Genomic DNA, 56,665 nt, shown 5'->3' with positions numbered 1-56,665 from the left:
ATCCCCGAGGTCGCGCAGTCGGTCGTCCTCACCCGGCTCGGCGGCGGCAAGACGCCGATGCCGCCCGGCGAGGAGGTGCGGGAGTTCGCGAAGCACGGTACGACCATGGCGGTCTTCCTGTCGGCCGCCCGCAGCGGTCAGCTGGTGCGGGAGCTGCTGGAGGGCGGCTACCCGACCGCCACCCCGGTGGTCGTCGCCTACCAGGCGACCTGGCCGGAGGAACTGGTCGTGAAGTGCACGATCGAGACGCTGGAGGAGACCGTCAAGGAGCACAAGCTCTGGAAGCACACGCTCTTCCTGGTCGGCCCGGCCCTCGACGCGCACGGCACCCGCTCGCACCTGTACCACCCCGGTCACTTCCACGGCTATCGCAAGGCCGACCCGGAGGCCCGCCGGGCGCTGCGGACACGGGGTGCCAGCACGTGAGAGGGCTGATCACCGTCGTCGGCACGGGCACGGGCACGGCGCCCGGCGGGGAGGTCTTCGCCGGTGCCGGGCTCGTCGTGGGCGGGCGGCGCCATCTGGACGCCGCGGGCCTGCCGGCGTCCGTCGAGCGGATCGTGCTCGGTCCGCTGGCGCCGGCCCTCGACGCCATGGAGGAGTACGTCGGGAAGGACCGGCGCGTGGTCGTGCTGGCCTCCGGCGACCCCGGCTTCTTCGGGATCGTGCGGGCGCTGGCCGAACGGTTCGGGGCGCACCGGCTGGACGTCAGGCCCGGTGTCTCCTCCGTGGCCACCGCTTTCGCGCGGCTGGGGCTGACCTGGGACGACGCCGTCGTCGTCAGCGCGCACGGACGGGATCCGCGGACGGCGGTCAACGTCTGCCGGGCGCACCCGAAGGTCGCCGTGCTGACCGGGCCGGGCGCCGGGCCCGCCGAGCTGGGCGCCGCGCTCGCGCGCACCGCGCCCGGGCGGGTGCTCGTCGTGGCCTCCGCGCTCGGCGACCGGGCGGGTGAGCGCGTGGAGCGCGTCTCCCCCGGCGAGGCCGCCGGACGCGACTGGGGTACGGCGGTGAGCGTCGTCCTGTGCCTGGACGAGAGCCGGACGATCGGTCCGGTACGGACGCTGGCCGGGCCCGGGGCCGGCCCCGCCGGGTGGGCGCTGGACGAGGGCGCCTTCGCCCACCGCGACTCGATGATCACCAAGTTCGAGGTACGGGCGCTGGCCCTGGCCCGGCTCGGGCCGCGCTCCGGCGACCTGGTCTGGGACGTGGGCTCCGGGTCGGGGTCCGTGGCCGTGGAGTGCGCGCGGCTCGGCGCCGCCGTCAGCGCCGTCGAGAAGGCGGCGGACGGGGTCGCCCGGATCCGCGCCAACGCCGAGGCGCACGGCGTCGACGTGCACGTGGTGCACGGCGGCGCGCCCGGCGTGCTGGCCGGACTCGACGATCCCGACGCCGTGTTCGTCGGCGGCGGCGGGCGCGAGCTGCCCGGCATCGTCGCGGAGTGTGCGCGGCGGGCCCGGCGGACCGTGGTCGTCGCGATGGCCGCGCTGGACCGGGTCCCGGCGGTACGCGCCGCGCTCGGCGACGCCGGGCTCGACTGCGACGGTGTGCTGCTGCACTCCTCGCGCCTCGCGCCGCTGCCGGGCGAGGTCACCCGGCTGGCCGCGACCAATCCCGTTTTCCTGCTGTGGGGTGTGAGAGACGCCGTCGGCGCGCACCCTGTCCATCGAGAAGGAGTAGCCCTGTGATCGGCCTCATTTCCGCCACCGCGGCGGGGGCGGCGGCGCGCGACCGGCTGGCCACGGCCTGGCCGGACCGCACCCGCGTGTACGACGGCCCGGTCGGGGACGCCGTCCGGCGGGCGTTCGCCGAGTGCGAGCAGCTCGTGTGCTTCCTGGCGACCGGGGCGGTGGTCCGGCTGGTCGCGCCTCTGCTGACCGACAAGACGTCCGACCCGGGTGTGGTGTGCGTCGACGAGGCCGGGCGCTTCGCCGTCCCGGTGGTCGGCGGACACGCCGGCGGGGCCAACGAACTCGCGCTGGCCGTCGGCGCCCTGCTGGGTGCGCGGCCGGTGGTGACCACGGCCACGGACGCCGTCGGCATCCCCGGTCTCGACACGCTCGGCCTTCCCGTGGAGGGCGATGTGGCCGGCGTGACGCGGGCGCTGCTGGACGGCGAGCCGGTCGCGCTGGCCGCCGAGGTGCCGTGGCCGCTGCCGCCGGTGCCGTTCGCGGACCGGGGCGAGTACACCGTGCGGCTCACGGACCGCGCCGTCGCGCCGGCCGCCCGCGAGGTGCTGCTGCGTCCGCCGTCCCTCGTCGTCGGTGTCGGGGCGTCCAGGGGCGCCCCGGTCGACGAGGTGCTCGACCTGGTCGAGGGCGTGCTGCGGGAGGCGGGACTGTCCGTCCGCAGTCTCGCCGAGCTGGCGACCGTCGACGCCAAGGCGGAGGAGCCGGGCATCGTCGAGGCGGCCCGGCGGCTCGGCGTGCCCGTGGTGACGTACTCCGCCGGGGAGTTGGCCGCCGTCGAGGTGCCGAACCCGTCCGACGCGCCGCTCGCCGCCGTCGGCACGCCCTCCGTCGCGGAGGCGGCCGCTCTGGTCGGCGGGGGCGAACTCCTCGTCCCCAAAAGGAAGTCGGAGCGTGCGGACGGGCGGCCCGCGATGGCCACCTGTGCCGTCGTACGGCGTCCCGGGCGGGGACGGCTCGCGGTCGTCGGGCTCGGGCCCGGGGCGCGGGACCTGCTGACGCCGCGCGCGAAGGCGGAGCTGGAGCGGGCCGCGGTGCTCGTCGGCCTCGACCAGTACGTCGACCAGATCCGCGACCTGCTGCGGCCCGGCACCCGGATCCTGGAGTCGGGGCTCGGCGCCGAGGAGGAACGGGCCCGGACCGCCGTGGCCGAGGCCCGGCGCGGGCGGAGCGTCGCACTGATCGGCAGCGGGGACGCGGGCGTGTACGCGATGGCCTCCCCCGCGCTCGCCGAGGCGTCCGACGACATCGACGTGGTCGGGGTGCCGGGGGTGACCGCCGCGCTCGCGGCCGGTGCGATCCTCGGCGCGCCGCTGGGCCACGACCATGTGTCGATCAGCCTGTCCGATCTGCACACGCCGTGGGAGGTCATCGAACGACGGGTGCGGGCGGCGGCCGAGGCGGACATCGTCGTCACCTTCTACAACCCCCGTTCCCGGGGCCGCGACTGGCAGTTGCCCAAGGCGCTCTCGATCCTCGCCGGGCACCGGGAGCCGACGACGCCGGTGGGTGTGGTGCGCAACGCCTCCCGCCCGGACGGCACCGCGCGGCTGACGTCGCTCGCGGAACTCGACCCGGCGTGGGTCGACATGATGACGGTCGTGACCGTGGGCAACACGGCGACCCGGAACATCGCGGGACGCATGGTGACGCCCCGTGGCTACCGCTGGCAGGAGAACACCACCGACAGCTCCCCCGCGAGCTCTCGGGAAAGCTCCCAGGAGGGCGCCCTGTGAACCGTGTGGTCCATCCGATCGAGCAGGAGTCCTTCCGGCGGCTGCGCGCCCGCCTGGACACCTCGCACTTCGCGCCGCTGAGCCGGGCGGTGGTCGAGCGGGTCGTCCACTCCGCCGCCGACCTGGAGTACGCGGACGATCTCGTCCTGGACGAGGACGAGTTGACGAAGGCGCACGCCGCGCTGCACGCCGGGGCGCCCGTCGTCGTCGACGTGCAGATGGTGGCCGCGGGGATCACCCGGCGGGACACCGTCTGCCGTCTCGGGGACGCCAGGTCCGGTCCCGGACTGACCCGGTCTGCCCACGCGATCCGGCTGGCGTACGAGGAGGTCGGGCCCGGCGCGCTCTGGGTGATCGGCTGCGCGCCGACCGCCCTGGAGGAGCTGCTGACACTGGACGCCTCCCCCGCGCTGGTCATCGGCCTGCCCGTCGGCTTCGTCGGGGCGGCCGAGTCGAAGGCCGCGCTCCGCGAGAGCGGCCTGCCCGCCGTGAGCAACGTGTCCGAGAAGGGCGGGTCGGCGGTCGCCGCCGCCGCCCTCAACGCCCTGCTGTACACCCCCCTTTCGTCCCCCGCTTCGCCCTACGAGGAGAAAAAGTGATCACCCCGCCGCCCGCCCTGCTCATCGCCGGCCATGGCACCCGGGACGAGGCCGGAGCCGAGGCGTTCCGTGACTTCGTACGGGAGTTGGGCCGCCGTCATCCCGAACTGCCCGTCGCGGGCGGCTTCATCGAGCTGTCCCCGCCGCCGCTGGGCGATGCGGTGACGGAGCTGGTGGAGCGTGGTGTACGGCGGTTCGCCGCCGTCCCGCTGATGCTGGTGTCCGCCGGGCACGCCAAGGGCGACATCCCGGCGGCGCTGTCCCGTGAGAAGGAGCGGCACCCGGGGATCTCCTACACGTACGGGCGTCCGCTGGGCCCGCACCCGGCGCTGCTGACCGTGCTGGAGCGGCGGTTGGAGGAGGCCCTGGGCACCGCGGGGCGCACCCCCGGGGACCTGGCCGACGTCACCGTGCTGCTGGTCGGGCGCGGCTCGACGGACCCGGACGCCAACGCCGAGGTGTACAAGGCGGCGCGGCTGCTGTGGGAGGGGCGCGGGTACGCGGGCGTGGAGACCGCGTTCGTGTCGCTGGCCGCGCCGGACGTGCCGAGCGGACTCGACCGGTGCGTGAAGCTGGGGGCGAAGCGGATCGTCGTGCTCCCCTACTTCCTGTTCACCGGGATCCTGCCCGATCGGGTACGGCACCAGACCGAGAGCTGGGCGGCCGCGCACCCCGAGGTCGAGGTGCGCTCGGCGGACGTCATCGGTCCGGAGCCGGAGCTGCTCGACCTGGTGATGGAACGGTACGAGGAGGCCGTCAAGGGCGACCTGCGGATGAACTGCGACTCGTGCGTGTACCGGATCGCGCTGCCGGGCTTCGAGGACAAGGTCGGGCTGGCCCAGCAGCCGCACTTCCACCCGGACGACGAGGGGCACCACCACGACGGGCACCACCATCACGGACCCGCGCACTCCCATGCGCACTGAGGGGCCCGCCGAGGCGCACCGCGACGGCCACGACCTGCGCCATCACGGGGACGCCGAGGTGCGCGACGACGGCTCGGCGCTCGTCGACCTCGCGGTGAACGTCCGCGCGGACACCCCTCCGCGCTGGCTCCGGGAGCGCGTCGCCGCTTCCCTGGACGGCCTGGCGGCCTACCCGGACGGGCGGGCCGCGCGGGCGGCGGTCGCGGCGCGGCACGGGCTGCCCGTCGAGCGGGTGCTGCTCACGGCGGGCGCGGCGGAGGCGTTCGTGCTGCTGGCGCGCGCCCTGAAGGTCCGGCGGCCGGTCGTGGTGCACCCGCAGTTCACGGAGCCGGAGGCGGCGCTGCGGGACGCCGGGCACAGCGTGGACCGGGTGGTGCTGCGGGCCGAGGACGGCTTCCGGCTGGATCCGGCGGCCGTACCGGAGACGGCCGACCTGGTGGTGGTCGGCAATCCGACGAACCCCACGTCGGTGCTGCACCCGGCGCGGACCATCCGGCGGCTGGCCCGGCCCGGACGGACGCTGGTGGTCGACGAGGCGTTCATGGACGCGGTGCCGGGCGAGCGGGAGGCTCTCGCCGGGCACACGGACGTGCCGGGCCTGGTGGTCCTGCGCAGCCTGACCAAGACCTGGGGACTGGCCGGGCTGCGGATCGGCTACGTGCTCGCCGCGCCGGAGACCGTCGCCGACCTGGAGCGGGCCCAGCCGCTGTGGCCGGTGTCCACGCCCGCACTGGTGGCGGCGGAGGCGTGCATGGGGGCGCAGGCGCTGGCGGAGGCCGCGCACGCCGCCCACCGCGTCGCCGCGGACCGGGCGCATCTCGTGGCCGGTCTGGAGGAGTTCGCCGACGACGGGGTACGGGTCGTGGGTCCCGCGCAGGGGCCGTTCGTCCTCGTGCGGCTGCCCCGGGCCGCCGCCGTCCGCGGGCGGCTGCGCGCCCTGGGGTTCGCGGTCCGGCGCGGCGACACCTTCCCGGGGCTGGACGGGGAGTGGCTGCGGCTGGCGGTACGGGACCGGACGACGGTGAACCGTTTCCTCCAAGCGCTGGACCAGGCGTTGGCCCTCACCCGGTGAGGAGTGACTGCGCGGGCGGATGACACGGGCGGGACGGCGGGGTGCGGGGTACGGACTCGGGTGGGACGTCCCGGATCCGTACCCCGTACCCCGTGCCCTGTCCGGTCAGCCGCGGCGGCGGGCCAGTACCACCGCTCCCCCGCCCGCGGCCAGCAGCGCCACGGCGCCGCCCGCGAGGTACGGGGTGGTCGAGCCGCCACCGGTCCGCGCCAGGTCGGCCCGGGCGGGTGCGCCCTGTGCCTTGACGTCTCCGGCCGGGGCGGCGCTCGGCCCGGCGGCCGGCTCCGCGCCCTGGTCCTGTGCCGCGCCCTGGTCCTGTGCCGCGCCTTCGTCCTGTACCGCGCCCTGGTCCTGCTCCTGGTCCTCGCCCGGGTCCTGCTCCTCGCCCTGCTCCTGTTCGGCGGGGGCTTCGCAGGTGGCCTTCGCCAGGGTCAGGGTGCCGGTGACCTCGGCCACGCCGAGACGCGACGGGTCGACGGAGACGGTGAGTTCCAGGGCGGTGGCGGCGGCCGTGCGGGAGGTGGTCTCGCGCTTCGACAGGTCCAGGCGGACCTCGCCCACGCCCGGCACCTTCACGTCCGTCGTGCCGCCGGTGCTCACCGACACCTTCTTGCCCAGGACCGTCACCGAGCCGAGCAGGTTGGAGACGGCGACCGGCGCTTCGCCGGCCTCGCAGGTCGCCCTGGAGGTGACCGTGCCGACCTCGACGAGGGAGAGCAGGGGCAGGCCGGGCACGTGCAGTTTCGCGTGGGTCAGGCGGGTGGAGGCCTCGGCCCTGCCGCCGTCGACGGTCGCCTTCGCCTCGGCGACGTCCGCGCGCAGGACGCTGAACGGCCTTCCGCCGTCGACCCCCCGCAACTCGGCCGACAGCGCGGTCCTGTCGGCACTGTGCGGAGCCCGTACCTCGTTGAGGGAGACGGCCAGCGGGATGTCGACGGTCTTGTGGAGCAGGGCCACGTCGAGGTCGGTACGCAGGACGGACGCGCTCGCCCGGCCCTGGCCGGACGTCGCGTGGGCGGTGCCCGCGCCCGCCAGGGCCGCGGGACCCGCGGCCAGGGCCGTGACCGCGACGACGGTGGCGGCGCGACGGGCGCGTGCGGGCAGCGGAAAGTTGTTGCCGTTCAAGGGTGGGACCCCCAGAAGAGAAATGCTTCGGGACCCCGCAAGAATTACGTACGAGGGGTGAACGGTCAGCAGGGTGACGCGAGTTCACTCCAACGTGGGGTTTCCGTGCGTGTCTTCGAATCCGACGGCACGCACGTTCCCCGCAACCGCCCCTGGCACAGCGCTTTCAGCTCACCACGGTGCCGTCGAGTACCACCCGGCGCGGAGCCGCCAGCACCCGTACGTCCGCGCGCGGGTCGCTCTCGTAGACCACCAGGTCCGCCGGAGCGCCCTCCACGAGCCCCGGGCGCCCGAGCCACTCGCGGGCGCCCCAGGTGGTCGCCGAGAGCGCCGCCAGCGGCGGGATGCCCGCCGTCACCAGTTCCGCGACCTCCGCGGCCACCAGACCGTGCGGCAGTGTGCCGCCGGCGTCCGTGCCGACGAAGACCGGGATGCCGGCGTCGTAGGCGGAGCGGACGGTGTCGTAGCGGCGTTCGTGGAGCCGGCGCATATGGGCCGACCAGCGCGGGAACCGGGACTCGCCGCCGGCCGCCAGCCGGGGGAAGGTGGCGATGTTGACGAGGGTCGGCACGATCGCCACGCCTCGTGACGCGAACAGCGGGATCAGTTCGTCGGTCAGGCCCGTCGCGTGCTCGACGCAGTCGATGCCCGACTCGACGAGGTCGCGGAGCGAGTTCTCGGCGAAGCAGTGCGCCGTGACCCGCGCGCCCAGGCGATGGGCCTCCGCGATGGCCGCCTCGGCCGCCTCCCGGGGCCAGCTGGGGGCGAGGTCGCCCACTTCGCGGTCGATCCAGTCGCCGACCAGCTTGACCCAGCCGTCGCCGCGCCGGGCCTCCCGGGCGACGTACGCGACCAGCTCGTCCGGCTCGATCTCGTGCGCGAAGCCGCGGATGTAGCGACGGGTGCGGGCGATGTGCCGGCCCGCCCGGATGATCTTCGGGAGATCCTCGCGGTCGTCGACCCAGCGGGTGTCCGAGGGCGAGCCGGCGTCACGGATCAGCAGGGCTCCCGCCTCGCGGTCGGTCAGCGCCTGCTTCTCGGCGACGTCCGCGTCGACGGGCCCGTGCGCGCCCAGGCCCACATGGCAGTGGGCGTCGACCAGGCCGGGCAGCGCCCAGCCCTCGACGGTCCGCACGTCGCGGGCGCCGACGGGACGGTCGTAGGAGACCCGTCCGTCGACGACCCACAGCCCGTCGCGGACCTCGTCGGATCCGGTCAGGATCCGGCCCTTCACGTGCAGCACCGCGCGATCGCTCATGCGGTGCACCCTAGCTACTGCTCCGGGCCGCCCTTCGGGTCCCCCGCCCGGCCGTCCGCGCTGCCGTCCGCCCGGCCGGAGGCGCCCTCCCTGCCGTCTTCTGGCAACTCGGCCATCGCCGGGTCGAGGAGACGGGACAGGAAGTGGCGGGTGCGCTCGTGGCCGGGGTTCCCGATGACCGCGGCCGGGGTGCCGTCCTCCACGATCACCCCGCCGTCCATGAAGACGACCCGGTCGGCGACCTCGCGGGCGAAGGTCATCTCGTGCGTGACGACCATCATGGTCATGCCCTCGTCGGCGAGCATGCGCATGACCGCGAGGACATCGCCGACCAGCTCGGGGTCGAGGGCCGAGGTCGGCTCGTCGAAGAGCATCACCTCGGGGCCCATCGCCAGCGCGCGGGCGATCGCGACGCGCTGCTGCTGGCCGCCGGAGAGGGAGGCGGGATAGGCGGCGGCCTTCTCCGACAGGCCCACCCGCTCCAGGTTCTCGGCGGCCACCTTCGCCGCCTCCGCCTTGCCGCGCCCGAGCACCCGGCGCTGCGGCAGCGTGAGGTTCTCGGTCACCGACAGGTGCGGGAACAGGTTGAACTGCTGGAAGACCATCCCGATACGGCGGCGTACGGCGTCGATGTCGACGTCGGGGTCGGTGAGTTCGGTGCCGCCGACGAAGACCTGCCCCTTGGTGGGCTCCTCCAGCAGGTTCACACAGCGCAGCAGCGTGGACTTGCCGGAGCCGGACGGGCCGATCACACAGACGACCTCGCCCCGGCCGATCTCCAGGTCGATGCCGCGCAGCACCTCGTTGGCGCCGAACGACTTGTGCAGGTCGCGGACTTCGATCTCCGGTCGGCTCATTTCACGGCCTCCTGGGCCTTGGCCTCCATGCGCCGCACGACGAAGCCGAGCGGGACGGTCACCAGCAGGTAGCACAGGCCGGCGACCAGGATCGGCGTGGAGTTGGCGGTCGTGCTGGCCAGGTCACGGCCGTACTTGGACAGTTCGCGCTCCTCCAGCGTCACCCCGAGGAGCAGCACCAGGGAGGAGTCCTTGAAGAGCATGATCAGCTCGTTGGTGAGCGGCGGGAGGATGATCCGGAACGCCTGCGGGATGACGACCGACACCATCGCGCGGCCGGGCGAGAAGCCCAGCGACCGGGCCGCCTCCAGCTGCCCCTTGGGCACGGCCTGGATGCCCGCGCGGAACGTCTCCGCCATGTACGCGGCCCCGATCAGGCCGAGTCCGAGGGCCGCCTTGCCGTAGGTGCCGCCGACGATCTCCGTGCCGGGGAAGGCCAGCGGCACGGCCACGCCGATGAACACGAAGATCAGCAGGGCGGGCAGGCCGCGGAAGATCTCGATGTAGACACCGGCGAGCCAGCGGTACGGGCCGACGGAGGACAGCCGCATCAGGGCGATGACCAGACCGAGCACCAGCCCGAGGACGAAGCCGGACGCCGTGTACAGGACGGTGTTCTTCAACGCCAGCGTGATGACGTCCGGGAACATCTCCCGCGCGATGTCCCACTGGGCGAACTGGTTCTTCAGCCGGCCCCAGTCCGCCGTGACCGCGAAGACGATCACGGCGGCGACGAACACGACGTACTGCGCGCCGCGCGAGAGGCGCCGCTTCTGACGCCGGGTGAGGCCCTTTTTCTTCGGTTGGAGTCGTACGTCGGTATCGGCCATGGGGTCAGGAGGCCGAGGCGGCGGCCGACGGGGACGCGGCCGACTCGTCGTAGGGGCCGATCCACTTCTCGTACAGCTTCTTGTAGGTGCCGTCGGCCTTCGCGTCCGTCAGCGCCTTGTTGATGGCGGCGACCAGCTTGCTGTTGCCCTTCTTCACCGTGAAGCCGTACTGCTCGCCGGTGTTGAGGTTGTCGACGACCTTGAAGGCGTCGGCGTTGGCCTTGTCCTTGAGCCAGCCCTGGACGACCGGGAAGTCGATGATGACGGCCTTGACCTGGCCGGTGCGCAGACCGTTGAGGACGGCGTCGGAGGACTCGAAGGAGACCGGGTCGAAGCCCTGCTTCTTGGCGTAGTCCTCGCCGGTGGTCTGCGCCTGGGCGCCGAGCTTGACGCCCTTGGACTTCACGTCGGCGAGCGAGGTGACGCCCGCGCCCTTGTCGACCAGGACGGCCTGGGTCGCCTCGAAGTACGGGTCGGAGAAGTCGACGTTCTTCTTGCGCTCGTCGGTGATGGTCATGCCGGCCGCGGCCAGGTCGCACGTGCCGGAGTTGAGGAAGGCGCCGGTCTTGAAGTTCTCGAAGGGCGTGTCGAGGATCTCCTGCTTCACGCCCAGGTCGTCGGCGACCAGGTCGATCAGGGACACGTCGAAGCCCTGCACCTTGCCGTCGACCTCCGACTGGAAGGGCGGGTAGGGCAGGTGGGTGCAGGTGGTGAGCTGGCCCGCCTTGACGAGCTCGACCCCGCCGGCGGCGGTCTTGGAGCCGCTGCCGCCGTCGTCGGTGGAGGTGCAGGCGGCGACGAGCAGCAGTCCGGCCGTCACGGTGGTGGCGGCCAGGACGCGGGTCCGGCGGCCGGGGTGGCTGTTCACGGCGGGCCTTCCTGTAAGGGAACTGTGGGTTCCGATTATAAGGAGAAGTTTGAGGCACTCAAACCAAACCGATGGCTGCCGGGCCGTACGACCTACGAAGTCATCAGTGGGGAGGGCGGGGAGAGGGGGACACGTGCCGGTTAGTCTCGTCACCTGTACCCCGTGAGCGAAGAGAGCACCGCCGTGACACACCCGTTCCTGGACCTCGCCCCGCTGAGTGCCGCACGCTTCGCCTCGATCGAGGACCGGGTGGCCCGGCTGCTGGACACCCGGCAGGACGTCGTGATCATGCAGGGCGAGGCGCTGCTGCCCCTCGAAGGCGCCATCCGCGCCGCCGCCGGCCCGGGCACGACCGCGCTGAACGTGATCACCGGCCCGTACGGGCAGACCTTCGGGGACTGGCTGCGGGACTGCGGTGCCACGGTGATCGACCTGGCGGTGCCCTTCCACACGGCGGTGACGGCCGCGCAGATCCGCGAGGCGTTCGCCGAGCACCCCGCGATCGACTTCGTGTCGCTGGTGCACGCGGAGGCGGCGACCGGCAACACCAACCCGGTCGCCGAGATCGGCGAGGTGGTGCGGGAGCACGGCGCGCTCTTCTACCTGGACGCGGTGGCCTCGATCGGCGCGGAGCCGGTGCTGCCGGACGCGTGGGGCGTGGACCTGTGCGTGATCGGCGCGCAGAAGGCGATGGGCGGTCCGGCGGGTGTGTCGGCGGTGTCGGTGAGCGAGCGGGCGTGGACGCGGATGGCCGCGAACCCGAGGGCGCCGCGCCGGTCGTACCTCTCCCTGCTGGACTGGAAGGAGCGCTGGGTCGAGGGCGGCCGCAAGGCGCTGCTGCACGCGCCGGCACAGCTGGAGATGCTGGCCCTGGAGGCGTGCGTGGAGCGGATCGAGGCGGAGGGGCTGGAGACGGTGATGGCCCGGCACGCCTCGGCCGCCGCCGCGACGCGCGCGGGCGCGGTCGCGCTGGGCGGCGGTCTGGAGCCGTACGTGTACGACGCGGCCGACGCGGCGCCCGTCGCGACGACGCTGCGGACGCCGCCGGGGGTGGTGGCCTCGGAGCTGGTGGCCCGGGCGCTGGCCGGCGACCCCACGCTGCCGCTGGCCGCGGGCGGGGGCGCACTGGCCGAGGAGATGATCCGGGTCAACCACTACGGGGGCGACGCGACCGTCGGCCTGGTGCACGGGTGCCTGGCGGCGCTGGGCTCCGCGCTGGCGGAGAAGGGGCTGGACGTCGATCAGGAAGGGGCCCGGCGGGCGGTGGAGGGCGCCTGGCGGTAGCCGCCGCCCGTCCGCCGCCGGACGGGCCGACGCGACCTGCTTGTCGGTGCCGCCTGGCATGCTGCCCCGCATGACCACCGACGCTCCCCTCACCCTCCCCGACGGCCGCCCCGTCCCCCTGCTGACCGGTGACGAACTTCCCATGCTGGAAAGCTGGTTGGAGTTCCACCGGGCCACGCTGGAGCTGAAGTGCGCGGGGCTGGACGACGAACAGCTGCGGCGACCGGCCGCCGAGCCGTCCGAGTCGACCCTGCTCGGCCTGGTCCAGCATCTCGCCGAGGTCGAACGGAACTGGTTCCAGCGGGCGTTCGCCGGCCTCGATGTGCCACCCGTCTTCGAGGAGGCGACCGGGTACGCCCTCGACGCCGGGCGGGGCCTCGACGAGGCGCTGACCGTCTGGCGGCGGGAGATCGCGCGCGGGCGGGAGCTGATCGCCGGGCGGCCACTGGACGCCACCGGCCGGCTCCCCGACGGCCCGATGGCCGGGCTCGAGGTGAGTCTGCGCTGGGTGCTGATCCACATGATCGAGGAGTACGCCCGGCACAACGGTCACGCCGACATTCTCCGGGAGCGTATCGACGGGGTGACCGGAGTCTGAATTCAAGGTAATTCGCGAATTTCTTTCGATCCCTTTAAAGGCCCGCTTTTCGAGGAACTTCCCGGCGATAGGTTTCCTGAGTTCTCCTGCCCGGATTCCCCGCACCTAAACGCGGGAAATTTCGGGCGCGCTCCGAATGCGTGACGCATTGCACAAGCGGGTCGATATGCACCTTTCATGCGGTGCAAAAGCGGATGAAACGGCAACACGCCCCCGTGGCATCACGGAATCACCACGGCCTCTCCATGCGTTTTCGAATTTCCCTGGGTAAGTTCAATCCGCATGACTGCCGCACAAGCAGACCTACGTATCGACCGCCCGTCGGTGGAAGACGGCGCGGCGCTCTGGCGTCTCGCGAAGGATTCCGGAACGCTCGACCTGAACTCCTCCTACAGCTATCTGCTGTGGTGTCGTGACTTCGCCGACACCACGGCGGTGGCCCGCGCGGAGGCCGGCGAGCCGGTCGGGTTCGTCACGGGATACATACGGCCGGAGGACCCGCACACCCTGCTGGTCTGGCAGGTGGCCGTCGACGCCGCGCACCGTGGTCGCGGCCTCGCCGCCGCGCTGCTGGACGGACTGACCGCGCGGATCGCGGCCGGACGCCCGCTCACCGCCGTGGAGACCACCATCACGCCGGGCAACACCGCCTCCGAGCGGCTGTTCACCTCGTACGCCGACCGGCACGGGGCGACCGTCACCCGTGAGGTGCTGTTCGACGCCGGGCTGTTCCCCGACGGCCCGCACGACCCCGAGGTCCTGTACCGGATCGGCCCCCTCACCTTCTGACTCCCCCCGTCTTCGCCCGTCCCTCCTGACGACCCCCACCCCGAGGAGCGTTTTCGTCGTGACCATCACCCAGCCCGACCTCAGCGTGTTCGAGACCCTCGAGTCCGAGGTACGCAGCTACTGCCGCGGCTGGCCCGCCGTCTTCGACCGTGCGCAGGGCAGCCGGATGTACGACGAGGACGGTCACCGTTACCTGGACTTCTTCGCGGGTGCCGGGTCCCTCAACTACGGCCACAACAACCCGGTGCTGAAACGGGCGTTGGTCGACTATCTGATGCGGGACGGCGTCACGCACGGGCTCGACATGTCGACCGTGGCCAAGCGGACCTTCCTCCAGACCTTCCAGGATCTGGTGCTGCGGCCGCGTGACCTGCCCTACAAGGTGATGTTCCCGGGCCCGACCGGCACCAACGCCGTGGAGTCGGCCCTGAAGCTGGCGCGCAAGGTGAAGGGGCGCGAGGCGATCGTGTCGTTCACCAACGCCTTCCACGGGATGTCCCTCGGGTCGCTCGCGGTGACCGGCAACGCGTTCAAGCGGGCCGGGGCCGGGATCCCGCTGGTGCACGGCACGCCCATGCCGTTCGACAACTACTTCGAGGGCCAGATCCCCGACTTCCTGTGGTTCGAGCGGCTGCTGGAGGACCAGGGGTCCGGCCTCAACAAGCCCGCCGCCGTGATCGTCGAGACCGTGCAGGGCGAGGGCGGCATCAACGTCGCGCGTCCGGAGTGGCTGCGGGCGCTCAAGGAACTGTGCGAGCGGCAGGACATGCTGCTGATCGTCGACGACATCCAGATGGGATGCGGGCGCACCGGGGCCTTCTTCTCCTTCGAGGAGGCCGGGATCGTCCCGGACATCGTGACCGTCTCCAAGTCGATCAGCGGCTACGGACTGCCCATGTCGCTCTGCCTGTTCCGGCCCGAGCTGGACGTGTGGGAGCCGGGTGAGCACAACGGCACCTTCCGCGGCAACAACCCGGCGTTCGTCACCGCCACCGCCGCGCTCGAGACGTACTGGGCCGACGGGTCCGCGATGGAGAAGCAGACCCGGGCGCGGGGCGAGCAGATCGAGCAGGGGCTCATCTCGATCACCGAGGAGAACCTCGCCGACGTCAAGGAGTACCGGGGCCGCGGTCTGGTGTGGGGCCTGGAGTTCCACGAGAAGGCGCGGGCCGGACGGGTCGCCAAGCGGGCCTTCGAACTCGGGCTGCTGATCGAGACGTCCGGCCCGGAGAGCGAGGTCGTCAAACTGCTGCCGGCCCTGACCATCACCCCCGAGGAACTGGACGAGGGCCTCAGTGTCATCGCCCGCGCCGTGCGGGAGACCGTCTGACGCCCTCGGACCCCGTATCCCCTACCTAGGAGGCATCGCACCACCGTGATCGTCCGTTCGTTCAAGGACATCGAAGGCACCGACCGGCATGTGCGGGCGGCGTCCGGCACCTGGGAGAGCAAGCGCATCGTGCTGGCCCAGGAACGCGTCGGGTTCTCGCTGCACGAAACGATTCTGTACGCGGGTACCGAGACGTCGATGTGGTACGCGAACCACATCGAGGCCGTCGTCTGCGTCGAGGGCGCGGCCGAACTGACCGACCACGAGACCGGGCGGACGCACAGCATCACGCCCGGCACCATGTACCTCCTCGACGGGCACGAGCGGCACACGCTGCGCGTCGAGGAGGACTTCCGCTGCATCTGCGTGTTCAACCCGCCCGTCACGGGCCGGGAGGACCACGACGAGAACGGCGTGTACCCCCTGCTCACCGAGCCCGAGGAGGTGTAAGCATCGTGACCACCCTCACCGATCTCTACCCCACCCGTGGCACCACCGAGGTGTCCGTGCCGCGCCGGGACCCCGTCGTCTGGGGCTCCCCCGACACGCCGGGCCCGATCCCGGCGGCCGGGCTCCAGGAGTACGAGCGCGACGGTTTCCTCGCCGTCGACCAGCTGATCGGCGACGACGAGGTGGCCGTCTGCCGGCGTGAGCTGGAGCGACTGGTCGCCGACCCGGAGATCCGGGCCGACGGGCGGTCGATCGTCGAGCCGAAGTCCAAGGAGATCCGCTCCGTCTTCGAGGTGCACAAGCTCAGTCCCGTGTTCGCCGCGCTCGTCCGCGACGAGCGGGTCGTGGGCCGGGCCCGGCAGATCCTCGGCTCGGACGTGTACGTGCACCAGTCGCGGATCAACGTCAAGCCGGGCTTCGGGGCAGGGGGCTTCTACTGGCACTCCGACTTCGAGACCTGGCACGCCGAGGACGGTCTGCCGAACATGCGGACGGTGTCCGTGTCGATCGCGCTGACCGAGAACCTCGACACCAACGGCGGGCTCATGATCATGCCGGGCTCGCACCGGACGTTCCTCGGCTGCGCCGGGGCGACGCCCGAGGACAACTACAAGAAGTCGCTCCAGATGCAGGACGCGGGCACCCCGTCGGACGAGGCGCTGACCGCGATGGCCGGCGACTACGGCATCAAGCTGTTCACGGGCAGGGCCGGTTCGGCGACCTGGTTCGACTGCAACTGCATGCACGGGTCCGGCGACAACATCACGCCGTTCCCGCGCAGCAACGTGTTCATCGTGTTCAACAGCGTGGAGAACACGGCCGTGGAGCCGTTCGCGGCCCCGGTCCGCAGGCCGGAGTACATCGGCGCGCGGGACTTCACCCCGGTGCGCTGACCGCCTGTCACCCGCCGGCCGCGTCGGCAGGCCCGGACGCCGCCACCCGCATCGGGTGGCGGCGTCCGGGCCTGCGGGCGTTCGGGGGCCTCAGGCCGCCAGGGCGTTCAGCAGGCGGTCGACGTCGGCGGCCGTGTTGTACAGGTGGAAGGAGGCGCGCAGATTGCCGGAGCGGTCGGAGACCTGGATGCCGGCGGCGGCCAGTTCGGCCTGACGGAAGCCGAGTCCGGGCACCGAGACGATCGCGGAACCGGGCGCGGCGACGGGCCGGTGACCGAGCGTGGCGAGTCCGGCGCGGAACCGGTCGGCGAGGGCGAGGTCGTGGGCGCCGATCGCCGCCACGCCGAGTTCCTCCACCAGCGCGAGGGAGCGGCGCAGTCCCGCGTAGCTGAACAGGGCGTGCGTCAGGTCGAACCGCCGCGCCGAGTGGGCGAGTTCGGCCACCGGACCGTAACAGCTGTCCCAGGGCTCCTCGCCGGCCACCCATCCCGCGAGGACCGGTGACAGCCCGCCGAAGTCCTCCGGGACCACCAGGAAGGCCGCGCCGTGCGGGCCGAGCAGCCACTTGAAGGAGACGGCGGCGGAGAAGTCGTGGGCGTCGGCGTCGGCCGGAAGCCAGCCCGCGGACTGCGAGAAGTCGACATAGGTGCGTGCGCCGTGCGTCCGGGCCGCCTCGCGCAGGGCGGGCAGGTCGGCGATCCGGCCGTCGGCGGACTGGGCGGCGCTCAGCGCGACCAGTGCCGTGCCGGGGCGGACCGACTCGGCGATCCGCTCCAGCGGGACGGCGCGAACCTTGAGGTCCCCGCGGACGTGGAAGGGGTTGAGCACGGAGGTGAAGTCGTCCTCGGCGGTGAGCACTTCCGCGCCCGCGGGCAGCGAGGCGGCGATCACGCCGGTGTGCGCGGCGACCGAGGCGCCCAGCGCCACCCGGGTGACCGGAACGCCGGCCAGCCGGGCGTACGCGGCCCGGCAGGCCTCGACGTCCTCGTGCAGCGGGGTCAGCGGCCTGCCCTCGGCGCGCAGCAGCGCCGCCTCGTGCAGGGCGGCGACGGTACGGGCCGGCAGCAGGCCGTTGCTCGCCGTGTTGAGGTACGTGGTCTTCGGGGTGAACTCGGCACGGACGAGGCTCTCGAAGGTCTCCATGGGTCCACTGTGGGACCCCCGGAACCCCCCGTCCATTGCCGATTTTTACGTGATTCCGCTAAGGAGCACTTATATATCGGCTCTCACCTGCGGTTTTCACTGCTGCGGGACCGCGCACCCGTCCGGGCCGCAGGCCTGCGCGCCGCCGTCGTCGATCAGTTCCAGCGGGGAGCGGGCTTCCCAGGCCTGGGTGAGGGCCTGCGTGAAGACCTCGGCGGGCTGGGCCCCGGAGACGCCGTAGGCGCGGTCCAGGACGAAGAAGGGCACCCCGTTCGCGCCGAGCCGGGCGGCCTCGCGCTCGTCGGCGCGGACCTCGTCGGCGTAGGCGGCCGGGTCGGCGAGGACCTCGCGGACGGCCCCGGCGTCGAGACCGGCCTCGACGGCCAGTTCCACGAGCCGCTCGTCGCCCTCGGTGAAGACGGACCGCTGCTCGGCGAAGTTCGCCCGGTAGAGGATCTGGATCAGTTCGTCCTGCCGGCCGTGCTCCTTGGCGAAGTGCAGCAGCCGGTGCATGTCGAAGGTGCTGCCGTGGTCGCGGTCCCGGGTGCGGTAGTCGAGGCCCTCGGCGGCGGCCTGGGCGCCCAGGTTCTCCTCGCCGGACCGCGCCTGCGCCTCGCTCATCCCGTACTTCTTGGTGAGCATGGCCAGTACGGGCTGGACGTCGTCCTTGGCGCGGCCCGGGTCCAGCTCGAAGGAACGGTGCACCACCTCGACCTGGTCGCGGTGCGGGAAGGCCTCGAGCGCCTTCTCGAAGCGGGCCTTGCCCACGTAGCACCAGGGGCAGGCGATGTCGCTCCAGATCTCGACGCGCATGTCTCGGCTCTCTCCAGGTCGGGCGGCTGGTACGGAGCTCCCCCCGCGGGAGGTCCGCACGGAGGGTTCCCTCCGGCGAGTGCATGAACGTTCAAGCAGAGCGTTTCATTCCCCGGTCACCCCGCGGGCACCGTGTACCTCAGCCAGACGTGGTGCTCGCCCTCGGCCGGCGGGTTCTCCGGGTCCGGGCTCCAGCCCTGCCGGGCGTAGAAGGCCTGGGCGCGCCGGTTGTCGACGTGTACGTCCAGGACGGCTGTCCGCCGGCCGTCCGCCCGCCACTGCTCGACGCAGGCCGCGTGCAAAGCCGTACCGATCCCCGCACGCCAGTGGTCGGGGTCGACGTGGAACTGGAACAGTTTGACCGTGTGCGCGGGCGCGCCCTCCGGTGTACGGAACGACGCGAGGCCGACGAGTCCTCCCCGCTCGACGACGCACAGCACATGCCCGTCGGGCCGCCCGACGGCCGCGCGCCAGGCGGCGAGCCAGTCGGTGCCGTCCTGCGGTACCCCGACGGGGTAGTACGTGGCCCGGGCGCGCGCGTGCAGCGCGACGACCCTGTCCACCTCCGCGGGAACGGCGGTGCGGATCACCCGGTCTCCCTTGACGCGATCTCCGATCATGCAGGAGAGGACGAGCGGGCCCTGCCCCCGGTTCCGGCCGGTCAGCTTCCGTCCCGCAGGTCGTCCGGCCACTCGGTCCTGAACTCGAGATGGTCGTACGTCACGACACACCCCTCACCCATCGGCGACTGCGTCATGAAACCGACCAGGGCCGCGCCGGTCTCCTTCTCCCCGCCCAGCGTGAACAGGCGGACGAAGGTCCACCGTCTGCCGTCCCGGGAGGCGTGGAAGGCGAAGGCACGGCCGGTCCGGCTCACCCGGAGCCAGACCGAACTCCCCTCCACGGTGAAGGAGTTGGCGTCGTCGGAGTGCCCCCGGGTGACCACCGTGCAGACGGTGGCCACGTCCGGGGAGTACTCCAGGCACAGCTTGGCCCAGGCCCGCTCACCGACGTGGACGTACAACACCCCGGCGTCGAAAGCCCAGTTGAAGCCGACGGTGACGCGTGCGATGAGCTGGAAGTCGCCTTCCGGCGCCCCCAGCAGCCGGGGCGCGTCGGAGGCGGATTCCAGCCCGTCCCCGGTGGGCGGCACGAACCGGTCCTGCCGGGCCCCGGCCCATCCGGTGAGCACCCCGTCCTCATGGGACCAGTGCCCGTCGGGCCCGTAAGTACGCAGGGGAAAGGGCAGTTCGGGAAGCGAGACGTCCATGACGTCATCATCTCAGGGGTGCCGCGACCCGCGGGGCGCGGGGAACGGCGCGAGAAGCCACGACGGCCGTGCACGCGCCGATCCACCGCACCCCACGAAGGCACCCGCCGGCACCCGCGCGGAGCGTTACCGCTCCAGACGCCCGTTGAACCGGCGCGGCAGCCCCAGCTCGTTCTCGTCCCGCAGCTCCACGGGCAGCAGCGCCGCGGGAGCGTTCTGGTAGGCGACCGGCCGCAGCCACCGCTCGATGGCGGTCCCGCCGACCGAGGTGGACGTGGAGGTGGTGGCCGGGTACGGCCCGCCGTGGTGCTGCGCCGGCGCGACGGCGACGCCCGTGGGCCAGCCGTTCACCAGCACGCGTCCGGCCAGCGGGGTCAGCTCGGCGAGGATCTCCCCGCCCCGGCCCTCGCCCGCGGCCTCCTCCTCGGACAGCTGGACGGTCGCCGTGAGGTTTCCGGGCAGGCGCGACAGCACCGCCTTGACCTCGCCGTCGTCGTCGTAGCGGACCACGACGGTGACCGGTCCGAAGCACTCCTCGAGCAGCAGGTCGTGCGCGCCCTCGGCGGTCAGCCGCGAGGCCGGCACGGTCAGGAAGCCCGCGCTGACGGTGTGCTCCCCGCCCGCACCGGGCGTGACCGGCGAGTCCACGTCGGGCAGCTCGGCACGCTCCGCGACCCCGGCGATGAAGTTGTCGCGCATCCGGTGGTCGAGCAGCACGCCCGCGTCGGTGTCGCTGACCGCGTCCGTGAGCGACTTGACCAGCCCGTCGCCGGCCGCGCCGGACGGCACCAGCACGAGGCCGGGCTTCACACAGAACTGGCCGACACCCAGCGTCATGGACCCGGCGAGGCCGGCGCCGATGGCCTCGGCCCGCTCGGCGGCGGCCGCCTCGGTCACCACGACCGGGTTCAGCGACCCCAGCTCGCCGTGGAACGGGATCGGCACCGGACGGGCCGCCGCAGCGTCGAACAGCGCGCGCCCGCCCCGGATCGACCCGGTGAAACCGGCCGCGGCGACCAGCGGGTGCCTGATCAGCTCGACGCCGGCCTCGAAGCCGTGGACCAGTCCCAGCACGCCCGCCGGGATGCCGTGCTCGTCCGCGGCGGTGCGCAGCACCTTGGCGACCAGCTCGGACAGGCCCGGGTGGTCGGGGTGCGACTTGACGACGACCGGGTTGCCCGCCGCGAGCGCGCTCGCGGTGTCGCCGCCGGCCACGGAGAAGGCGAAGGGGAAGTTGGACGCCGAGTACACGGCCACCACCCCGAGCGGCACCTTGTAGCGGCGCAGGTCGGGGATGGGCGGGGTCGCCGTGTCGTCGGGGTGGCTGATGACCACGTCGAGGAAGGCGCCCTCGTCGACGATGTCGGCGAACGCGCGCAGCTGATAGCAGGTGCGGGCGAGCTCGCCGGTCAGCCGGACCGGGCCGAGCGCGGTCTCCGCGTCGGCCACCTCCACGAGCGTGTCCTTGGCCGCCTGGAGCCGGTCGGCGGCGGAACGCAGGAAGGCGGCGCGGACGGTACGGTCGGCGAGGAAGCCGCGCGCCTCGTGCGCGGCGCGGACGACGGCGTCGACCTCCTGGGCCGTGGCCTCCACCGCAACCTGTTCACGCTGCTTCCCGGTTCGGGGGTCGACACTCCAGACTGGTGCTGCTGCCACCGCGGGTCCCTCCACGCTTGGTTCTGACCACGTTTGGTACTGGATCTTTCACCAGGGTCGTTCGATATACTGAACGCTGTCTCTGATGATGAATATGCTGTCGGAGCGTATTTCCCGTCGAACGAAGGGGTCAAGGGCGATGTCGGCTGGCGAGACGGGGGGCGGGGCGCAGGTCAAGTCCGCGGTGCGGACGGTTGAGCTGCTGGAATACTTCGCCGGCCGCCCCGGAATGCACTCTCTGGCGTCGGTCCAGGAGGCCGTCGGCTACCCCAAGTCGAGTCTCTACATGCTGCTGCGCACCCTGGTGGAGCTGGGCTGGGTGGAGACGGACGCGACGGGCACGCGGTACGGCATCGGGGTGCGGGCGCTGCTCGTCGGCACGTCCTACATCGACGGCGACGAGGTGGTCGCGGCCGCCCGCCCCACCCTGGACCGGCTCTCGGACGACACCACGGAGACCATCCACCTGGCCCGGCTCGACGGCACGAACGTCGTGTACCTCGCCACCCGCCAGTCCCAGCACTACCTGCGCCCCTTCACCCGGGTCGGCCGCCGCCTGCCCGCCCACTCCACCTCCCTGGGCAAGGCACTGCTGAGCACCTACTCCGACGAGCAGGTCCGCAAGCTGCTGCCGGAGACGCTGCCGGGGCTGACCGAGCACACGATCACGGACCGCGAGAAGCTCATCGAGGAGCTGCACCAGATCCGCGAGCAGGGCTTCTCGGTGGACCGCGAGGAGAACACGCTGGGCCTGCGCTGCTTCGGCGTCGCCATCCCGTACCGCACGCCGGCCCGGGACGCGATCAGCTGCTCGGTGCCGGTGGCGAGGCTCACCCCGGCGCACGAGCAGATGGTCAAGGACGCGCTGTTCGACGCTCGCGACCGGCTCACCCTGGCCACCCGTAGGCTCTGACGCATGCTGATCACCCTGCGCCAGGTCCACGACAGCGATCTGCCGGTGTTCTTCCGGCAGACGAACGACCCCGAGTCCCTCCGGATGGCCGCGTTCACCGCGCAGGACCCGACCGACCGCGACGCCTTCGACGCCCAGTGGTCGAGGATCCGCGCCTCGTCCGCCGTACCGCGCACGATCCTGGCCGACGGGGACGTCGTCGGCAGCGCTGCGGTGTACGGGGAGCCGGGCGAGCGCGAGGTGACGTACTGGGTGGACCGCGCCTACTGGGGTCGGGGCATCGCGACCCAGGCGTTGCGGGCGCTGGTGTCCGAGGTCCCGGAACGGCCGCTGTTCGCGCGGGCGGCGGCCGACAACGCGGGTTCCCTGCGGGTCCTGGAGAAGTGCGGCTTCCGGCCCACCGCCCGGGCGACCGGCTACGCGAACGCGCGGGGCGGTGAGATCGAGGAGATCGTGCTGCGCCTGGAGACCTGAACCGGCCTCAGATGAACGGCCGATGAGAAATCGGGCGGACGGGAACGATTGCCTTCATCCCGTTCGTCCTTCTGTTCGCAATGAACAAGACGATCAGGCGCGCCTCGGTCTTCGCGCTGCTGCTGGTGTTCGCCCTGTTGATCCGGGCGACCTGGGTGCAGTTCTACGAGGGCCAGGCACTCGCGGACGACAAGGACAACCGGCGCAACGCGATCGAGACGTACGCGGAGCCGCTCGGGAACATCATCGTGGCCGGAAAGGCGATCACCGGATCGGCCGTCACCACGGGCGGCGACCTCAGATACAAGCGCACGTACACGGACGGCGCGCTGTACGCGGCGGTGACGGGCTACGCCTCGCAGAGCTACGCCCCCACCCAGCTGGAGGGCATCTACGCGGACCTGCTCAACGGCACGGACACCCGCCTGAAGACCGCGCTGGACACGGTCACCGACAAGCGGGCGGACCCGGGCAACGTGATCACCACGATCGACCCGGACGTGCAGAAGGCGGCGTACGAGGCGCTCGGTGACAAGAAGGGCGCGGCCGTCGCGATCGACCCGACGACCGGGCAGATCCTCGCGGTGGTGTCGACGCCCTCGTACGACCCCTCGACGCTGACCGACGCCAACACCGCCGGGACCGCCTGGAAGAAGCTCAACGCCGACTCCGACAAGCCGCTCACCAACCGGGCGCTGCGGCAGCCGCTGGCACCGGGTTCGACGTTCAAGCTGGTCGTGGCGGCGGCCGCGCTGGAGGACGGGCTGTACGCGTCGGTGGACGAGAAGACCGACAGCGAGGACCCTTACACCCTGCCGGGCACCCGCACGGTCCTGAAGAACGAGAACACGTCCGCGCCCTGCGAGAACGCCACGATCCGGGTCGCGTTGCAGTACTCCTGCAACAACGTGTTCGCGCACATGGCCGTCGAGCTCGGCCAGGACAAGCTGAGGGCGACGGCCGAGAAGTTCGGCTTCGACGACGACAGCCAGGACGTGCCGGTGCGCGCGTACCCGAGCGTGTACCCGTCCGACATGGACGAGTCGTCCACCGCCCTGACCGGCATCGGCCAGTTCGACGTCACCGCGACACCGTTGCAGATGGCCATGGTGTCGGCCGCCCTCGCCAACGATGGCAAGCTCGTCTCGCCGCACATGGTCGCCCAGGTCACCGACGGCGGCGGTGACGTCCTCGAGGACTACGACGACGAGGCGTCGAGCACGCGGATCGTCAGCTCCTCCACCGCCGAGCAGTTGCGGTCGGCGATGCAGACGGTCGTCGAGAAGGGCACCGGCACGAACGCGCTCATCGACGGCGTCACCGTCGGCGGCAAGACGGGCACGGCCCAGAACGGCGAGAACAACAGCAAGGCCCCGTACGCCTGGTTCACGTCGTACGGGAAGTCCGACTCCTCCGGCAAGGAGGTCGCCGTGGCGGTCGTGGTCGAGCAGTCCGACGCGGCTCGGTCCGAGGTCAGCGGGAACGGGCTGGCGGCGCCGGTCGCGAAGGCGATGATGCAGGCGGCGCTGAAGAGCTGAGGTGAGCGCGCGACCGGCCCGCGGATCCGGGCCGGTCGCGCGGTTTCCCCGCGCCTCGCGGGCGCTCTACTTCACGCCCAGCACCTGCTCGATGGGGTCGATCGCGAAGTACACCAGGAACAGTGCCGAGGCCCCCCACAGCAGCCAGTGGACCTCCTTCGCCTTGCCGAGCACCGTCTTGATGAGGACATAGGCGACGAAGCCCGCGCCGATGCCGTTGGTGATCGAGTAGGTGAACGGCATCACGGCGATGGTGAGGAACGCCGGGATCGCGATCTCGTACTTGTCCCAGTCGATGTTCTTGACCTGGGTCATCATCAGGAAGCCGACGGCGACGAGCGCGGGGGCGGCCGCCTGGAGCGGGACGATGGTGAGGAGCGGGGTCAGGAACAGGGCGAGCGCGAACAGTGAGCCGGTGACCAGGTTGGAGAAGCCGGTGCGTGACCCCTCGCCGACGCCGGCCGCCGACTCGATGTAGGAGGTCGCGGAGGACGACGAGGCCGCGCCGCCGGCGACCGCCGCCGCGCCGTCGATGAGCAGCACCCGGCCGAGGTGGGGCACGTCGCCCTTCTCGTCGAGCAGTCCGGCCTCCGCGCTGATGCCGACGACGGTGCCCATCGTGTCGAAGAAGTCGGACAGGATCAGGGTGAAGATCAGCAGGACGACGGTGATGACGCCGGTCTCGCCGAAAGCGCCGAACAGGCTGAAGTGGCCGATCAGTCCGAAGTCGGGGGCGTCGACGATCTTGTCGGGCCACGAGGGCGTGGTCAGGCCCCAGGACGTGACGTCCGCGAGCGAGTCGACGGCGATCGCGAGGACCGTCATCGCCACGATGCTGATCAGGATCGCGCCCTTGACCTTGCGGGCCAGCAGACCGATCGTCAGCAGCACGCCGAGGCAGAAGACGAGCACGGGCCAGCCGGTGAGGGTGCCGGTGCCGCCGAGCTGTACCGGGACGGTCGTGTGCGCGACGTCGGGTATACGGCTGACGAAGCCGGCGTCGACGAAGCCGATGAAGGCGATGAACAGGCCGATGCCGACACTGATCGCCTGCTTCAGCGGTTGCGGGATGGCGTGCATGACGGCTTCCCGCAGACCGGTCACCACCAGCACACAGATCAACAGGCCTTCGAGCACGATGAGGCCCATCGCGTCGTCCCAGCTCATCAGCGGGGCGATCTGGAAGGCGACGACCGCGTTGAGGCCGAGGCCCGCGGCGAGGGCGAGGGGCAGGTTGCCGCCGACGCCCATGACGATCGTCATCACGGCGGCCACCAGGGCGGTGGCGGTGGTCAGTTGGACGGTGTCGAGCTGGTGCCCGAACTTGTCCTTGGCGCTGCCCAGGATGATGGGATTCAGGACAAGGATGTAGGCCATGGTGAAGAACGTGGCGAAGCCGCCGCGTATCTCCCGGCCGAAGGTGGATCCCCGCTCGGAGATCCTGAAGTACCGGTCGACGCTGTTCGCCGCGGGTGGCGCGGTACCCGGCCGGTCGGCCGTCTTCTGCGTCTCGGACATGGCTGGTGCTCCTAGGTGCCTGAATGATCTGGGTGCGGATGCTGGCTGGATTGTTCCCGCGTTGAACCGTCTTCAGGTTTTCGCCGTGTTACGGAATCGGACTCCGGAGTCGTCCGGCCTGCCCCATGATGTTCGAACCCCTGTACCAGACCGAGTAGTCGATCACTGCTACGCTTCCCGATCTCGCCCCGTCACCTCCTCGGGGCATCCCCATGTCATTCACATGACACGCACAGCCCGACCCCCACAGCCACACCGGTCGTTTCGGAGAAGAGGTCACCCGTGGGCACAGTCGTCGACGACGCCGCCTCCGTGGAATTCCATGCCTTCTTCGACCGCCACTACGCCGAACTGGCCCGTCTCGCCCACCTGCTGACCGGTGAGGCGGACGCCGCGGACGATCTCGCGGCGGACGCGCTGCTCGCGCTGTGGAACCGCTGGGACCGGGTGCGCGCGGCCGACCATCCGGTGGCGTACGCCCGCGGTGTCGTCGCCAACCTCGCCCGCACCCGCATCCGCAGCGCCGTCCGCGAGCGCCGCAGGGTCGCGCTGTTCTGGTCGCAGCGCGAGGAGAAGACGGAGAACCCCGACATCGCCGGCGCGGTGGACGTCCAGTCGGCGCTGCGTAGACTTCCGTTCCGCAAACGGGCCTGTGTGGTGCTGCGGCACGCCTTCGACCTGTCGGAGAAGGACACGGCACTCGCCCTGGGGGTCTCGGTGGGTACGGTGAAGAGCCAGACCTCGAAGGGGATGGCCGAGCTCCAGAAACTGCTCGGCGCCAAGGGGGCTCCGCTCAAGATGCCCGCGATGGCGCGCACCCGTGAGGCCTCGGCCTCGGGAAGGGACCGATGACGATGCGGCGGGACGTGCACGACGATCTGCGCGCCCGGCTGCACGAGGCGGCCGAGGCACACGAACCCGACCGGGCGCACATCCTGGCCCGCGTCGAGCGCGGCATGGCGGGTCAGGGAGCGGGACAGGAGCGGTCCGACCACCGGGCGAGCCGCCCGGCCCTGTGGGGCTGGGCACGGATCGTCGGCGCCACGGCGGCGGTCGCGGGCATGCTCGCGGTCGGCGGCTACGCGGTGGCGTCCGCCGTGAAGGACGACCCCCCGGCGCAGCAGACGGTCTCCGTCTCCCCGCCGCCGGTCGAGTCCCCGGACGCGACGAGCCGGCCTCCGGTCTCGCCCAAGGCCACGCCGAGTTCCGGCGGCGGCGCTAAGGACCCGGCGAAGCCGAGCACCTCCCCGCCGCGGAACTCCGCGAAGCCCTCCGCTCCCGCGGCCACGCTGCTGCCGGAGACGACCGACGCCGAGGACGGCCCGCTGTGGTCGGACGGTTCGGTCGACCCGCACAGCAACGACTTCTGGGCGCAGAGCAACGTCACGATCAAGACGTCCGAGGCACTGACCGAACTGACCGTGCAGCTGAAGGTCGCGCAGACCGGCGGGGTCTCGTCGGCGGGCGCCTGGCGTTCGCTGCCCGAGGACGACTTCACGTTCTCGGTGGCCGAGCGGGACGGCTTCCTGGTCTACACCTGGGTGCTCAAGGAGGGCCGTACGGTCGCCGAGGGCGAGTGGGTGTTCGCCGGGCAGTACGACCACGACCGCGGCGGCCGGGACGCCAAGGACGACAGCTACGCGGTCAAGGGCGGGACGGACGGGCAACAGGGCTCCGTGGGAGGCGACTTCGCCTCCCACGAGGACGACGAGGGCGATTCCTGACGAGCGGGCCCGGTCGGCACCCGCCCGGGAAGAGACGGCGCACATGGCCCGGAGCCGGCCATGGGCCGCGCTCGGGGCTCCTCGACGGACCGACCGGCCCGGTGGGCGCGCGCCGCATACCGCGCGCGAGACCACCCCGCAGCCCGTGTGACGAGCTAGTTCATCGTCGAGCCGATGGTGGTCGAGCCGGTGGTCAGGAAGGTCGTCGCGGGCAGTGAGCCGTCTGCCTTCCGCGCGCCGTACGCCGTCGTCGCGTCGGTCGAGGTGAACGCCGGCGTGGACACCCCGCCGTCCCAGTTGTTCGCCGCGGAGACCGTCGACGAACCCAGCTTGTCCGGGCCGCCCTTGTTGCCGACCGCGAGGTTCCGGGCGAGCCGGGCCTTGCCGGTGGCGAAGTAGAACCCCGCCTCGGTGTTGGCGTAGGCGGTGTTGCGGTTCAGCAGGATCGCCCCGGTGTTGGAGTTCTCGGTGAACCCGTTCAGCGTGTTGTCCCAGGCGGCGTTGTTGTTGACGGCATGCGCGACGGCCACGCCCCCGCCGCCCAGTTTGAAGCCGTTGCCGTTGCCTTCGAACGCCGGGTCGCTCCACCGGTTCTTGCCGTTGCCGAAGGCCCAGGAGTGCTCGATGGTGACCGCCGTGGAGAACTGCCACAGGTCGAGGCCGTCGTCCGAGTTGTTGTACAGCCGGGCGCCGGTGATCCTGTTGCCGTTGCCGGAGCCGAACTTGATGGCGATGCCGTCCGCGTTCTGGCCGTGGCCCGCGGCGTCGTAGTTGCCGTGGCTGTCCAGGTTCTGCACGAGGTTGTTCACCGTGTTGTCGCCGCGCAGGGTGAAGCCGGAGTCCCCGTTGCCGCCGGTGACCAGGTTCCTGAAGACGCCGCCGGTCGACGAGGTGACGACGAAGCCCTGGGCCGGGGAGGACTGGAAGGTGAGGTTCTGCACGGTCCAGTAGCTGCCGTAGATCCCGGCGAGCCAGGAGCCGGCGGGCAGCTTGGAACCGTCGATCCTCACCTTCTCGCCGCCGTACGCCTGGAGCGTGATGCGGGACGAACTCGTGCCGCTGGCCGTCGACTTCAGGGTGGCCGTCGGGTAGTACGTGCCGCCGCGGACCTGGATGACCGTGCCGGCGACCGCCCCGCGCACCGCCGACTCCAACTGGGCGGTGGTGGAGACGGTGACCGTCGACGACGCCGCCTCGGCGTGGCCGTCGGACAGGCCGAGGTAGACGCCGCCCGCCCCCGCCGAGAGCGCCACCGCGGCGGCGATCGAAAGGGCACGGGTCTTGCGGTGGCGTCCGGTGCTCATGCGCACGGGGCGTTCCTTCCGGTGAGGGAGTGAGGGAGGAAACGGGCCGGAGGGGCCGCCCCGGCCCGTTTCCGCACCTCAGTCGTCACCGTGGCCGCACCAGGTTGCCGTGCCACCGAAAGCGATCGAAAAAGTTGCGTCAGCCGACGTAGTACGTCGGGTTCGGCAGCTTGTACGTCCGGTCGGCGTAGCCGCCGTCGAGGTCGGAGTACTGGTCGCCGAAGTTCGCGATGATCTCGAAGCCGAGGTCGCGCTCGATGTGCTTGCGGGTGCCGGACTTGTACTGGACGGTCGTGCAGGTCCAGGTGCCCGGGGTGGCGCAGCCGCTCAGGTACGACGGCGGGGTGGCCGCGTTCTTGAGGAACATGTGGTCGGCGTCGAGGTTGACGTCGGCGCCGATCTTCTTCAGGTTCTCCACGGCGGCGGAGCGCTGCGCCTCGGCGAGGCCCGAGTTGTAGAAGACCTCGACGCCCTTCTTCTCGGCGTACTGCACGAGTTCGGGGCTGCCGAACACCGCCGGGCGGTCGGCCTTGTTCACATAGGCCGCCCAGCTGGCGCTGTTGTACGTGTAGTTGTACCGCTTCTCGTAGTCGAGGCTGAGCAGCAGCGTGTCGTCGATGTCGAAGACGACCGCGGGCTTCTCGCCCTTGTGGACGGCCTTGCGGGCGGCCTGGTCGATGTACTTCCTCGCGGCCTTGTCGATGCTCGCGAGGTCCTTGGCGTACGGGCTGGTCGGCGACGCCTGGTACACGCCGTTCGCGTCCGGCGCGGTGCCGTAGTAGGTGTCGATGTCCTTCACCAGGAGCCCGATGTTGTAGGGCTCGTGGGTGGAGTTGGCCGTGGACTGGCCGGCCGTGGCCGCGCCGGCGCCGTACAGGGCGGCGCCGGCGACGGCGCAGGCCGCGGCGATGGCCGCGATGCGCAGTGGCTTATGCATGACACGTTTTCTACGCGCGTCACGCGGCCGAGCGCGAGACCCGTTGCCCGATCGAGACCCGTTCGCGGGCAAAAAACGGGTCAAGCGATCGAGGCGGGTTGCCGGGTCGGGCGCAGGGCGGGCCGGTGGAGGCCCGGCGGGTCAGTTCATGGTCGCTCCGATGGTCGTCGAACCCGTCGTCAGGAACGTGGTCGCGGGCAGGGTGCCGCTCGAACTGCGCGCGTTGTACGTGGAGCTCGCGTCGGTGGACTTGAAGGCGGGCGTGGCGATGCCGGAGTCCCAGTTGTTGCCGGCCGAGGTGACCGACGAACCCTTGCTGACCGAGCCGCCGCCGTTGCCGACGGCCAGGTTCTTGCCGAGCTTCGCGGAGCTGGTGGCGAAGTAGTAGCCCCACTTGCTGTTGGCGTAGGCGGTGGTGCGGTTGATGACGATGGCACCGGTGTTGGAGTTCTCGGTGAAGCCGTTTCCGGCGTTGCCCCAGGCGGCCGAGTTGTTGACGACGTGCGCGACCACCTCGCCGTCGCCGCCCAGCTTGTAGCCGTTGCCGTCACCCGCGAAGGCCGAGTCGGACCAGCGGTTGACGCCGTTGCCGAAGGACCAGGTGTGCTCGATGGTGACGGGCGAGGAGAAGGACCAGAAGTCGATGCCGTCGTCCGAGTTGTTGTAGAGGCGGGCGCCGGTGATCAGGTTGCCGGTGCCGGAGCCGAACTTCACGGCGACGCCGTCGGCGTTCTCGCCGTGGTTCGCGGCGTCGTAGTGGCCGTACGAGTCGATGTTCCTGACCGTGTTGTTGACGGTCCCGTCTCCGGTGAGGGTGAAGCCGGAGTCACCGCCGTTGATGGTCTTGATGTTGTTCCAGTTGGTGCCGGTGCAGGACTGGCAGACGACCGCGCTGTCCGGGGAGTTCTGGAAGGTGATGTTGGAGACGTTCCAGTAGTCGGCGGTCAGCTTGAAGATCCAGTCCCCGTCGGGCAGTGACGAGCCGTCGATCTTCACCGTCTCGGAGCCGTACGCCGTGAGGGTGACGGGCGCCGAGGAGGTGCCGTTGGCCGTGGACTGGAGGGTGGTCGTCGGGTAGTAGGTGCCGGCGCGGACCTGGATGACCGTACCGGCGGTGGCGTTCTTGATGGCGTTGGACAGGTCCGTGGAGTTGCTGACCACCACGGTGGCGGCCTGGGCCTGGGTGGGGAGGGCGGCGAGTCCGGCGCCCAGGGTGAGGGCGGCGACGGCGGTGAGAGCGGTACGACGAGACATGGAGTGCGGGTCCTTTCGTCGTTCATGGGGAGGGGGCGGAAAAACGGTTCACAGGACGGTGTCGAGCCAGCCGAAGACCTCGTCCTGCATGCGGTCGACGAAGACGTGGCCGAGGTCGGGCCAGCTCTTCAGGTGCAACCGCTCCTCGGCGTGACGGGAGCGCCAGACGGTCCGCAGCCGGTCGTGGGCCGCGCGGACGCCGTCGGCGGGGAACAGCGGATCGAGCCCGCCGTCGAAGAACAGCATCGGCCTGGGTGCGGCGATGCTCGCCACGTCGGGGAAGTCGAGGAACCGGGGAAGACCGGGGTGGAGCATGTAGTACGAGGACTGCCCGCGCAGGGTGTTGTTGCCGGGCACCATCATGTCCTTCAGGCCGGTCATCCAGCAGACGGCCGCGGCGGCGGCGAGGTCCTCGGTGAGCGCGGCCGCCTGCCAGGCGCGGAAGGCGCCCATGGAGAACCCGACGGCCGCGACCCGGCCCCGGTCGACCCGGTCGAGTCCGGCCAGGAACCCGGCGGCCCGGGCGTCCTCGCGGGCCATCAGTCCGGCGAGCGAGGAGCCGAGGTTGAAGAAATTGGAGGCGAGGGCCTGCTGCTGGTCGTAGGCGAGGGGGCCGCGGTCACCCCAGCCGAGGGCGTCCGCGCACAGCACGACGTAGCCCCGTCGGGCCAGTTCGTCGCCGACGAAGCGTCCGCTGAAGTACCGCTCCGACCAGCCCTGCGCGGAGGCGAGCCGGGTGTCGTCGTACCAGGGGCGGACCAGCTTCTCCTTGCCGATGTCGAACTTCGCCCCGTGGTCGTGCAGCAGCAGCACGGCCGGGAAGGGGCCGGGGCCGTCCGGGGTGAGCAGCGCGGCGCGGACGCGGTCGTGACGGGTGAGGGAGAGCGTCACCAACTCGGACGTGTAGCCGTCCTGTCGGTGCCGGTCGCTGAATTCGGGGGCGTACGGGGTCCGGTCCTGCGGCCCGACGAGCAGCAGCTCCTCGACCTTGGCGCGGGCGGCCCGGCGCCAGGCGCGGAAGTCGCGGATCGGGGACCTGCCCCAGGCCAGGGGGAAGGTCAGCTCGGCCTTGAGGGCGGGGTGGAAGTCCGGCAGCGGCCCGTCCACGACAGCTGCCTGCGCGTCGGGGGCGGCCCGCGCCCCGGCGGTGGCTGCCCGCGCCTCGGCGGCGGACCCGGTCAGGAGCGCGGCCCCGGTGCCGACCACGAACGCCCGCCGCCCGACCGCCGGTTCACGGGCGTCCATACGGCCTCCAGTCGCCCAGATACGTCCGCCGGGTGTGGAGGGCCGCCTCGTCGGTGGTCAGCTGCGGGCGGTTCTCCGGTACCGGGATCGCCGCACCGGGGCCGGAGTTGGCGTGTTCGCGAAAGCGCATGGTCTGCCACGGGTAGGCGTCGCGCATGTTGGTGTACGGGGCGACCGCGTCGATGCCGGGGCCGATCCAGGTGTCCCGTACGACGAGCGAGGGCCAGGCGGTCGTCTCGTACGACGGCACCCAGGGGCGGGCGATCTTGTACGCGGCGTCCTCGGCGCCGGAGGTGATCCGGCCGCGCAGGGCGAGGAAGCCGTAAGGGTTGGCCCGGGCGGTGGCGGGGGCGAAGACCATGCCCTTGGGGGTGAAGGTCACGTCCCGCCGGAGGGTGTGGAAGTGGCAGGCGTCGAAGACGGCCCGGCCGCGCCCGAAGACGAAGTCGACGTCGCCCTCGACGTAGCACCGGTGGAAGTACTGCCGGTCGAAGGTGTCCAGCGCGGTGGTGTCGGCGAACAGGGTGTCCTGGTGGGCCAGGAGGCGCACGTGGTCGAAGTGGGTGCGGTCGCCGGTGACGTAGGCGGCCACCGCCTGGGTGCCGGTGATCTCCGGGTGATCGGCGCGCAGCCAGTCGTTGGCGAGGGTGAGGTCGCGGACGGTGAGGCCGGGCGCGGCGGAGGTGAAGGTCGCCGAGCCGGCGGTGCCGTAGGTGCCGGACCCGTCGGGCCTGGCGGTCCCGTTGGCGTTGTCGTACACGAGCACGGCGGCACGCGGATCACGGGAGGCGCCGCGTATCGTCAACTCCCCTTTGCTGACGGGTACGTTGACGACTTCCCGGTAGGTCCCCGGGTGCACGACGATCGTCCGGCCGGGGCCGTCGACGGCGTCCACGGCGGCCTGGAGGGAGTCGCCGGGGCGCACGTGCAGGACGTGGCCGGACCGGGCGCGGGCCGGGGTCGCGGTGAGCAGGGCCGTGCCCGTGATGCCCGCGAGGAGGGTGCGTCGGCGCAGCATCTCAGCACTCCCCCTTCCAGGGCTCCCAGTCGCCCAGGTAGGCGCCCCGGGTCGCCGACCGGGCCTGCTCGGCGGTGAGTTGGGGGCGGTTCTCGGGGACGGTGATCCGGGCGCCCGGCCCGCTGTTGCGGTACTCGGCGAACCGCTGGTCCTGCCACGGGAAGGAGGCCGACATGTTCGTGTACGGCGCGACCGCGTCGATCCCGGCGTCCAGGCGGGTGTCGCGGACGGTGAGCATCGGACGGGCGGTGGTGTCGGAGCTGGGGACCCAGGGGCGGGCCAGCTTGTAGGCAGCGTCGGGTGCCTCGCTGCTGATCCGGCCCCGGACGACCAGGTAGCCGAGCGGGTTGGCGCCCGCCGTGGAGGGCGCGAAGACGAAGCCGTAGGGGGCGGCGGCCAGGTCGGTGCGGTCCAGGGTGCGGAAGTGGCAGTGCTCGTAGACGGCCGTGGCCCGGCCGAAGACGAAGTCGACGTCTCCCTCGACATAGCAGTGCGCGTAGTACTGCCGGGCGAAGGCGGTGAGGGCGAGGGAGTCGGCGTACAGGGTGTCCTGATGGCCGAGGAAACGGCAGTGGTGGAAGGCGGAGCGGTCGCCCTGCACCTTGATGGCGACGGCCTGGGTGCCGGTGATGTCGGGGTGGTCGGCGCGCAGCCAGTCGTTGGCGAAGGTGATCCAGCGGGCGGTGAAGCCGTCGGCCTGCACGGTGGTGGTGGCCGACCCGGTGGTGCCGTAGGTGCCGCCGCCGGGCTTGGCGGTGCCGGCCGCGTTGTCGTAGACGATCACGACGTCACGGGGGTCCTCGGACGCGCCGATCCAGGTGGCCTCGGTACGGGTGGCGTCGAGGGCGACGGTCTCCCGGTAGGTGCCGGGGGCGAGGACCAGGGTCCAGCCGCTGCCGGTGGTGGCGGCGACGGCGTCCCGGAGGCCGGTGAAGTCGCCCCGGCCCAGCGGGTCGACGTACAGGGTTCGCGGGGTGAGGCGGGCGGCCGGTGAGCCGTGGCGGCCGAACGGGCCGCGCCGCGCGGTGCCGGCCCGCGCGGGTGCGGCGGCGAGGCCGAGGGCGGCGGCCGTGCCGGCGGTGGCCGTCAGGAATCCCCTTCTGGAGAGCGGGGGTCGAGGGTCTCGGGGGTGTCGGGGCGAGGGCATGCGGGTGCTCCTTGGCAGTGCGGCTCTGCTGAGGGGGGCCGGGGGGACGACGGGCGTCGCCCGCCCCGGCCGTCGTGGGAGGGTCAGCCCAGGCGTCCGGCGCCCGCGCCGCAGTCGACGATCCGGGGGACCGCCTTCGCCGGGTCGACCTTGGTGCGCAGGGTCGGCGTCCAGCCCGCGCCGGACGCCAGGACCTCGGCCGGGATCTCCGCGTTGTGCACGGCGATCAGATCCGTGAGCCGGCCGTTGACGTAGTTGTCGTCGGCGGTGAGCGGCGCCACGTTCCACCGCTTCAGCACCTTGCCCACGGCGACCCCGGCCGGCAGCGTGAACGCGTTGTGCTGGGCGACGAGCTGGGACTCCTTGCCGATGCCGAAGCTGTAGGCGAAGGCGTCGTCGGCGACGAAGTGGTTGTTGTAGGAGTCGACCTGTCCGAAGCGGACCCGGGGGGCGCGCTCGACCAGGTTCGAGAACCGGTTGTGGTGGAAGGTCACCTTCAGGTGCCCCCGGTCGCCGACGGCCGTCGACTCGCTGTCGCTGTTGCCGATGAGGATCGTCTTGTCGTGGTCGGTGAAGACGTTCCAGGAGGCGGTGACGTAGTCGGCGCCCCGAACGATGTCCAGCTCGCCGTCGTGCTGCTGGTACAGCATGCCGAAGTAGGTCGGCGCGGCGCTGTCCGGGTGCGATCCGTCGGTGAACGTGTTGTGGTCCAGCCACACGTGGGTCGAGCCGTAGACGACGGCCGTGTCGTACTCCGAGTTCCAGTTGCCCTTGTCGCCGTCGGTCGGGTCCCACTGCGGGAAGCAGTCGATGGGCGACTCGAAGGCCAGGTTCCGGATGATCACGTTGTCGACGGCCTTGATCTGCAGGCTGACGCCCTTGAAGCCGGCGTTCTTGCCGATGCCGACGATGGTGGTGTTGGCCGGGATGTTCGCCTTGATGGCCGTGTCCTGGGCGGCGGCGGAGGCACGGCGCAGCCCCTCCGGGCTGTCGTCGGGCTCGGCGCTCAGCTCGGTGTCGAGCCCCCAGGTCTCGGGCGCGTACGCGGCGAGGTAGGCGTCGAAGTCGTAGCCGGGTGCGGCGAAGGCGTCACATCCCTCGGCGACCGCGTCGATGACGCCCTTCACCTTGATGATCTTCGGCGCGCTGCCGCCGGCGGCGAGGGCGGCCTTGAAGCCGGCCCAGGTGGTGACGGTGTACACGTGGTCGGCGTCGGCCGCCGACCCGCCCGTGGTGCCCGTCCCGTAGGAGGCCCAGCCGTCGTTCGCGCCCAGGACCTGCCGGCCGAGGTCGCGGGACGAGGAGCGGGCGTGGGCGTCGGCCTGGGCGGACGCCGTGCCGGTGACGGACAGCACCAGCGCGGTGCAGCCCACCAGGGCAGCTATGACGCGTCCATGACATATCTGTGTACGCACTGTACGGGTCTCCTCTTGTGACGAATGGCGTGCGGGTCCTGCGCGAGCCGTGCGAGCCGGCCCCTGATGGGCGGTGCTGCCCCTAGGCGAGCGGTGCGGGCCAGGTGATCCAGGACGTGGGGATCTCGTCGTGCAGCCGCACGACGTCACGCGGCGCGAGCACCCGCGTCCGCAGCAACTCCCGGGCGACGAGCCGCGCCACGGCGATCGCGCCCGGCGGATTGAAGTGCGTGTTGTCCTGCTCGGTGTCGGTCCAGTTGAAGTACGTCTTGGTCTCCTCGACGCCGAGTCGCTGCCACAGCGCGAGCGACAGCGCCTGGAGGTCGAGCAGCGCCACCCGCTCCGCCTCGGCGAGCGCGCGCATGGCGGCCGGGTACTCGCCGTGCGTCGGCACGGCGTTGCCCTCGGCGTCGAACCGGCGGCGCTCGACGGGCGTGGCGAACACCGGCCGCGCACCCTTCGCACGGGCGCCGTCCACGTACATCCGCAGGTAGTCCTGGTAGGTGGTCCAGGGCTCGGTGTACCGGACCGGATCGGTGGTCTTCTCGTCGTTGTGCGCGAACTGGACGAGGAGCAGGTCGCCCGGCCGGATCGCGGCCAGGACGGCGTCGAGCCGGCCCTCGTCGACGAAGCTCTTCGAACTGCGCCCGTTCACCGCGTGGTTGGCGACGGGCCGGTCCTTGTGCAGGAAGAACGGGAGCGCCATGCCCCACCCGGTCTCGGGCGCGGCGTCGGAGTACTTCTGGGCGGCGGTGGAGTCGCCGGCGATGAAGAGCGTGCGGGGCCTGCGGGCCCCGGCCCGGGCGGGCCCGGCGGCCGCCACGCCCAGCGGGACGGCGGCGAGCGCCGCCGAGGTGACCTGCCTGCGGGTGAGGGACACGAGAGGACCTTTCGACAGGGGTTCAGTGGATGCCTCGGGACATGCCCGAGGAGGCGGGGAACTGCGCGCCGGGCCGGGCCGGCCCGCAGTTCCCCGCGACCGAAGCCGCTCGGACTACGCGTGGTTCTTCTTCCAGTCGGCCTGAGCCGCGTTCAGCTGCTCGGCCAGCGTCTCCAGGAAGTCCTTGGGGCTCATCTTCCCGAGCAGCACCTTCTGGAAGTTCGGCTCGTTGTCCGCCTTGGAGATGGTGTTCCAGTCGGGCAGGTAGTAGGGCAGCTGCACGATCTTGGTGCTGGTACCCGCCAGCGCCTCGGCGGCCAGCTTCGTCGCCTCCGAGGACTGCACCCAAGCGTCCTGCGCGGCCTCGGAGTTCGCCGGGACCTGGCCCGCCGTCTCGTTCCACTTGCTGTTGGACGCGTGCGACGCGGCGAACTCGATGAACTTCCAGGCGGCGGTCTTGTTCTTGCTCGCCTTGAACAGCCCGAGCCCGTCGACCGGGTTGGACACCTGCACCCGGGTGCCGTCGTCCTGCGTCGGTGCCGGGATGCCCCTGAATTTGCCGGCCAGCGCCTTCTCGTGGTCGCCGTAGGAGCCCAGGTTGTGGCTCAGCATGCCGATGGTGCCGGAGTCCCACTGGGCGACCATCTTGGTGAAGTCGTTGTTGACGTCGGCGGACGGGGTGTTCTTCTTGAACAGGCCGACGTACTTCTCCAACGCGGCCACGTTCTTCGGGTCGTCGACCGTCGTCTTGTCGCCGTTCCAGAACTCGGTGATGCCGCTCTGCCCGTAGGTGGCGTCCAGTGCCTGGGCGATGGACCCCGCGCCACCGCGGATGGTGTACCCGAAGGCGTTCTTGTCCTTGTTCGTGAGCTTGTCGGCGGCCTCGTAGAACTTCGTCCAGGTCGTCGGCGCGTCGAGTCCGGCCTGCTGGAACAGGTCGGTCCGGTACCAGAGCGTGCCGTTGTTCGCGGAGGTCGGCACCGAGTACGTCTTGCCGTCGATGCCCGCCGCCTTGACGCCGTCCAGGAACTTCTGGTTGAGCTTGCCGTTCAGCGCGCTCTCGGAGATCCGGCTGTCCAGCGGTTCGAGGGCGCCCTGCGCGGCGACCTCGGCGAGCATCGCGGTGCCCACGCCGCCGACGTCGGGCAGCCCGCCGCCCTGGATGGCGGTGTCGTACTTGGACTGGACGCTGTCGGCCGGCACGCCGACGTAGTTGACCTTGATGTCGGGGTTCGCCTTCTCGAAGTCGGCGATGATCTCCTTCCACACGTCGGTACGCACACCGCCGTTGTTGTCCCAGAAGGTGATCTCCCCCTTGCCGGAGCCCTCGCCTCCCTTGTCCCCCGTGCCGCCGCTGCCGTCGTCGCCGCAGGCGGTGGCGGTCAGCGCGAGCACGGAGCCCAGGGCGACGGCCAGGGCGACGCGCCTGCTTCTGCGGATGCTGCTCTTCATGTGTTCGGCTCTCTTCTTCTGGATCCCGACGGAGATATGAAGTTGTGGGGGTCGGTGGGTGCGGTTGCCGCGGACGTGCGGCTCTCCGCCGCCCGCGGGGCCGCCGCCGGGCACGGCGTCAGCCGGTGCCCGGAAGGACGGGTGGGGGCGCGGGCCGGACGGCGTGACCGGGTCGCCGATCCGCGGTCTTCGCGCGGTCTCGGCAAGCGCTTGCTGGGGAAGTGCGTCATTGCGGCTCCCGACAGGCGTACAGAAGTGATGAGTCCGGTGATGCGTCAGAGCGGGCGGAGCGGGCTGATCCGGAACGCGCCGAAGGTGGCCGCTCCCGCGTGCCCGGTTCCGGCGGGCGCGAGGGCGAAGAGGCCGAGCAGGGCACCGACCCAGCGCCAGGGGGTGGCGGTGAACACGGGACCCGAGTGGCGCAGGCCGTCGCCGATGTCGTACGCGAAACGGCAGCGAGCGCCGGCGCCGATCTCGATCCGCAGGCGGGCACTCCCCCGGGGGGCGAGCCTCGGGTGGGCCGCGTCCCGCTCCCTCCCCCACTGCCCGGAAGGCGTGGGAGGTGCGCCCGTGCCGACTGGTTCGGCGAATCGGTGCACGAGGTGCACCGCCCCGTCGCCGCCCCGCTGAAGCCCGATCCAGCCGTAGGCGTCCCCGAGGACCGTGAGTCCGGCGCGGGCTCCCGGCTCCTCACTGTGCAGTTCCAGCTCCACCTCCACGGCGGACGGAAGACCAGGGAGCCGTTGCGTGAGGATGCTCGGCAGGGTGCGCAGATCATGCGCGTCGGACGTCCGCACGCAAGTCAGGCGCAGTCCGTCGGCGGAGTGCTGGGTGGCGAGGCCGTCCTGCGGGTTGGCCGTCCACGACCACTGGCGGCCGAAGCGCCCGCCAGGGAAGTCGTCGTCGGTGGCGGGCGCCGCCGGCGGTCCCGCGGGCAGGCCGGGCCGCCGGTGCTCGGGCACGGGGGCGCCCTCGTCGCCGATCACCGGCCAGCCGTCCGTGCCCCAGCGCATCGGCTGGAGATGGACCACACGGCCGTACGCGCCGCGCTGCTGGAAGTGCAGGAACCAGTCCTCGCCGGACCCGGTGCGCACCCAGCCGCCCTGGTGGGGACCGTTGACCTCGGTGTCCCCCTGCTCCAGGACGATCCGCTCCTCGTAGGGGCCGAAGAAGTCCCGGGACCGGAAGGCGCCCTGCCAGCCGGTCTCCACTCCCCCGGCGGGCGCGAGGATCCAGAACCAGCCGTCGTGCCGGTAGAGCTTCGGCCCTTCGAGGGTGAACCAGCCGGGGATGCGGTCCCCGTCGACGATCACCTTGCCCTCGTCGAGGACGGCCGTCCCCTCCGGGTGCATCCGGTGACCGGTGAGCCGGTTCTTGATGCCCGCGCGGGACCTGGCCCAGGCGTGCACCAGATACGCCTCGCCCGTCTCCTCGTCCCAGAGGGGACAGGGGTCGATGAGCCCCTTGCCCTCCTTCACCAGGTGTGGGCGGGTCCAAGGGCCCCTGATCTGCGGGGCGTTGACCTGGAAGATGCCCTGGTCGGGGTCGCCCCAGAAGATCCAGAAGCGGTCGTCGTGATGCCGCAGGGACGGCGCCCAGACCCCGCAGTCGTGCCGCGGGGAGCTGAACTCGGCCGCCGGTTCGAGACGTTCGAGGGCGTGGCCGATCAGCGTCCAGCCGACCAGGTCGCGCGAGTGCAGCAGGGGCAGGCCGGGGGCGCGGCCGAAACTGGAGGCGGTGAGGTAGAAGTCGTCGCCCACCCGCACCACGTCCGGGTCGGACCAGTCGGCGTTCAGGACCGGGTTGGTGTACGTCTCGTGCGTCACTGGCTGACCGCCTTCCGGACCAGTGCCGCCGCCTCGTCCCGGTCCGGGCGGCCGTCGGCGACGACGGTGACGATCCGGCGTACGACCGTCTCGCCGGGCGGTACCGGCAGCCTCGCCTCGGAGGCCAGCGAGGAACCGACGCCCGGGTACTCGGCGGTGCGGACGAACCAGGGGTCGCGGCGGGTCGTGCCGGTGGCGCCGGCGAAGACTAGGGTCCAGTCGCCCCCGCCCTCGGCTCCGCCCGAGGGGGAGGACCCCCGTCCGGTCAGCGCGAGCCAGTCGGCGCGAGTGCCGTGGACGGACGCCACGCCCTCCGCGCCGGCGGTGAAGACCTCGGGAGCCGCGTCCTCCTTCCGGGCCCGCCAGAAGAAGCCGCCGTAGGCCGCGCCGGGGCGCCCGTTGGTCGCCGGGCTGCCGATGGACAGCGGACCCGAGGTGATGTTGGTCAGGGAGAAGGTGAAGTCCAGCGCCCAGGCGGTGTCGGTGAGTTCGGTGGCCGCGACCGTACGGCGCTCGCGCAGCAGCTCCGTTCCCGCGGCGACCCAGCGCAGTTCCTCCACGAATCCGTCCGGGTCGCGGAGCTGGAAGGAGCCGTGCCGCTGGATGCCGTGGTTGTCGAGCTCGGTCGGGCCCTGGTCCCGGACGTAGGTGCGTCCGCCCCAGAAGTTGAACCCCTCGACGTCGGGTACGGCTACACCGACGCCGAGGTGGTGTGCGTGGTCGGCCGGGCTCAGTTCGGTGACCGCCGTGCCGGCCAGGGTGGTGACGGGGTGCAGACAGGGGCGCGGCGAGAGCCGGGCGGGAAGCTCGGGCCGGGTCACGTAGCGGGCGACCGGACGGCCGGCGACACGCAGGACGACCGGTGCGCCGGGTGCGGTTGCGGTCATCAGGGGCTCACCTCTTTCGGGTGCGCGGTCGTGAACGCCCAGGGGGCGCCCAGTTCGGAGTAGAGGGCCAGGGTGTCGGCGGCGGCCGCCACGAGACCGTCGATGCCGGGGACGACCCGCCGCTCCTCGCCGGGCAGCAGGCGCCAGGCGTCGTCGGGCACCTGCACCGGGTCGGGGGCGACCCGGATCGCCTCGACGACCCGCATGAACGACTCGGTCACGGCGGGCGGGACCAGCAGCTCCGTCCCGTCGGTGAGGTGCTCGACGAGGTTCTCCAGCAGGTCGGTGCGGCCGTACTCGAACTCCTCGGGGCCGTGGCCGGCCCGCTGGAGCAGGACCCGGTCCTGCTTGTACCAGTAGGTGATCCGGCCGCGGCTGCCGTGCACGATGACGTACGGGTCGTCGGGGTCCTCGGCGCACAGCGTGGCGGCGACGACGATCTCGCGGCCGCCGGCCGTGGTGACGCGGACGCAGGAGGTGTCGTCGGACTCGATGGCGTTGGCGTGCGCCAGTTCGGTCTCGATGCCGGTGACATCGGTGGCGCGGGTCGCGCCGGCCAGCGCGAGGGCGGTGGCGACGGCGTGCGCGAGCGGGTTGGTGAGCGCCCCGTCGATCACCTCGACGCCGTTCATCCGCCGCCTGCCCGCCCAGGGAGCCCGCCGGTAGTACGCCTCGGGCCGCGCCCAGGCCCCGGCGCCGCCCACCCCGGCGACCTCGCCGACCGCTCCGTCCTCGATCAGCGCGCGGATCGCGGGCACGGCGTGCGAGCCCAGCGACTGGAAGCCGATCTGGCAGACCACGCCCGCCTCGGCGACCCCGTCCGCCATCCGGCGGAACTCGGCGTAGGAGGGGGCGGGCGGCTTCTCCAGCAGCAGGTGCACACCCTTGCGCGCCGCGATCAGGGCGAGGTCGGTGTGGGTGGGGATCGGGGTGCAGACGACGGCGATCCGGGCGCCGGTCGTGTCCAGCAGCGCGGCGAAGTCGGCGGACTGCTCGGGCGCGCCGAGGCCCTCGGGGAGCTCCGCCGGGGTCAGCGGGGTCAGCTCGCAGACACCCGCCAGGCGGACGATGCCCTTGTCCTGGAGCCGGCGGATGTTGTCCAGGTGCCAGCGGCCGTGGCCGCGCGCGCCCGCGAGGACGATCGGGACCGGGCCGCTCATCGGTTCGGCGGTGCTCATGGGATCCTCCCTGCGCCCGCGCCGCGTGCCACCTCGCGGTCGGCCACCGCGGCGCTGTCGATCTTTCCGTGCAGGGTAGGCGCCCAGCCGACGTCCGCCGTGAGGTCGCGCTCGCTGCCGCTGTTGTAGGCGTTGTAGATGGCGAGAAGGTCCACGGGCCAGTCGTTGAAGAGGGTGCCGCTCTGGTGCAGGGCGGTGCCGTTCCAGCTCTTGACCAGGTCGGCGACCTCGACGTGTGCGGGGGTGTGGAAGGCGTTGTTCTCGGCGTGGACGGCCGACTCGGTCGACACGCCCAGCGAGTAGCGGTACTCGGCGCCCTCGGGGACGACATACCGGTTGTCGTAGACGTGCACCTGCCCGAAGCGGACGCGCGGCGCGCGCTGGACGACGGACTCGAACTGGTTGTGGTGCAGGGTCACCCGGAGCTTCCCGCGGTCGCCGGTGGCCGTGTCGCCGCTGCCGATGAGCATCGCCTTGTCGTGGCCCACGAACCGGCTCCAGGAGACGGTGACCAGGTCGGAGCCGTTGGTGATGTCCAGCAGGCCGTCGTGGCGCAGGTAGTTGCGGGCGAAGTAGGTGGGCTCGGCGGAGTCGGGCCGGCCCTGGTCGGAGGCGGTGACGTGGTCGACCCAGACGTGGGTCGCGCCGGTCAGCCAGATGTTGTCGTACGCCGTCTTCCAGTCGCCGAGACCCCCGGTGTTGGGCTGCCAGACGGGGAAGCAGTCGTAGGCGTCGCGCAGGTCGAGGTTGCGCAGGATGACGTTGTCCGCATTCCTCACCTGGAGACTCGCGCCCTTGAGGACGGCCGAGTCACCGAGGCCGACGAGGGTGGTGTTCGAGCCGACGGTCAGCACGATCCGCTCGGCCTGCGCGGCCGCCGACGCCTGGCGGGCCTCCTCCTGGGGGCCGCTCGGCTTGGCGGAGCCCCAGGTGCGCGGGTCGTAGGCGGCGAGGTACTTCTTCGTCCGGTAGCCGTCGGTGGCGTAGTCGGCGCAGTCCAGTCGGTGGCCTTCGTCGTCGGTGCCGGCGTCGATCGTCCCGGCGATTTTGATGATCTTCGGGGTGTCGCTGCCGCCGTCCAGGGCGCGGACGAGTCCGGCGCGGTCGGTGACCGTGTACACGTGCGCGTCGTCGGCCGCCGCGCCTCCGGTGGTGCCGGTGCCGTACGCGGCCCAGCCGTCGTCGGTGGCGAGGGTGTCGCGGGAGATGTCCCGGGCCTCGGCCCGCGCGGGCACGCAGAGCAGTCCCAGCGCGGCTGTCAGCGCGGCGATCCCACGCGCCCTCATCCCTTCACCGCCCCTGCGCTGAAGCCGGTGATCAGCCACTTCTGGATGAAGGCGAAGACGAGCACCACGGGGACGGCGGCGATGATGCCGCCCGCGGCCAGCGCGCCCAGGTCGACGCTGTCCGCGCTCATCAGGGTGTTGAGGCCGACGGGGATCGTCTGCTTGGTCTGGTCGGACAGGAACATCAGGGCGAACAGGAAGTGGTTCCAGGCGTGCACGAAGGCGAAGGAGCCGACGGCGATCAGTCCGGGCCGCAGCAGCGGAAGGACGACGATCCGGAAGGCGGTGAGCCGGTTGCACCCGTCGACCCAGGCGGCCTCCTCCAGGGAGTACGGCACGTTCCGGATGAAACCGCTGATCAGGATCATCGACAGGGGCAGCTGGAAGACCGTCTCGGCGATGATGACACTGCCCAGCGAGTTGATCATCTTGAGTTCGGCGAAGATCTGGAAGAGCGGTACGAGGAGCAGCGCGCCCGGCACGAACTGGGTGCACAGCAGGGCGAGCATGAAGCCGCGCTTGATCTTGAAGTCGAAGCGGGCGAGGGCGTAGCCGCCGGCCAGGGCGACACCGGTGGTGAGGAGCAGGGTCGCCACGCCCGTGATCACGCTGTTCTGGAAGTAGACGGCGAAGTCCCGCTCGTTCCAGACCTTCTCGAAGTGCTCGAAGGTCATCGGCCAGGGCACCAGCGAGGTCGAGCCGGCCGGGCGCAGCGCGAAGAGGAGGATCCAGTAGAAGGGGACGAGGGTGAAGACCAGGTAGATCGACAGGGGGAGGTAGATCTGCCAGCGCGGGGCCTCGTCCCAGGCACGCCGGTGCCGGGACGGACGCCGGTCGGACGCCTCGCTCACGCGCACGGGGACGGGAGTGACCTCGGTGGCCTCCTTGGTGATCACTTGTCGCCCCCTCCGAACTTGCTGAGCCGCAGATAGACCATCGAGCAGAAGAGCAGGATCACGAACGCGACCGTGGTGAGGGCGGACGCGTAGCCGAAGTTGTGTGCGTCGACGCTGGTGTTGGCGATGTAGAGCGGGAGAGTCGTGGTCTCCCCCGCCGGGCCGCCGCCGGTGAGCGTGTAGAGCAGGTCGACGTTGTTGAACTCCCACACCGCGCGCAGCAGCGTGGACAGGACGATGGCGTCCTTCAGGTGGGGCAGGGTGATGTGCCAGAACTGCTTGATCCGGCTCGCGCCGTCGACCTCGGCGGCCTCGTACAGGTCCTTGGAGACGGACTGGAGGTCGGCGAGGATGAGGATCGCGAAGAAGGGGACACCGCGCCACAGGTCGGCGATGATCGCCGCCGGGAAGACGGTGGAGGTGTCCGACAGCCAGCTGGTGCCGTACTCGCCCACTCCCATGTCCGCGAGGTAACGGGTGATACCCGTCTGGGAGTTGTAGAGCAGCACCCAGATCGCGGAGGTCAGCACCCCGGAGACGGCCCACGGGGAGAAGACCAGCGCGCGGCCGAGCGAGCGCCCCACGAAGGTCTGGTTGACGATCAGCGCCAGTGCCAGACCGAACAGCAGCTGGAGTCCGACCTCGACGAAGACCCACTGGGCGCTGAAGGTCAGCGTGTCCCAGAACTGCGGGTCGTCGGTGAAGGCGTGGACGAAGTTGTCGAAGCCCGCGAAACCGTTGCGCCACGGTTTGGTGGGGTTGTAGTTCTGCAGGCTGTAGTAGAAGACGCTGATGACCGGGTAGGCGATGAAGCCCAGCATCAGCAGGGCCGCCGGCGCGATCAGCAGGTACGGCAGTCTGCGGGGCGTGGCGGAGGCACGGCGCCGCCGGGGTGGCGCGGGCGGTTTCGCCACGGCTGCGGCTTGGGCCATGACTGTTCTCCGTTCTCAGTACGTCTCTCGGTGCGTCGTGTGCTCGTGTGCTCAGTGCGTCGTGTGCTCGGTGCGTCGTGCGGGTTAAGCGCTTTCTCGCTGTACAGGGGTGGGCCCGGTCGTGCGGGGGCGGTCAGCCCGCGTACGGGTCCGCGACCTTGCCCGGGCGGGCCAGGAACTCGAAGTCGCAGCCGGTGTCGGCCTGGGTGATCTGCTCGTTGTAGAGCGCGCCGTAGCCGCGCTCGTAGCGGACGGGCGGCGGCGTCCACAGCGCCCGGCGCCGCTCCAGCTCCTCGTCGTCCACATCGAGCCGGAGGGAACGGGCCTCGACGTCGAGGGTGATCGAGTCCCCCGTGCGCACCAGGGCGAGCGGCCCGCCGACGTGCGACTCGGGCGCCACGTGCAGGACGCACGCGCCGTAACTCGTCCCGCTCATCCGGGCGTCGGAGATCCGCACCATGTCCCGCACCCCCTGCTTGAGCAGATGGTCGGGGATGGGCAGCATGCCGTACTCGGGCATGCCCGGCCCGCCCTTGGGACCGGAACCGCGCAGCACCAGGACGGTGTCGGCGGTGATCCCGAGCTCCGGGTCGTTGATGGTGCGCTGCATGGTCCGGTAGTCGTCGAAGACGACCGCGGGGCCGGTGTGCCGGAGCAGATGGGGCTCGGCGGAGATGTGCTTGATGACGGCGCCGTCCGGGCAGAGGTTGCCGCGCAGCACGGCGACCCCGCCCTCGCTCGCGACCGGATTGCTCCGGGGACGGATGACGTCCTCGTCGTGCACCTGGGCGCCGGCGAGCTGCTCACGCAGCGTGTCGTGGGAGATGGTCGGGCGGTCCAGGTGGAGCAGGTCCGGGATCCGGGAGAGGAAGCCGGGGAGTCCGCCCGCGAAGTGGAAGTCCTCCATGAGGTACCTCCGGCCGCCGGGCCGCACGTTGGCGAGCACGGGGACGGTCCGGGCGACGCGGTCGAAGTCGTCGAGGGTGAGCTTGACGCCGGCGCGGCCCGCCATGGCGATGAGGTGGATCACGGCGTTCGTCGAACCGCCGAGGCCGAGGACGGTCGTCACCGCGTCCTCGAACGCGTCCGCGGTGAGGATCTCGCTCAGTCTGCGGTCCCGGTGGACCAGTTCGACGATGCGCAGACCCGCGGCGGCCGCCATCCGGTCGTGCCCGGAGTCCACGGCCGGGATGCTCGACGCGCCCGGCACCGTCACTCCCAGCGCCTCCGCGGCGGCCGTCAGCGTGGATGCCGTGCCCATCGTCATGCAATGGCCCGGCGAGCGCGCCAGGCCGCTCTCCAGCTCGGCGAGTTCGCAGTCGCCGATGAGGCCGGCCCGCTTGTCGTCCCAGTACTTCCACATGTCGGTGCCCGAGCCGAGGACCTCGTTGCGCCAGTGTCCCGGCAGCATGGGTCCGGCCGGGACGAAGACCGTCGGCAGGTCGACGCTGGCCGCGCCCATGAGCAGCGCGGGTGTCGTCTTGTCGCAGCCGCCCATCAGCACGGCGCCGTCCACGGGATAGGAGCGCAGCAGCTCCTCGGTCTCCATCGCGAGCAGGTTGCGGTAGAGCATCGGGGTCGGCTTCTGGAAGGTCTCGCTGAGTGTGGAGACCGGGAACTCCAGCGGGAAGCCGCCCGCCTGCCACACGCCCCGCTTCACGGCCTGCGCGCGGTCGCGCAGGTGGACGTGGCAGGGGTTGATGTCCGACCAGGTGTTGAGGATCGCGACGACCGGCTTGCCGAGGTGCTCCTCGGGGAGGTAGCCGAGCTGGCGGGTGCGGGCACGATGGCTGAAGGAGCGCAGGCCCTCGGCGCCGTACCACTGGTGGCTTCTGAGGTCCTCGGGGCGTTTGCGGGCTTGATCGTCGAAGCGCTTCATATGGACCATCCGGCGGCTATGGCGGCGACCTCGGCGCGCTCGGCCTCGGGCAGCGTCCGGCTCGGCGGGCGGACCTCGCGGCGGCACAGACCAAGGGAGGCAAGCGCCTCCTTGACGACGGTGACGTTGTTGGCGGAGCCGTTGGCGGCCCGGAGCTCCTCGAAGCGTCTGATCTGTTCCCACACCTTCATCGCGGCCGGGTAGTCCCCGGATCGAAGCGCTTCGATCATGTTCAGCGAGACGGCCGGGGCGACGTTCACCAGCCCGGAGGTGAAGCCGGTGGCGCCCGCGGAGAAGTAGGAGGGGGCGTACGGCTCGGCGAGACCGGCCACCCAGACGAAGCGTTCCAGGCCCGCGTCCCGCGCGAACGCGGCGAAGCGCGAGGCGTCCGGGACGGCGTACTTGACGCCGATGACGTTCGGGCAGGCGTCGGCGAGTTCGGCGAGTCGTTCGCCGCGCAGCTGCGCGTTGCGGATGTACGGGACGACGCCCAGCTCGGGTACCGCCGCCGCGATCTCCCGGTGGTAGTCGACCCAGCCGCTCTGCGACACGTACGGGTGGACGGGCTGGTGGACCATCACCATCTGCGCGCCCAGCTCGCGGGCGTGCCGGGCGGAGGCGACGGCGGTCGGGATGTCGTGGCCGACGCCGACCAGGATCGCCGCCCGGTCGCCGGCCACCTCGACGGTCGACTCCGTGACCAGACGGCGCTCTTCGGGGGTCAGGGTGTAGAACTCGCCGGTGTTGCCGTTCGGGGTGAGGGTGGTGATCCCGCCGTCGAGCAGCCGGCGCACCAGGGCCCGGTGGGTTTCGCCGTCGACGGAGCCGTCCTCGGCGAACGGGGTCACCGGGATGGCCACCACGTCGGCCAGGGCCGCCCGCTGGGTCTCGAACGCCACGCTGCTCATTCCTGACCTTTCTCTGCCCGGGGCCCCTCATGGGCCTCCTGGGCGGTCTCGGGGAAAGCCCGGTGCACGAAGGACGCGATGTGGGCGTGCAGGGCACGGGCCGCTCCGTCGCCGTCGCCGTCCAGGGCGAGCCGCAGGATCTCGCGGTGCTCGCCCGCCTCCCGTTCCCAGGAGGGCGAGGCGGCCCAGGCGACGGCGGAGACCAGGGCGGCCTGGTCGCGCACCTCGTCGAGCATCCGGCCGAGCAGCGGGTTGCCGCACGGCAGGTACAGGGCGCGGTGGAACTCACGGTTGGCCAGCGACCGTTCGGCGGTGTCGGTCGCCTGGTCGGCCCTGGTCAGCGCCTCGCGGGCGGCGTCCAGGGAGGCGCCCCGCCGCACGGCCCGCCGGAGCGCCTCGGGTTCGAGGAGCAGGCGTACGTCGTAGACCTCGCGCGCCATGTCCGCGTCCACCATGCGCACCGTGACGCCCTTGTACTGGCTCATGACGACCAGTCCGGTGCCGGCCAGGGTCTTGAGCGCCTCGCGCACCGGGGTCTTGGACACCCCGAACTGTGCGGCGAGTTCGGTCTCGACCAGAGCCTGACCGGGCGTCAGCCGTCCGGTGAGGATGCGGCGTTTGATCTCCTCCAGCACGTACTGCGTGCGGGACGGGATCGGCGTGGGCACAGAGGTCATGCGCGCCTCTCGGATGTCGCGTATCTGATCTGAGATCTCGCGTATCGCGTCTCATATATGACGTACGAAGTACGACGCGTTGAAGGTAGAAGTGGCCCTGTGTTTCGTCAATGCTTCTGACAAAGGAAGTTCGCGTTGCCGAGGTGGGGCTGCCGGGACGGGAGCGCCCGAAGGGGTCAGAACGGGAGGGTCTCGCCCTCGCGGGCGGTCCGGGCGGGGCCCCCGAAGGCGGCGGCGGCGCGGGCGGTCGCGTCCTTCCGGGTCAGCGTGGGCCCGACGTGGGTGATGTACAGCTCGCGCACCCCTGCCCTGCGGGCGGCGTCGCCGGCGTCCTCCGGGGTGAGATGCACCCGCGGCCCCTGTTCGCCTTCGCGATGACTGTCGATGTCCGCCTCGCACAGGAACAGATCGGCGCCGGAGGCGAGTTCGGTGAGGGCGTCACACGGTCCGGTGTCCCCCGAGTACGCGAGGACGCTGCCCTGGCACTCGGCGCGCAGCGCGTACGCCTCGGTGTCGTGCGCCACCGCGCGTGAGGTGAGGCGCAGGTTCCAGTGCCGTACGGTGTGCCCGTCGAACAGGGCCCTGAAGTCGAGGAATTCGCTCAGGAACCGTACGTCGGGGCGGCCGAGGAAGCCGGCGATCCGGCGGGCGCAGTCGAGCGGCGCGTACACCGGGATCGGGGCGGGCGGGGCCATCCCGCCGTAGGCGAACGCGTAGGCGGCGGCGAGCAGGTCGGCGCTGTGGTCGGCGTGCAGGTGGGAGATCCAGATCGCCGTGAGCCGGTCGGGATCCGTGTGCCGCTGCAACTCCGCGAACGTGCCGGGGCCCGCGTCCACCCACACCTCCGCCCCCGCGCCGCGCAGGAGATAGCCGGAGCAGGGGCGGCCCGGCCCCGGGTGGGGAGAGGCGGTACCGAGGACGGTGAGGCTCAGGGGCATGGTGGGGAGCGTACGTTTCGGGCCCGCAGGACGCGCCGTGTTTCCCCTGCCTCCCCGGCGCCGCCTGTGTCCCCGGTGGCCCCTGCGATCCCTGTGTCGCCGGCGACCCCTGCCTACCCTGTGTCCCCCGCTTACCCGGTGGCCCCGGGAGTCACACAGGGTCCGCCCGGTGTCCGGCGGTGCGGTCCCGGAGCGCCGGTCAGCGCTTCCAACCCGGGTCGCGGCCACTCAGTCCGACCGCGCGGTCGAGCAGGGGGGCGTCCGCCGGCACGAACACGACGGGGCCGAAGATGCCGTCCCCGCGGTCGGACTCCTCGGCGGCCGCCCGCAGGAAGTCGTGCGAGGCGCGCAGCGCGGCGGGGTCGGGCGTGTACTCCTGCCCGGTGGCGCGGGCCAGGTCCCAGCCGTGGATGACCAGCTCGTCGGCGACGACGGCGCCCGCGACCGCGCCGGGCAGGTCGATGCCGCCCGCGCGGGTCATGCCGGTCCAGGCGGCCGGGTCTCGCCAGGCGTCGGCGAGTTCATCGAGCACCTTGGGCAGCTCGGCGCGCCAGCCGGGGCCGATCTCCGGCCGAGCGGCGTCCGGAGCGGTGTCGGTGGTGGCCCCCAGGTCCTTGCGGGCGGCGTCCCGGAAGGCGACGGCGAGGCCGGTGAGATGCCCGAGCATGTTGCGGACGGCGCAGCCCGGGCAGGGCGTCCCGTCCGCGAGCTGCTCGTCGCGGACGCCCTCCGCGAGGCGCGCCACGATCAGGGTCTGCGGGCCGAGGTCGAATGTGCTCGTCGTGTCGGTCATACGAGGGAAGACCGGCGGCGGCTCGCGAACTCATCGGTGCCGGGCGCGGCAGCGGGCAGGGCTTACGGGTTCCGTCGGTCTCCCGCCGGCCCGACGGGTGCCGTAGGGCAACTGCCCGATGCCGAGGCGACCGCCTCAGACCCACGATGACCGGGTATGACGAAGAACTGGTCCGTGGCACGCGTCCTGCGGGACCGCGACGCGGCGCTCTATCTGGCCGCCTCGGCGGTCTCCGGTTTCGGCACCTCGGCGCTGTGGCTGGCGTCCGGCGTGTGGGTCAAGGACCTCACCGGCTCGAACGGGCTCGCGGCGCTGTGCGCGCTGGCGCTGTGGGTCCCCGTCCTGTTCGGACCGGTGCTGGGCACCCTCGCCGACCGCGCCCACCGCAGGCCCCTGCTCCTCGCGTTCAACCTGGGTCCGGCGGTCCTGCTGCCCGTCGTCCTGGTGGTCGACTCACCCGACCGGTTGTGGCTGCTGTTCGCGGTGCTGGCGCTGTACGGCGCGGCCTCGGTGGTCGCCGACGCGGCGGAGTCCGCGCTCGTCGCCGCGGTCGTCGCCCCGGAACTGCTCGGCGACTTCAACGGATTGCGCATGATGACCACGGAGGGCATGAAACTGGTCGCCCCGCTCGCGGGCGCGGGCGTCTACGCGGCCTACGGCGGGCCGGCCGTGGCGCTGCTGGACGCGGCCTCCTTCGGCTGTGCGGCGGGGCTGTACGCGTGTGCGCGGGTCGGCGGTGAGCGGCGGCCTCGAAAGGGCACCGCCCGATGGCGTGCGCAGACCGCCGAGGGCGCCCGCTTCCTGTGGGGCCACCCCGAGCTGCGCCCGCTCGTCCTGGCGGGCGGTGCGACGATGCTGTGCTCGGGTCTCGGCGGCCCGCTGGTCTACGCCGTCGTCGAGGGCCTCGGTCACTCCCCCGCCTACGCGGGCACGCTCTACGCCCTCCAGGGTGTCGGTTCGATCGTGGTGGGGCTGCTCTCGGGGCCCGCGCTGCGCCGGCTGGGGGAACGCCGGTTCGCCGCGTACGGGATCGGCCTGTCGGCCGTCGCGGTCGCCGCGCAGGCCGCCGCCTCGGGCCCGGTGACCCTGGTGTGCGCCGCGGCGACCGGGGCGGGGTTGCCCTGTGTGCTGATCGCCTCGCTGACGGCCGTGCAGCGGGGGACGCCGGACGCGTTGCTCGGCCGGGTCACCGCGACGGCCGGCACGCTGTTGTACGCGCCGACCGCCGTCGGTCTCGCGGCGGGCGCGGTCCTGGTCGAACTCGTGCCGTACCGGCCGCTGCTGGTGGGGCTGGCCGTGGCCCGGCTGACGGTCCTGCCGCTGCTGCGGGGCGCTCAGCGGGCGGCCAGCGCCTCCCGTACGGCCGCCAGGTCCCCGTCCGACGCCAATCCCGCGTGATACAGCCGCAGTTCGGTCGCCCCGAGGTCACGTGCCCGCGCCAGGTCGGCGGTGAGCGTGCCGGGGCTGCCGCCCATGCCGGAGACGACGCCGAAGTTGGCGGCCACGACCGTGCCCTCGCGACGGTGCGCCGCGAAGGGCACGAGCAGTTCCGGCCCGCCCGCGCAGGGCACGACGACGCCGTCGGCGACGGAGAGGACGTGCTCGGGATCGACGCCCGGGTTGGCGCCGACGTGGTAGGTCACGGGGTCGGCGTGCAGCAGGACCTGGAAGCCGCCGGGCGCGGCGTCCCGTACCGCCCGTACGGCGGTCTCCTGGAGCGTACGGGCGGTCTCGTCGCGCCACGCGCGCGTGGCCGCCGCCGTCTCCTGCCCGAGCAGCTTCTCGATCTCCGTCCAGCCTCCCCCGCCGTCCGGCGCCCCCTGCCACAGCGGCTCCAGCGCCTCCCGTACGGCGACGGCGAGCACGTCGGCGTCCAGGCCCTGCTCTCCGTAGCCGGCCCGGCAGACGGGGCAGAAGCAGAGCGCCATCAGGTACTGGCCCGCGTCCCCGAGGCCGACGCCGCCGGTCTTGTCGTGGGCGTGCAGGTGCTGGAGCCCGTACCAGCCGAGGGACTCCAGTTCGGTGCCGGCCGCGCCGGGGCGTACGGCGGCCTCGGCGGCGAGGTCGACGAGGTACGCGCGCGTGGCGGGCTGGGCGATGCAGGGGGCCCACGGGTAGCGGTCGCCGTAGGCGTTGACGACCGAGGTGTCCGGATGTTCGGCGCCGAGGCGGGAGTTGTGCGCGAGGACCACCCAGGTGTGCACGTCGAGACCCGCCCCCGCGAGCGCTTCGGCGGCCTCGCCGTAGGCGTCGCCGGGGGCCCAGTCGCCGGCCGGGTACGGGCGCAGGGCGCGGCCCTTCCAGCGGTCGCCGGCCGGATCCGTCGGGTACAGGACGGCCGCGTGCTCGGCGGTGACGATGCGGTGCCGCGGGTGGCGGGGGGTGAGGGCGCGGGTGGAGTGGTAGGCGGCGGCGAGGGTCACCTGTTCCACGCCGAGCGCGGCGATCCGGGCCGGTGCCCCGGGGTCGCCGGTGACGTCCCAGGGATAGACGAATGTCGACGCCTTCACTTACCTGTCCTCCTCGATCAGCGCGTAGCCGCTCTCGATCACCTGGGCGAGCCGCTTGACATGATCCTCGCTCGGTTCGTGCAGCGGCGGGCGCACTTCGCCCACGTCGAGGCCGCGCAGCCGGACCCCGGCCTTGACGAGGGAGACGGCGTATCCGCGCCCCTGGGCGCGCAGTTCGACGAACGGCCGGTAGAAGCCGTCGAGGAGGCGGTGGACGGTGGTGTCGTCGCCGGTGGTGAGGGCCCGGTGGAAGGCGAGGGCGATCTCGGGGGCGAAGCAGAACACGGCCGAGGAGTAGAGGGTGACGCCGAGGGCCCGGTAGGCGAGCTGGGTCTGTTCGGCGGTCGGCAGGCCGTTGAAGTAGAGGAAGTCGCCGGTGACCTCGGTGCGGACGGCGCTGATGGTCCGCTGCATCAGGTCGAGGTCGCCGAGGCCGTCCTTGAGGCCGATGACGCCCTCGGTGCGGGCGAGTCCGACGACGGTCTCGGGGGTGAAGACGGCGTTGTCGCGCTGGTAGACGACGACCGGAAGCGCGGTCGCGGCCGCCACCTCCCGGTAGTGGCGCAGCAGGCCCTCCTGGGCGGCGACGACGAGGTAGGGCGGCAGGGCGAGCAGGCCGTCCGCCCCGGCCGACTCGGCCAGCCGCGCGTAGCGCACGGCGAGCGCGGTCCCGTAGCCGGCGCCCGCGACGACCGGCACCCGCCCGGCGGTCTCGGCCACGGCCGCCCGCACGCAGGCCTCGAACTCCTCCGGGGCGAGCGCGTGGAACTCCCCGGTCCCGCAGGCCGCGAAGACGGCGGCGGCGCCGGCCTCGACGCCGCGGCGTACGTGCGCGCGGTAGGTGTCGAGGTCGAGGGAGCCGTCGGGGCCGTAGGCGGTGACGGGGAAGAACAAGGGTCCGCTGGGGACGCGGAGGCGGTCGGCGAGCGGGGCTGACGTCACGGGCTCTCCCGGGTCCATAACGGGTCCATATTCTTGAGCAGCGTCCATATTCCTGAACAAGCTCACGCTAGGGTGCCCGATCGAGCCGGGTCAAGCGCGCCCACCCGCGAGACACCAGCAGTTTTGTCACTCCTGTAGGAGACTTGACGGGCGACGTCACCGCTCCTTAGCGTGTCCATGCATGTGAACTGCGGCCACACATGCGTCCGCCCCGCCCTTCAGTGATCCAAGGAGACCCGAGGATGCCCGCTCCGCGCACCGTCCTGCTCACCGGCGCCGCCGGCGGCCTCGGCACCCTGATGCGGGAGCTGCTGCCCGCCTACGGCTACGAGCTGCGCCTGCTCGACCTGCGTCCGATCGACGACGCGCCGGAGGCGATCGTCGCGGACCTGGCCGACAAGGACGCGGTCCGGGAGGCCGTGCGGGGCGTCGACGCGATCATCCACCTGGCCGGCATCTCGCTGGAAGCCCCCTTCGAGAAGATCCTCGGCGCGAACATCGCGGGCACCTACCACCTGTACGAGGCGGCCCGCGAGGAGGGCGTGCAGCGCGTCGTCTTCGCCTCCTCCAACCACGCGGTCGGCTTCACGCCCCGCCCCCGGGACGGCGCGTCGCCCGGCGAGGGCGAACTGATCCCGATCGACACCCCGCGCCGCCCGGACACCTTCTACGGCCTGTCCAAGTCCTTCGGCGAGGACCTCGCCCAGCTCTACTGGGACAAGCACGGCCTGGAGAGCGTGTCGGTACGCATCGGCTCCTGCTTCGCCGAGCCCACCAGCGTGCGCATGCTGTCCCTGTGGATGAGCCCGGCCGACGGCGCCCGCCTGCTGCACGCGGCCCTGACCGCCGAGAACGTCGGCCACACCGTCGTCTACGGCTCCTCCGCCAACACCCGGCTGTGGTGGGACCTCGGCACCGCGCGGGCGCTCGGCTACGAACCGCAGGACGACTCCGAGCAGTACGCCGAGAAGCTCATCGCCGAGCAGGGTGAACTCGACCCGGAGAACATCGCCCACGCCTACCTGGGCGGGCACTTCGTCAGCGACCCGCCGATCTGGCCGTACTGACCGCGGGGCGGACCTCACGGACGGCGGGCGGGCACCGAACGGGCCCGCCCGCCGCCGTATCCGGGCACCCGCCCTGCCCGATCCCACCCGCCGCCCGGCTGCCCCGCAGGTCCGAGCCGGGCGGGCCGCGCGGCAAACGGGCCCACCCGGGCAGTATCGGGCCCGCAACAGGCCTGGTCAGTGCCGCGCACCCGCTGTAGAACTTCCCCCATGGGTCCCACCGGGCCCGAACGGGCAGGACGGCGGGAGAGCGAGGTGACGACATGACCCCGAGAACGGCGGAGGAGCGCCAGCGCGAGATCGTGCGCGCCGCACGCGCCACCGGCGCGGTCGACGTCGCCACGCTCGCCGCCGAACTGGGCGTGGCCAGGGAAACCGTACGGCGGGATCTGCGCGCCCTGGAGGACCACGGCCTGGTGCGCCGCACACACGGCGGCGCCTATCCCGTGGAGAGCGCCGGGTTCGAGACGACGCTGGCCTTCCGCGCCACCAGCCATGTGCCCGAGAAGCGCCGGATCGCCGCCGCGGCGGCCGCTCTGCTCGGGGACGCCGAGACGGTCTTCGTCGACGAGGGCTTCACCCCGCAGCTCATCGCCGAGGCGCTGCCCAGGGACCGGCCGCTGACCGTGGTCACCGCGTCCCTGCCGGTCGCGGGCGCGCTCGCCGGGGCCGGGAACACGTCCGTACTGCTGCTCGGCGGCCGGGTCCGCTCCGGCACCCTGGCCACCGTCGACCACTGGACGACGAAGATGCTGGCCGGCTTCGTCGTCGACCTCGCCTACATCGGCGCCAACGGCATCTCCCGCGAACACGGTCTGACCACCCCGGACCCGGCGGTCGGCGAGGTCAAGGCGCAGGCCGTGCGGGCGGCCCGACGCGTGGCCTTCGTGGGCGTGCACACCAAGTTCGGAGCGGTCGGCTTCTGCCGGTTCGCCGAGGTGGGCGCGCTGGAGGCGATCGTGACGAGCACGCTGCTGCCGGCGGCCGAGGCCCATCGGTACGCACTGCTGGGGCCTCAGGTCATCCGGGTCTGAACCCCCGAACCACCCTCCCCCGAGGGCACCGCCATGCCTCGGGGTGCCCGATACATCCCCTATGCCCAGGAGCGATCCATGCGCACCCAGAGCCGACGGAGGCCGCGAGCCGCACTCGCCGCGGTCGCCGCAGGGACGCTGCTCGCCCCGTTGCTCTCCGGCTGCTGGGCCGGAGCCGGCGGGGCGGGTTCCGGCGGCGACTCCCTCAACGTCCTCATGGTCAACAACCCGCAGATGGCGGAGTTGCAGAAGCTCACCGCCGACCACTTCACCAAAGAGACCGGCATCAAGGTCAGCTTCACCCTGTTGCCGGAGAACGACGTCCGCGACAAGATCAGCCAGGACTTCGCCAACCAGGCGGGCCAGTACGACGTGGCGACCCTGTCGAACTACGAGATACCGATCTACGCCCGCAACGGCTGGCTGCACGCGATGGACTCCTACGTGGCGGCGGACCCCGCCTACGACGAGCGGGACGTCCTGAAACCGATGCGTGAGTCCCTCACCGGGGACGACGGCAAGCTCTACGGCCAGCCCTTCTACGGCGAGTCGTCCTTCCTGATGTACCGCAAGGACGTGTTCGCCGCGCGGGGCCTGACGATGCCCGCCCATCCCACCTGGCAGCAGGTGGCCGACCTCGCGGCGAAGACCGACGGGGCCGAGCCCGGCATGAAGGGCATCTGCCTGCGCGGACTGCCCGGCTGGGGCGAGGTGATGGCGCCCCTGACGACCGTCGTGAACACCTTCGGCGGCACCTGGTTCGACGAGGACTGGAAGGCGGGGCTCGACTCGCCCGCGTTCGAGAAGGCGACGAAGTTCTACGTCGACCTCGTCCGCGACCACGGCGAGTCCGGAGCCGCCCAGTCCGGCTTCGCCGAGTGCCTCAACAACATGACCCAGGGCAAGGT

54 protein-coding genes (2 of these 54 cut by a window edge) are annotated in these 56,665 nt (G+C 71.8%); 21 read left to right on the top strand and 33 right to left on the bottom strand.

The features are described 5' to 3' along the window. The 6 genes in view from cobM to cobC are tightly spaced (at most 5 nt apart) and all read left to right on the top strand, a layout consistent with a single transcriptional unit that may run on beyond the window. A protein-coding gene (gene cobM, locus OG440_RS28945; protein ID WP_406009710.1) for a precorrin-4 C(11)-methyltransferase crosses the window boundary here: on the top strand, positions 1-426 show its 3' portion. It extends 393 nt beyond the left edge of the window; only the last 426 of its 819 coding nucleotides appear in the window; its start codon lies beyond the left edge, outside the window; it ends in the stop codon at positions 424-426. A 5-nt stretch (positions 427-431) separates the two neighbouring features. Beyond that, positions 432-1,688, top strand: a complete 1,257-nt coding sequence (gene cbiE / locus OG440_RS28940) for a precorrin-6y C5,15-methyltransferase (decarboxylating) subunit CbiE (RefSeq protein WP_406011488.1) — start codon at positions 432-434, stop codon at positions 1,686-1,688. Further along, positions 1,685-3,424 (top strand): precorrin-3B C(17)-methyltransferase, encoded by a 1,740-nt coding sequence (gene cobJ, locus OG440_RS28935; protein WP_406009709.1) that lies wholly within the window; start codon positions 1,685-1,687, stop codon positions 3,422-3,424. Before cbiE ends, cobJ begins: the two co-directional genes overlap by 4 nt. Beyond that, positions 3,421-4,023 (top strand): precorrin-8X methylmutase, encoded by a 603-nt coding sequence (locus OG440_RS28930; protein WP_406009708.1) that lies wholly within the window; start codon positions 3,421-3,423, stop codon positions 4,021-4,023. Before cobJ ends, OG440_RS28930 begins: the two co-directional genes overlap by 4 nt. Next, complete coding sequence (locus tag OG440_RS28925) at positions 4,020-4,949, top strand: sirohydrochlorin chelatase (protein ID WP_406009707.1); 930 nt, start codon at positions 4,020-4,022, stop codon at positions 4,947-4,949. The genes OG440_RS28930 and OG440_RS28925 overlap by 4 nt, the downstream gene beginning before the upstream one ends. Further along, positions 4,939-6,021, top strand: coding sequence for an Rv2231c family pyridoxal phosphate-dependent protein CobC (cobC, locus tag OG440_RS28920; protein WP_406009706.1), 1,083 nt, complete (start codon positions 4,939-4,941; stop codon positions 6,019-6,021). The genes OG440_RS28925 and cobC overlap by 11 nt, the downstream gene beginning before the upstream one ends. A gap of 105 nt (positions 6,022-6,126) precedes the next feature. Here cobC and OG440_RS28915 read toward each other — a convergent pair whose 3' ends face one another. From OG440_RS28915 to OG440_RS28895, 5 genes are all read right to left on the bottom strand, one after another. Next, on the bottom strand, positions 6,127-7,146 hold the full coding sequence (locus tag OG440_RS28915) for an SCO1860 family LAETG-anchored protein (protein ID WP_406009705.1): 1,020 nt from the start codon (positions 7,144-7,146) through the stop codon (positions 6,127-6,129). 166 nt (positions 7,147-7,312) lie between these two features. Continuing rightward, positions 7,313-8,404 carry an amidohydrolase family protein gene (locus OG440_RS28910; protein ID WP_406009704.1) on the bottom strand — a complete coding sequence of 364 codons (1,092 nt, stop codon included), beginning with the start codon at positions 8,402-8,404 and terminating at the stop codon, positions 7,313-7,315. A gap of 14 nt (positions 8,405-8,418) precedes the next feature. Then, entirely contained in the window at positions 8,419-9,261 is an 843-nt protein-coding gene (locus tag OG440_RS28905) for an amino acid ABC transporter ATP-binding protein (RefSeq protein ID WP_406009703.1), read from the bottom strand. Further along, complete coding sequence (locus tag OG440_RS28900) at positions 9,258-10,091, bottom strand: amino acid ABC transporter permease (RefSeq protein ID WP_406009702.1); 834 nt, start codon at positions 10,089-10,091, stop codon at positions 9,258-9,260. Before OG440_RS28900 ends, OG440_RS28905 begins: the two co-directional genes overlap by 4 nt. Before the next feature lie 4 nt (positions 10,092-10,095). Then, on the bottom strand, positions 10,096-10,959 hold the full coding sequence (locus OG440_RS28895; protein WP_406009701.1) for a transporter substrate-binding domain-containing protein: 864 nt from the start codon (positions 10,957-10,959) through the stop codon (positions 10,096-10,098). A gap of 183 nt (positions 10,960-11,142) precedes the next feature. On the opposite strand from OG440_RS28895, the gene OG440_RS28890 reads away from it, so the two are divergent. The 6 genes from OG440_RS28890 (at position 11,143) to thpD (ending at position 16,303) form a co-directional block, all read left to right on the top strand. Beyond that, positions 11,143-12,243 carry a pyridoxal-phosphate-dependent aminotransferase family protein gene (locus OG440_RS28890; protein WP_406011487.1) on the top strand — a complete coding sequence of 367 codons (1,101 nt, stop codon included), beginning with the start codon at positions 11,143-11,145 and terminating at the stop codon, positions 12,241-12,243. Positions 12,244-12,313: 70 nt separating this feature from the next. Next, a complete protein-coding gene (locus tag OG440_RS28885) occupies positions 12,314-12,841 on the top strand; it encodes a DinB family protein (RefSeq protein WP_406009700.1) in 528 nt (175 codons plus the stop codon). Positions 12,842-13,123: 282 nt separating this feature from the next. Continuing rightward, positions 13,124-13,630: a diaminobutyrate acetyltransferase gene (gene ectA, locus OG440_RS28880; protein WP_406009699.1), complete on the top strand. Its 507-nt coding sequence runs from the start codon at positions 13,124-13,126 to the stop codon at positions 13,628-13,630. 58 nt (positions 13,631-13,688) lie between these two features. After that, positions 13,689-14,960 carry a diaminobutyrate--2-oxoglutarate transaminase gene (gene ectB, locus OG440_RS28875; RefSeq protein WP_406009698.1) on the top strand — a complete coding sequence of 424 codons (1,272 nt, stop codon included), beginning with the start codon at positions 13,689-13,691 and terminating at the stop codon, positions 14,958-14,960. 45 nt (positions 14,961-15,005) lie between these two features. Then, positions 15,006-15,410 carry an ectoine synthase gene (locus OG440_RS28870; RefSeq protein ID WP_406009697.1) on the top strand — a complete coding sequence of 135 codons (405 nt, stop codon included), beginning with the start codon at positions 15,006-15,008 and terminating at the stop codon, positions 15,408-15,410. Positions 15,411-15,415: 5 nt separating this feature from the next. Next, on the top strand, positions 15,416-16,303 hold the full coding sequence (thpD, locus tag OG440_RS28865; protein WP_406009696.1) for an ectoine hydroxylase: 888 nt from the start codon (positions 15,416-15,418) through the stop codon (positions 16,301-16,303). Positions 16,304-16,393: 90 nt separating this feature from the next. Here thpD and OG440_RS28860 read toward each other — a convergent pair whose 3' ends face one another. The 5 genes from OG440_RS28860 to OG440_RS28840 all read right to left on the bottom strand — a co-directional run bounded on the left by OG440_RS28860 (position 16,394) and on the right by OG440_RS28840 (position 21,185). Further along, complete coding sequence (locus OG440_RS28860; RefSeq protein WP_406009695.1) at positions 16,394-17,446, bottom strand: aminotransferase class V-fold PLP-dependent enzyme; 1,053 nt, start codon at positions 17,444-17,446, stop codon at positions 16,394-16,396. A gap of 96 nt (positions 17,447-17,542) precedes the next feature. Next, positions 17,543-18,259: a DsbA family oxidoreductase gene (locus OG440_RS28855; RefSeq protein WP_406009694.1), complete on the bottom strand. Its 717-nt coding sequence runs from the start codon at positions 18,257-18,259 to the stop codon at positions 17,543-17,545. A gap of 116 nt (positions 18,260-18,375) precedes the next feature. After that, entirely contained in the window at positions 18,376-18,879 is a 504-nt protein-coding gene (locus OG440_RS28850; protein WP_406009693.1) for a GNAT family N-acetyltransferase, read from the bottom strand. Positions 18,880-18,920: 41 nt separating this feature from the next. Then, positions 18,921-19,529: a DUF1349 domain-containing protein gene (locus OG440_RS28845; RefSeq protein ID WP_406009692.1), complete on the bottom strand. Its 609-nt coding sequence runs from the start codon at positions 19,527-19,529 to the stop codon at positions 18,921-18,923. A 126-nt stretch (positions 19,530-19,655) separates the two neighbouring features. After that, positions 19,656-21,185, bottom strand: a complete 1,530-nt coding sequence (locus OG440_RS28840) for an aldehyde dehydrogenase (NADP(+)) (RefSeq protein ID WP_406009691.1) — start codon at positions 21,183-21,185, stop codon at positions 19,656-19,658. A 139-nt stretch (positions 21,186-21,324) separates the two neighbouring features. Here OG440_RS28840 and OG440_RS28835 point away from each other — a divergent pair, with 139 nt between their 5' ends. The 3 genes from OG440_RS28835 to OG440_RS28825 all read left to right on the top strand — a co-directional run bounded on the left by OG440_RS28835 (position 21,325) and on the right by OG440_RS28825 (position 24,110). After that, positions 21,325-22,098 (top strand): IclR family transcriptional regulator, encoded by a 774-nt coding sequence (locus OG440_RS28835; protein WP_406009690.1) that lies wholly within the window; start codon positions 21,325-21,327, stop codon positions 22,096-22,098. Between the two features lie 3 nt (positions 22,099-22,101). Beyond that, positions 22,102-22,572 (top strand): GNAT family N-acetyltransferase, encoded by a 471-nt coding sequence (locus tag OG440_RS28830; protein ID WP_406009689.1) that lies wholly within the window; start codon positions 22,102-22,104, stop codon positions 22,570-22,572. A gap of 80 nt (positions 22,573-22,652) precedes the next feature. Then, positions 22,653-24,110, top strand: coding sequence for a peptidoglycan D,D-transpeptidase FtsI family protein (locus OG440_RS28825; RefSeq protein WP_406009688.1), 1,458 nt, complete (start codon positions 22,653-22,655; stop codon positions 24,108-24,110). Between the two features lie 66 nt (positions 24,111-24,176). On the opposite strand, the gene OG440_RS28820 is transcribed toward OG440_RS28825, so the two are convergent. Continuing rightward, positions 24,177-25,628 carry an NCS2 family permease gene (locus OG440_RS28820; RefSeq protein WP_406009687.1) on the bottom strand — a complete coding sequence of 484 codons (1,452 nt, stop codon included), beginning with the start codon at positions 25,626-25,628 and terminating at the stop codon, positions 24,177-24,179. 282 nt (positions 25,629-25,910) lie between these two features. Here OG440_RS28820 and OG440_RS28815 point away from each other — a divergent pair, with 282 nt between their 5' ends. Both OG440_RS28815 and OG440_RS28810 read left to right on the top strand, forming a co-directional pair. Beyond that, entirely contained in the window at positions 25,911-26,480 is a 570-nt protein-coding gene (locus OG440_RS28815; RefSeq protein WP_406009686.1) for a SigE family RNA polymerase sigma factor, read from the top strand. Next, positions 26,477-27,352 carry a hypothetical protein gene (locus tag OG440_RS28810; RefSeq protein ID WP_406009685.1) on the top strand — a complete coding sequence of 292 codons (876 nt, stop codon included), beginning with the start codon at positions 26,477-26,479 and terminating at the stop codon, positions 27,350-27,352. The genes OG440_RS28815 and OG440_RS28810 overlap by 4 nt, the downstream gene beginning before the upstream one ends. 155 nt (positions 27,353-27,507) lie before the next feature. Here the strand turns inward: OG440_RS28810 and OG440_RS28805 are convergent, their stop codons facing one another. The 20 genes from OG440_RS28805 to OG440_RS28710 form a co-directional block, all read right to left on the bottom strand. Next, a complete protein-coding gene (locus OG440_RS28805) occupies positions 27,508-28,662 on the bottom strand; it encodes a right-handed parallel beta-helix repeat-containing protein (protein ID WP_406009684.1) in 1,155 nt (384 codons plus the stop codon). Positions 28,663-28,795: 133 nt separating this feature from the next. Beyond that, positions 28,796-29,593, bottom strand: a complete 798-nt coding sequence (locus OG440_RS28800) for an HAD family acid phosphatase (RefSeq protein ID WP_406009683.1) — start codon at positions 29,591-29,593, stop codon at positions 28,796-28,798. A 141-nt stretch (positions 29,594-29,734) separates the two neighbouring features. Then, a complete protein-coding gene (locus OG440_RS28795; protein ID WP_406009682.1) occupies positions 29,735-30,847 on the bottom strand; it encodes a right-handed parallel beta-helix repeat-containing protein in 1,113 nt (370 codons plus the stop codon). Between the two features lie 48 nt (positions 30,848-30,895). After that, a complete protein-coding gene (locus tag OG440_RS28790; protein WP_406009681.1) occupies positions 30,896-32,092 on the bottom strand; it encodes a dienelactone hydrolase family protein in 1,197 nt (398 codons plus the stop codon). After that, positions 32,079-33,107, bottom strand: coding sequence for a pectinesterase family protein (locus OG440_RS28785; RefSeq protein WP_406011486.1), 1,029 nt, complete (start codon positions 33,105-33,107; stop codon positions 32,079-32,081). Before OG440_RS28785 ends, OG440_RS28790 begins: the two co-directional genes overlap by 14 nt. Before the next feature lie 4 nt (positions 33,108-33,111). Then, positions 33,112-34,257, bottom strand: a complete 1,146-nt coding sequence (locus OG440_RS28780) for a pectinesterase family protein (protein ID WP_406009680.1) — start codon at positions 34,255-34,257, stop codon at positions 33,112-33,114. 83 nt (positions 34,258-34,340) lie between these two features. After that, positions 34,341-35,672, bottom strand: coding sequence for a polysaccharide lyase family 1 protein (locus OG440_RS28775; RefSeq protein ID WP_406009679.1), 1,332 nt, complete (start codon positions 35,670-35,672; stop codon positions 34,341-34,343). A gap of 82 nt (positions 35,673-35,754) precedes the next feature. Continuing rightward, complete coding sequence (locus OG440_RS28770; RefSeq protein ID WP_406009678.1) at positions 35,755-36,552, bottom strand: rhamnogalacturonan acetylesterase; 798 nt, start codon at positions 36,550-36,552, stop codon at positions 35,755-35,757. 114 nt (positions 36,553-36,666) lie between these two features. Beyond that, entirely contained in the window at positions 36,667-38,004 is a 1,338-nt protein-coding gene (locus OG440_RS28765) for an ABC transporter substrate-binding protein (RefSeq protein ID WP_406009677.1), read from the bottom strand. Positions 38,005-38,279: 275 nt separating this feature from the next. Continuing rightward, positions 38,280-39,830 (bottom strand): family 43 glycosylhydrolase, encoded by a 1,551-nt coding sequence (locus OG440_RS28760; protein WP_406009676.1) that lies wholly within the window; start codon positions 39,828-39,830, stop codon positions 38,280-38,282. Beyond that, on the bottom strand, positions 39,827-40,717 hold the full coding sequence (locus OG440_RS28755) for a PmoA family protein (RefSeq protein ID WP_406009675.1): 891 nt from the start codon (positions 40,715-40,717) through the stop codon (positions 39,827-39,829). The genes OG440_RS28760 and OG440_RS28755 overlap by 4 nt, the downstream gene beginning before the upstream one ends. Then, positions 40,717-41,895, bottom strand: a complete 1,179-nt coding sequence (locus tag OG440_RS28750; protein ID WP_406009674.1) for a Gfo/Idh/MocA family protein — start codon at positions 41,893-41,895, stop codon at positions 40,717-40,719. The genes OG440_RS28755 and OG440_RS28750 overlap by 1 nt, the downstream gene beginning before the upstream one ends. Next, positions 41,892-43,181 (bottom strand): polysaccharide lyase family 1 protein, encoded by a 1,290-nt coding sequence (locus OG440_RS28745; protein ID WP_406009673.1) that lies wholly within the window; start codon positions 43,179-43,181, stop codon positions 41,892-41,894. The genes OG440_RS28750 and OG440_RS28745 overlap by 4 nt, the downstream gene beginning before the upstream one ends. Further along, positions 43,178-44,077 (bottom strand): carbohydrate ABC transporter permease, encoded by a 900-nt coding sequence (locus OG440_RS28740; RefSeq protein WP_406009672.1) that lies wholly within the window; start codon positions 44,075-44,077, stop codon positions 43,178-43,180. The genes OG440_RS28745 and OG440_RS28740 overlap by 4 nt, the downstream gene beginning before the upstream one ends. Next, positions 44,074-45,009, bottom strand: a complete 936-nt coding sequence (locus OG440_RS28735) for a carbohydrate ABC transporter permease (protein WP_406009671.1) — start codon at positions 45,007-45,009, stop codon at positions 44,074-44,076. The genes OG440_RS28740 and OG440_RS28735 overlap by 4 nt, the downstream gene beginning before the upstream one ends. 133 nt (positions 45,010-45,142) lie before the next feature. Further along, positions 45,143-46,888: an L-arabinonate dehydratase gene (araD, locus tag OG440_RS28730; RefSeq protein ID WP_406011485.1), complete on the bottom strand. Its 1,746-nt coding sequence runs from the start codon at positions 46,886-46,888 to the stop codon at positions 45,143-45,145. Next, entirely contained in the window at positions 46,885-47,796 is a 912-nt protein-coding gene (locus OG440_RS28725; RefSeq protein ID WP_406009670.1) for a dihydrodipicolinate synthase family protein, read from the bottom strand. The genes araD and OG440_RS28725 overlap by 4 nt, the downstream gene beginning before the upstream one ends. After that, the gene (locus tag OG440_RS28720) at positions 47,793-48,473 is read right to left on the bottom strand and encodes a GntR family transcriptional regulator (RefSeq protein WP_406009669.1); all 681 of its coding nucleotides are present in this window, start codon (positions 48,471-48,473) and stop codon (positions 47,793-47,795) included. Before OG440_RS28720 ends, OG440_RS28725 begins: the two co-directional genes overlap by 4 nt. Positions 48,474-48,649: 176 nt before the next feature. Continuing rightward, positions 48,650-49,411, bottom strand: coding sequence for an MBL fold metallo-hydrolase (locus OG440_RS28715; RefSeq protein WP_406009668.1), 762 nt, complete (start codon positions 49,409-49,411; stop codon positions 48,650-48,652). 199 nt (positions 49,412-49,610) lie between these two features. Then, positions 49,611-50,204: a TIGR03086 family metal-binding protein gene (locus OG440_RS28710; RefSeq protein ID WP_406009667.1), complete on the bottom strand. Its 594-nt coding sequence runs from the start codon at positions 50,202-50,204 to the stop codon at positions 49,611-49,613. A 156-nt stretch (positions 50,205-50,360) separates the two neighbouring features. Between OG440_RS28710 and OG440_RS28705 the strand changes: the two genes are divergently transcribed. Beyond that, the gene (locus OG440_RS28705; protein WP_406009666.1) at positions 50,361-51,602 is read left to right on the top strand and encodes an MFS transporter; all 1,242 of its coding nucleotides are present in this window, start codon (positions 50,361-50,363) and stop codon (positions 51,600-51,602) included. Here OG440_RS28705 and OG440_RS28700 read toward each other — a convergent pair. Beyond that, the gene (locus OG440_RS28700; RefSeq protein WP_406009665.1) at positions 51,539-52,714 is read right to left on the bottom strand and encodes a hypothetical protein; all 1,176 of its coding nucleotides are present in this window, start codon (positions 52,712-52,714) and stop codon (positions 51,539-51,541) included. The genes OG440_RS28705 and OG440_RS28700 overlap by 64 nt on opposite strands. After that, positions 52,715-53,656 carry a 5-dehydro-4-deoxyglucarate dehydratase gene (locus OG440_RS28695; protein WP_406009664.1) on the bottom strand — a complete coding sequence of 314 codons (942 nt, stop codon included), beginning with the start codon at positions 53,654-53,656 and terminating at the stop codon, positions 52,715-52,717. Positions 53,657-53,898: 242 nt separating this feature from the next. Here OG440_RS28695 and OG440_RS28690 point away from each other — a divergent pair, with 242 nt between their 5' ends. The 3 genes from OG440_RS28690 to OG440_RS28680 all read left to right on the top strand — a co-directional run. Beyond that, positions 53,899-54,723: an NAD-dependent epimerase/dehydratase family protein gene (locus OG440_RS28690; protein WP_406009663.1), complete on the top strand. Its 825-nt coding sequence runs from the start codon at positions 53,899-53,901 to the stop codon at positions 54,721-54,723. Between the two features lie 263 nt (positions 54,724-54,986). Beyond that, positions 54,987-55,757: a DeoR/GlpR family DNA-binding transcription regulator gene (locus OG440_RS28685; RefSeq protein WP_406009662.1), complete on the top strand. Its 771-nt coding sequence runs from the start codon at positions 54,987-54,989 to the stop codon at positions 55,755-55,757. Between the two features lie 78 nt (positions 55,758-55,835). Further along, positions 55,836-56,665: the 5' portion of an ABC transporter substrate-binding protein gene (locus OG440_RS28680; protein WP_406009661.1), read on the top strand. It continues 541 nt past the right edge of the window; 830 of the gene's 1,371 nt are visible here — the first part of the coding sequence; it begins with the start codon at positions 55,836-55,838; the stop codon falls past the right edge of the window.

Source organism: Streptomyces sp. NBC_00637 (assembly GCF_045161545.1).
Classification (GTDB): Bacteria; Actinomycetota; Actinomycetes; order Streptomycetales; family Streptomycetaceae; genus Streptomyces.
This window is presented reverse-complemented; position numbering and strand designations above follow the sequence as displayed.

Bases quoted from the DNA above. Each gene is read 5' to 3' on its own strand.
- cobC (WP_406009706.1), top strand. From the start codon at position 4,939: ATGCGCACTGAGGGGCCCGCCGAGGCGCACCGCGACGGCCACGACCTG.
- OG440_RS28910 (WP_406009704.1), bottom strand. From the start codon at position 8,404: ATGAGCGATCGCGCGGTGCTGCACGTGAAGGGCCGGATCCTGACCGGA.
- OG440_RS28905 (WP_406009703.1), bottom strand. From the start codon at position 9,261: ATGAGCCGACCGGAGATCGAAGTCCGCGACCTGCACAAGTCGTTCGGC.
- OG440_RS28900 (WP_406009702.1), bottom strand. From the start codon at position 10,091: ATGGCCGATACCGACGTACGACTCCAACCGAAGAAAAAGGGCCTCACC.
- OG440_RS28885 (WP_406009700.1), top strand. From the start codon at position 12,314: ATGACCACCGACGCTCCCCTCACCCTCCCCGACGGCCGCCCCGTCCCC.
- ectA (WP_406009699.1), top strand. From the start codon at position 13,124: ATGACTGCCGCACAAGCAGACCTACGTATCGACCGCCCGTCGGTGGAA.
- OG440_RS28860 (WP_406009695.1), bottom strand. From the start codon at position 17,446: ATGGAGACCTTCGAGAGCCTCGTCCGTGCCGAGTTCACCCCGAAGACC.
- OG440_RS28855 (WP_406009694.1), bottom strand. From the start codon at position 18,259: ATGCGCGTCGAGATCTGGAGCGACATCGCCTGCCCCTGGTGCTACGTG.
- OG440_RS28850 (WP_406009693.1), bottom strand. From the start codon at position 18,879: ATGATCGGAGATCGCGTCAAGGGAGACCGGGTGATCCGCACCGCCGTT.
- OG440_RS28845 (WP_406009692.1), bottom strand. From the start codon at position 19,529: ATGGACGTCTCGCTTCCCGAACTGCCCTTTCCCCTGCGTACTTACGGG.
- OG440_RS28835 (WP_406009690.1), top strand. From the start codon at position 21,325: ATGTCGGCTGGCGAGACGGGGGGCGGGGCGCAGGTCAAGTCCGCGGTG.
- OG440_RS28830 (WP_406009689.1), top strand. From the start codon at position 22,102: ATGCTGATCACCCTGCGCCAGGTCCACGACAGCGATCTGCCGGTGTTC.
- OG440_RS28825 (WP_406009688.1), top strand. From the start codon at position 22,653: ATGAACAAGACGATCAGGCGCGCCTCGGTCTTCGCGCTGCTGCTGGTG.
- OG440_RS28820 (WP_406009687.1), bottom strand. From the start codon at position 25,628: ATGTCCGAGACGCAGAAGACGGCCGACCGGCCGGGTACCGCGCCACCC.
- OG440_RS28810 (WP_406009685.1), top strand. From the start codon at position 26,477: ATGACGATGCGGCGGGACGTGCACGACGATCTGCGCGCCCGGCTGCAC.
- OG440_RS28800 (WP_406009683.1), bottom strand. From the start codon at position 29,593: ATGCATAAGCCACTGCGCATCGCGGCCATCGCCGCGGCCTGCGCCGTC.
- OG440_RS28795 (WP_406009682.1), bottom strand. From the start codon at position 30,847: ATGTCTCGTCGTACCGCTCTCACCGCCGTCGCCGCCCTCACCCTGGGC.
- OG440_RS28790 (WP_406009681.1), bottom strand. From the start codon at position 32,092: ATGGACGCCCGTGAACCGGCGGTCGGGCGGCGGGCGTTCGTGGTCGGC.
- OG440_RS28780 (WP_406009680.1), bottom strand. From the start codon at position 34,257: ATGCCCTCGCCCCGACACCCCCGAGACCCTCGACCCCCGCTCTCCAGA.
- OG440_RS28765 (WP_406009677.1), bottom strand. From the start codon at position 38,004: ATGAAGAGCAGCATCCGCAGAAGCAGGCGCGTCGCCCTGGCCGTCGCC.
- OG440_RS28755 (WP_406009675.1), bottom strand. From the start codon at position 40,717: ATGACCGCAACCGCACCCGGCGCACCGGTCGTCCTGCGTGTCGCCGGC.
- OG440_RS28750 (WP_406009674.1), bottom strand. From the start codon at position 41,895: ATGAGCACCGCCGAACCGATGAGCGGCCCGGTCCCGATCGTCCTCGCG.
- OG440_RS28745 (WP_406009673.1), bottom strand. From the start codon at position 43,181: ATGAGGGCGCGTGGGATCGCCGCGCTGACAGCCGCGCTGGGACTGCTC.
- OG440_RS28735 (WP_406009671.1), bottom strand. From the start codon at position 45,009: ATGGCCCAAGCCGCAGCCGTGGCGAAACCGCCCGCGCCACCCCGGCGG.
- araD (WP_406011485.1), bottom strand. From the start codon at position 46,888: ATGAAGCGCTTCGACGATCAAGCCCGCAAACGCCCCGAGGACCTCAGA.
- OG440_RS28725 (WP_406009670.1), bottom strand. From the start codon at position 47,796: ATGAGCAGCGTGGCGTTCGAGACCCAGCGGGCGGCCCTGGCCGACGTG.
- OG440_RS28720 (WP_406009669.1), bottom strand. From the start codon at position 48,473: ATGACCTCTGTGCCCACGCCGATCCCGTCCCGCACGCAGTACGTGCTG.
- OG440_RS28715 (WP_406009668.1), bottom strand. From the start codon at position 49,411: ATGCCCCTGAGCCTCACCGTCCTCGGTACCGCCTCTCCCCACCCGGGG.
- OG440_RS28710 (WP_406009667.1), bottom strand. From the start codon at position 50,204: ATGACCGACACGACGAGCACATTCGACCTCGGCCCGCAGACCCTGATC.
- OG440_RS28705 (WP_406009666.1), top strand. From the start codon at position 50,361: ATGACGAAGAACTGGTCCGTGGCACGCGTCCTGCGGGACCGCGACGCG.
- OG440_RS28690 (WP_406009663.1), top strand. From the start codon at position 53,899: ATGCCCGCTCCGCGCACCGTCCTGCTCACCGGCGCCGCCGGCGGCCTC.
- OG440_RS28685 (WP_406009662.1), top strand. From the start codon at position 54,987: ATGACCCCGAGAACGGCGGAGGAGCGCCAGCGCGAGATCGTGCGCGCC.